At 72.7% G+C, this 56,963-nt stretch carries 53 protein-coding genes (2 of these 53 running past the window's edge); 34 read left to right on the forward strand and 19 right to left on the reverse strand.

The features are described 5' to 3' along the window. Both BJ993_RS18960 and BJ993_RS18965 read left to right on the forward strand, forming a co-directional pair. Positions 1-433 carry the 3' portion of a DUF445 domain-containing protein gene (locus BJ993_RS18960; RefSeq protein WP_308645630.1) on the forward strand. It extends 830 nt beyond the left edge of the window, so 433 of the gene's 1,263 nt are visible here — the last part of the coding sequence; its start codon lies off the left edge, out of view; the stop codon is at positions 431-433. Positions 434-600: 167 nt separating this feature from the next. Further along, positions 601-810 (forward strand): RNA-binding S4 domain-containing protein, encoded by a 210-nt coding sequence (locus tag BJ993_RS18965; protein WP_373366966.1) that lies wholly within the window; start codon positions 601-603, stop codon positions 808-810. Between the two features lie 6 nt (positions 811-816). Here the strand turns inward: BJ993_RS18965 and BJ993_RS18970 are convergent, their stop codons facing one another. Next, positions 817-1,188, reverse strand: coding sequence for an FKBP-type peptidyl-prolyl cis-trans isomerase (locus tag BJ993_RS18970; RefSeq protein ID WP_179650573.1), 372 nt, complete (start codon positions 1,186-1,188; stop codon positions 817-819). A 177-nt stretch (positions 1,189-1,365) separates the two neighbouring features. Here BJ993_RS18970 and BJ993_RS18975 point away from each other — a divergent pair, with 177 nt between their 5' ends. From BJ993_RS18975 to BJ993_RS19040, 14 genes are all read left to right on the forward strand, one after another. Beyond that, the gene (locus BJ993_RS18975) at positions 1,366-2,181 is read left to right on the forward strand and encodes a PP2C family protein-serine/threonine phosphatase (protein ID WP_179650575.1); all 816 of its coding nucleotides are present in this window, start codon (positions 1,366-1,368) and stop codon (positions 2,179-2,181) included. After that, positions 2,178-3,386, forward strand: coding sequence for an FHA domain-containing protein (locus BJ993_RS26660; RefSeq protein WP_179650576.1), 1,209 nt, complete (start codon positions 2,178-2,180; stop codon positions 3,384-3,386). The genes BJ993_RS18975 and BJ993_RS26660 overlap by 4 nt, the downstream gene beginning before the upstream one ends. A gap of 2 nt (positions 3,387-3,388) precedes the next feature. Continuing rightward, on the forward strand, positions 3,389-4,861 hold the full coding sequence (locus BJ993_RS18985) for a serine/threonine-protein kinase (protein WP_179650577.1): 1,473 nt from the start codon (positions 3,389-3,391) through the stop codon (positions 4,859-4,861). Further along, on the forward strand, positions 4,858-11,007 hold the full coding sequence (locus BJ993_RS18990) for an Ig-like domain-containing protein (RefSeq protein WP_179650578.1): 6,150 nt from the start codon (positions 4,858-4,860) through the stop codon (positions 11,005-11,007). The genes BJ993_RS18985 and BJ993_RS18990 overlap by 4 nt, the downstream gene beginning before the upstream one ends. A 17-nt stretch (positions 11,008-11,024) precedes the next feature. Continuing rightward, entirely contained in the window at positions 11,025-11,996 is a 972-nt protein-coding gene (locus BJ993_RS18995) for an AAA family ATPase (protein ID WP_036542008.1), read from the forward strand. A 4-nt stretch (positions 11,997-12,000) separates the two neighbouring features. Then, positions 12,001-13,284: a DUF58 domain-containing protein gene (locus BJ993_RS19000; RefSeq protein WP_179650579.1), complete on the forward strand. Its 1,284-nt coding sequence runs from the start codon at positions 12,001-12,003 to the stop codon at positions 13,282-13,284. Beyond that, positions 13,281-15,779, forward strand: coding sequence for a DUF4129 domain-containing transglutaminase family protein (locus BJ993_RS19005; RefSeq protein ID WP_179650580.1), 2,499 nt, complete (start codon positions 13,281-13,283; stop codon positions 15,777-15,779). Before BJ993_RS19000 ends, BJ993_RS19005 begins: the two co-directional genes overlap by 4 nt. 44 nt (positions 15,780-15,823) lie before the next feature. Beyond that, positions 15,824-16,786 (forward strand): hypothetical protein, encoded by a 963-nt coding sequence (locus BJ993_RS19010; protein ID WP_179650581.1) that lies wholly within the window; start codon positions 15,824-15,826, stop codon positions 16,784-16,786. A 141-nt stretch (positions 16,787-16,927) separates the two neighbouring features. Then, a complete protein-coding gene (locus BJ993_RS19015) occupies positions 16,928-18,244 on the forward strand; it encodes a lipase family protein (protein WP_218864748.1) in 1,317 nt (438 codons plus the stop codon). A gap of 187 nt (positions 18,245-18,431) precedes the next feature. Beyond that, a complete protein-coding gene (locus tag BJ993_RS19020; RefSeq protein WP_179650584.1) occupies positions 18,432-19,175 on the forward strand; it encodes an esterase/lipase family protein in 744 nt (247 codons plus the stop codon). Beyond that, on the forward strand, positions 19,172-19,954 hold the full coding sequence (locus BJ993_RS19025; RefSeq protein WP_218864749.1) for a lysophospholipid acyltransferase family protein: 783 nt from the start codon (positions 19,172-19,174) through the stop codon (positions 19,952-19,954). Before BJ993_RS19020 ends, BJ993_RS19025 begins: the two co-directional genes overlap by 4 nt. A gap of 5 nt (positions 19,955-19,959) precedes the next feature. After that, on the forward strand, positions 19,960-21,591 hold the full coding sequence (locus tag BJ993_RS19030) for an AMP-binding protein (protein WP_218864750.1): 1,632 nt from the start codon (positions 19,960-19,962) through the stop codon (positions 21,589-21,591). Continuing rightward, positions 21,588-23,051 carry a WS/DGAT/MGAT family O-acyltransferase gene (locus BJ993_RS19035; RefSeq protein WP_179650588.1) on the forward strand — a complete coding sequence of 488 codons (1,464 nt, stop codon included), beginning with the start codon at positions 21,588-21,590 and terminating at the stop codon, positions 23,049-23,051. Before BJ993_RS19030 ends, BJ993_RS19035 begins: the two co-directional genes overlap by 4 nt. Next, on the forward strand, positions 23,048-24,022 hold the full coding sequence (locus BJ993_RS19040; protein ID WP_179650590.1) for an alpha/beta fold hydrolase: 975 nt from the start codon (positions 23,048-23,050) through the stop codon (positions 24,020-24,022). Before BJ993_RS19035 ends, BJ993_RS19040 begins: the two co-directional genes overlap by 4 nt. 1 nt (position 24,023) lies before the next feature. Here the strand turns inward: BJ993_RS19040 and BJ993_RS19045 are convergent, their stop codons facing one another. Continuing rightward, the gene (locus tag BJ993_RS19045; RefSeq protein WP_036542017.1) at positions 24,024-24,455 is read right to left on the reverse strand and encodes a CBS domain-containing protein; all 432 of its coding nucleotides are present in this window, start codon (positions 24,453-24,455) and stop codon (positions 24,024-24,026) included. Between the two features lie 10 nt (positions 24,456-24,465). Next, positions 24,466-25,374 carry an inositol monophosphatase family protein gene (locus tag BJ993_RS19050; RefSeq protein ID WP_179650591.1) on the reverse strand — a complete coding sequence of 303 codons (909 nt, stop codon included), beginning with the start codon at positions 25,372-25,374 and terminating at the stop codon, positions 24,466-24,468. Between the two features lie 60 nt (positions 25,375-25,434). Between BJ993_RS19050 and BJ993_RS19055 the strand changes: the two genes are divergently transcribed. Then, positions 25,435-25,884 (forward strand): DUF2231 domain-containing protein, encoded by a 450-nt coding sequence (locus BJ993_RS19055; RefSeq protein WP_179650593.1) that lies wholly within the window; start codon positions 25,435-25,437, stop codon positions 25,882-25,884. A 93-nt stretch (positions 25,885-25,977) separates the two neighbouring features. Here the strand turns inward: BJ993_RS19055 and rsgA are convergent, their stop codons facing one another. The 3 genes from rsgA to BJ993_RS19070 are packed head-to-tail and all read right to left on the reverse strand — an operon-like array spanning position 25,978 to position 28,796. Further along, positions 25,978-26,979, reverse strand: a complete 1,002-nt coding sequence (gene rsgA, locus BJ993_RS19060) for a ribosome small subunit-dependent GTPase A (protein ID WP_179650595.1) — start codon at positions 26,977-26,979, stop codon at positions 25,978-25,980. A 7-nt stretch (positions 26,980-26,986) separates the two neighbouring features. Beyond that, entirely contained in the window at positions 26,987-28,270 is a 1,284-nt protein-coding gene (gene aroA, locus BJ993_RS19065) for a 3-phosphoshikimate 1-carboxyvinyltransferase (RefSeq protein WP_179650597.1), read from the reverse strand. 13 nt (positions 28,271-28,283) lie between these two features. Beyond that, positions 28,284-28,796, reverse strand: a complete 513-nt coding sequence (locus tag BJ993_RS19070; RefSeq protein WP_179650599.1) for a DoxX family membrane protein — start codon at positions 28,794-28,796, stop codon at positions 28,284-28,286. A 50-nt stretch (positions 28,797-28,846) separates the two neighbouring features. Between BJ993_RS19070 and BJ993_RS19075 the strand changes: the two genes are divergently transcribed. The 5 genes from BJ993_RS19075 (at position 28,847) to BJ993_RS19095 (ending at position 32,246) form a co-directional block, all read left to right on the forward strand. Beyond that, on the forward strand, positions 28,847-29,665 hold the full coding sequence (locus BJ993_RS19075; protein ID WP_179650600.1) for an SOS response-associated peptidase: 819 nt from the start codon (positions 28,847-28,849) through the stop codon (positions 29,663-29,665). Further along, a complete protein-coding gene (locus tag BJ993_RS19080) occupies positions 29,662-30,321 on the forward strand; it encodes an alpha/beta hydrolase family protein (protein WP_036542029.1) in 660 nt (219 codons plus the stop codon). Before BJ993_RS19075 ends, BJ993_RS19080 begins: the two co-directional genes overlap by 4 nt. Positions 30,322-30,390: 69 nt before the next feature. Beyond that, the gene (locus BJ993_RS19085) at positions 30,391-31,062 is read left to right on the forward strand and encodes a sigma-70 family RNA polymerase sigma factor (RefSeq protein ID WP_051931874.1); all 672 of its coding nucleotides are present in this window, start codon (positions 30,391-30,393) and stop codon (positions 31,060-31,062) included. Beyond that, positions 31,062-31,376, forward strand: coding sequence for a mycothiol system anti-sigma-R factor (gene rsrA / locus BJ993_RS19090; protein WP_051931691.1), 315 nt, complete (start codon positions 31,062-31,064; stop codon positions 31,374-31,376). Before BJ993_RS19085 ends, rsrA begins: the two co-directional genes overlap by 1 nt. A gap of 39 nt (positions 31,377-31,415) precedes the next feature. Continuing rightward, positions 31,416-32,246 carry an oxidoreductase gene (locus tag BJ993_RS19095; RefSeq protein WP_179650602.1) on the forward strand — a complete coding sequence of 277 codons (831 nt, stop codon included), beginning with the start codon at positions 31,416-31,418 and terminating at the stop codon, positions 32,244-32,246. A gap of 93 nt (positions 32,247-32,339) precedes the next feature. Here the strand turns inward: BJ993_RS19095 and BJ993_RS26760 are convergent, their stop codons facing one another. Then, the gene (locus BJ993_RS26760) at positions 32,340-32,414 is read right to left on the reverse strand and encodes a 50S ribosomal protein bL37 (protein ID WP_370249596.1); all 75 of its coding nucleotides are present in this window, start codon (positions 32,412-32,414) and stop codon (positions 32,340-32,342) included. 174 nt (positions 32,415-32,588) lie between these two features. Here BJ993_RS26760 and BJ993_RS19100 point away from each other — a divergent pair, with 174 nt between their 5' ends. Continuing rightward, positions 32,589-36,488 (forward strand): beta strand repeat-containing protein, encoded by a 3,900-nt coding sequence (locus BJ993_RS19100; protein ID WP_179650604.1) that lies wholly within the window; start codon positions 32,589-32,591, stop codon positions 36,486-36,488. Positions 36,489-36,505: 17 nt separating this feature from the next. Here BJ993_RS19100 and BJ993_RS19105 read toward each other — a convergent pair whose 3' ends face one another. The 3 genes from BJ993_RS19105 to BJ993_RS19115 are packed head-to-tail and all read right to left on the reverse strand — an operon-like array spanning position 36,506 to position 39,478. Next, entirely contained in the window at positions 36,506-36,892 is a 387-nt protein-coding gene (locus BJ993_RS19105; RefSeq protein ID WP_179650606.1) for a thioesterase family protein, read from the reverse strand. Positions 36,893-36,900: 8 nt separating this feature from the next. Beyond that, positions 36,901-38,598 carry an acetolactate synthase gene (locus BJ993_RS19110; RefSeq protein ID WP_036542036.1) on the reverse strand — a complete coding sequence of 566 codons (1,698 nt, stop codon included), beginning with the start codon at positions 38,596-38,598 and terminating at the stop codon, positions 36,901-36,903. Between the two features lie 40 nt (positions 38,599-38,638). Continuing rightward, a complete protein-coding gene (locus BJ993_RS19115) occupies positions 38,639-39,478 on the reverse strand; it encodes a DUF2785 domain-containing protein (RefSeq protein ID WP_308645631.1) in 840 nt (279 codons plus the stop codon). A 134-nt stretch (positions 39,479-39,612) separates the two neighbouring features. Here BJ993_RS19115 and BJ993_RS19120 point away from each other — a divergent pair, with 134 nt between their 5' ends. After that, complete coding sequence (locus tag BJ993_RS19120) at positions 39,613-41,091, forward strand: sensor histidine kinase (RefSeq protein WP_036542040.1); 1,479 nt, start codon at positions 39,613-39,615, stop codon at positions 41,089-41,091. 9 nt (positions 41,092-41,100) lie between these two features. Here the strand turns inward: BJ993_RS19120 and BJ993_RS19125 are convergent, their stop codons facing one another. Beyond that, the gene (locus tag BJ993_RS19125) at positions 41,101-41,355 is read right to left on the reverse strand and encodes a WhiB family transcriptional regulator (RefSeq protein WP_028655649.1); all 255 of its coding nucleotides are present in this window, start codon (positions 41,353-41,355) and stop codon (positions 41,101-41,103) included. A gap of 187 nt (positions 41,356-41,542) precedes the next feature. On the opposite strand from BJ993_RS19125, the gene BJ993_RS19130 reads away from it, so the two are divergent. Beyond that, a complete protein-coding gene (locus tag BJ993_RS19130) occupies positions 41,543-41,956 on the forward strand; it encodes a hypothetical protein (RefSeq protein WP_051931694.1) in 414 nt (137 codons plus the stop codon). 13 nt (positions 41,957-41,969) lie between these two features. On the opposite strand, the gene BJ993_RS19135 is transcribed toward BJ993_RS19130, so the two are convergent. The 4 genes from BJ993_RS19135 to sodN all read right to left on the reverse strand — a co-directional run bounded on the left by BJ993_RS19135 (position 41,970) and on the right by sodN (position 44,658). Next, on the reverse strand, positions 41,970-42,779 hold the full coding sequence (locus BJ993_RS19135) for an RNA polymerase sigma factor SigF (RefSeq protein WP_179650608.1): 810 nt from the start codon (positions 42,777-42,779) through the stop codon (positions 41,970-41,972). Continuing rightward, entirely contained in the window at positions 42,776-43,198 is a 423-nt protein-coding gene (locus BJ993_RS19140; protein WP_218864751.1) for an ATP-binding protein, read from the reverse strand. The genes BJ993_RS19135 and BJ993_RS19140 overlap by 4 nt, the downstream gene beginning before the upstream one ends. A gap of 114 nt (positions 43,199-43,312) precedes the next feature. After that, positions 43,313-44,092: a hypothetical protein gene (locus BJ993_RS19145; RefSeq protein ID WP_179650610.1), complete on the reverse strand. Its 780-nt coding sequence runs from the start codon at positions 44,090-44,092 to the stop codon at positions 43,313-43,315. Between the two features lie 152 nt (positions 44,093-44,244). Then, on the reverse strand, positions 44,245-44,658 hold the full coding sequence (gene sodN, locus BJ993_RS19150; RefSeq protein ID WP_036542046.1) for a superoxide dismutase, Ni: 414 nt from the start codon (positions 44,656-44,658) through the stop codon (positions 44,245-44,247). 87 nt (positions 44,659-44,745) lie between these two features. Here sodN and sodX point away from each other — a divergent pair, with 87 nt between their 5' ends. The 5 genes from sodX to BJ993_RS19170 all read left to right on the forward strand — a co-directional run bounded on the left by sodX (position 44,746) and on the right by BJ993_RS19170 (position 49,249). Beyond that, positions 44,746-45,093, forward strand: coding sequence for a nickel-type superoxide dismutase maturation protease (gene sodX, locus BJ993_RS19155; protein ID WP_179650612.1), 348 nt, complete (start codon positions 44,746-44,748; stop codon positions 45,091-45,093). 130 nt (positions 45,094-45,223) lie between these two features. Further along, positions 45,224-46,339 carry an NAD(P)-dependent malic enzyme gene (locus BJ993_RS19160; protein ID WP_179652463.1) on the forward strand — a complete coding sequence of 372 codons (1,116 nt, stop codon included), beginning with the start codon at positions 45,224-45,226 and terminating at the stop codon, positions 46,337-46,339. A gap of 66 nt (positions 46,340-46,405) precedes the next feature. Beyond that, positions 46,406-47,380: a zinc-binding dehydrogenase gene (locus tag BJ993_RS19165; protein WP_179650614.1), complete on the forward strand. Its 975-nt coding sequence runs from the start codon at positions 46,406-46,408 to the stop codon at positions 47,378-47,380. A 68-nt stretch (positions 47,381-47,448) separates the two neighbouring features. Beyond that, the gene (locus BJ993_RS26095; RefSeq protein WP_257026925.1) at positions 47,449-47,574 is read left to right on the forward strand and encodes a hypothetical protein; all 126 of its coding nucleotides are present in this window, start codon (positions 47,449-47,451) and stop codon (positions 47,572-47,574) included. 163 nt (positions 47,575-47,737) lie between these two features. After that, positions 47,738-49,249, forward strand: a complete 1,512-nt coding sequence (locus BJ993_RS19170) for an MDR family MFS transporter (protein WP_179650616.1) — start codon at positions 47,738-47,740, stop codon at positions 49,247-49,249. A 123-nt stretch (positions 49,250-49,372) separates the two neighbouring features. On the opposite strand, the gene BJ993_RS19175 is transcribed toward BJ993_RS19170, so the two are convergent. From BJ993_RS19175 to BJ993_RS19185, 3 genes are all read right to left on the reverse strand, one after another. After that, a complete protein-coding gene (locus tag BJ993_RS19175) occupies positions 49,373-50,431 on the reverse strand; it encodes a polyhydroxyalkanoate synthase family protein (RefSeq protein WP_179650618.1) in 1,059 nt (352 codons plus the stop codon). Positions 50,432-50,531: 100 nt separating this feature from the next. After that, on the reverse strand, positions 50,532-51,128 hold the full coding sequence (locus BJ993_RS19180; protein WP_179650620.1) for a hypothetical protein: 597 nt from the start codon (positions 51,126-51,128) through the stop codon (positions 50,532-50,534). A 91-nt stretch (positions 51,129-51,219) separates the two neighbouring features. Further along, positions 51,220-51,843 carry a TetR family transcriptional regulator gene (locus BJ993_RS19185; RefSeq protein WP_036542057.1) on the reverse strand — a complete coding sequence of 208 codons (624 nt, stop codon included), beginning with the start codon at positions 51,841-51,843 and terminating at the stop codon, positions 51,220-51,222. 130 nt (positions 51,844-51,973) lie between these two features. Between BJ993_RS19185 and BJ993_RS19190 the strand changes: the two genes are divergently transcribed. From BJ993_RS19190 to BJ993_RS19200, 3 genes are read left to right on the forward strand one after another with little or no spacing between them, the layout of a single operon-like run. Then, entirely contained in the window at positions 51,974-53,125 is a 1,152-nt protein-coding gene (locus tag BJ993_RS19190; protein ID WP_218864753.1) for a ferredoxin reductase, read from the forward strand. Positions 53,126-53,153: 28 nt separating this feature from the next. After that, entirely contained in the window at positions 53,154-54,290 is a 1,137-nt protein-coding gene (locus tag BJ993_RS19195; protein ID WP_051931881.1) for a fatty acid desaturase family protein, read from the forward strand. Positions 54,291-54,314: 24 nt separating this feature from the next. Continuing rightward, on the forward strand, positions 54,315-54,596 hold the full coding sequence (locus BJ993_RS19200) for a hypothetical protein (protein ID WP_036542059.1): 282 nt from the start codon (positions 54,315-54,317) through the stop codon (positions 54,594-54,596). A 4-nt stretch (positions 54,597-54,600) separates the two neighbouring features. On the opposite strand, the gene ptsP is transcribed toward BJ993_RS19200, so the two are convergent. After that, positions 54,601-56,271 (reverse strand): phosphoenolpyruvate--protein phosphotransferase, encoded by a 1,671-nt coding sequence (gene ptsP, locus BJ993_RS19205; protein ID WP_179650622.1) that lies wholly within the window; start codon positions 56,269-56,271, stop codon positions 54,601-54,603. 88 nt (positions 56,272-56,359) lie between these two features. Between ptsP and BJ993_RS19210 the strand changes: the two genes are divergently transcribed. Beyond that, positions 56,360-56,963, forward strand: the 5' portion of a protein-coding gene (locus BJ993_RS19210; protein WP_036542063.1) for a DeoR/GlpR family DNA-binding transcription regulator. The gene runs 164 nt beyond the window's last position; only the first 604 of its 768 coding nucleotides appear in the window; its start codon is at positions 56,360-56,362; the stop codon falls past the right edge of the window.

A 56,963-nucleotide genomic window follows, 5' to 3' on the forward strand; every position in this document is an offset into this window, starting at 1 on the left:
GGACACCCAGGCGCGGGCCGACCGGCTCAAGGAGCGCGTGCTCGAGCACCCCGCGGTGATCGGCACGGCCGTCACGCTGTGGAAGGCGCTCCGCAAGGCGCTGCTGACCTCGCTCGACGACCCGCAGGGCGCCGTACGACGTCGGCTGCTCGTCGAGGTCGAGGCGGCCTCGGCGCGGCTGCGCTCCGACGCCCCGCTGCGCGAGCGGCTGGACCGGATGGCCGCCGACGCCGCGGTCTTCGCCGTCGAGCGCTACGGCACGGAGCTGACCGCGGTCATCACGCACACGATCGAGCGCTGGGACGGCAAGGAGGCGGCGCAGCGCATCGAGCTGCACGTCGGCCGCGACCTGCAGTTCATCCGGATCAACGGCACGATCGTCGGCGGCCTGGTGGGCCTGCTGATCCACGCGATCTCCGTCTGGATCCACTGAATTCCGCGAGCGGAGCGCCCCAATGTGGGCACGCTCCGCTCGCCGCGAATCAGTCGATCCAGACGGGTGCTGGTTCACTGATGGCCATGTTCGGCCGCAAGCGCAAGGACCCCGACCCCATCGAGCCCGCGGGCCCGGTGCCCGTCGACGTCGCGATCCGCGACGAGGTGATCCGGCTGGGTCAGTTCCTCAAGCTCGCCAACCTGGTCGAGTCGGGTGCCGACGCGAAGCCGGTCATCGCCGACGGGCTGGTCCAGGTCAACGGCGAGGTCGAGACCCGTCGCGGGCGCCAGCTGCGCGTGGGCGACGTGGTGGTGCTGCAGGGGCAGGCTGCCCGGGTCGCCGACGGCGACGCCCCGGACAACCTGCCCTGGTGAGACGGGTCAGCGAACAGCCAGCAGGTCCACGACGAAGATCAGCGTCTCGCCCGGCTTGATCACGCCGCCGGCGCCACGGTCGCCGTAGCCCAGGTGCGGCGGGATCACGAGCTGGCGGCGGCCGCCGACCTTCATGCCCTGCACGCCGGTGTCCCAGCCCTGGATGACCTGGCCGATGCCGAGGCGGAAGTCCAACGGGGTGCCGCGGTTGTACGACGCGTCGAACTCCTCGCCGGTGGACAGGGCGACGCCGACGTAGTGCACCGACACGGTGCTGCCGGAGGGCGCCTCGGCGCCGTCGCCGACGGTGAGGTCGGTGATGACGAGGTCGGTGGGCGGGGTGGGGTCGACGAAGTCGATCTCGGGCTTCTGGCTCATCCCGCAAGCCTACGGCGTGCCCGACGCCGCCCCGCGGCGTGGCCCGCGCCACCCGGTGGCGTGCCCGGATCTGGCGCCATTGCCGCCCGGAGGCGGCCGGGTCCGCGATACGCTGCGGGCCAGCGTCCCCACTTCTGGATGGGAGGGGTGGGGCAGGGGTCGTTCTCGGGGGTAGTGGTGCGGGTCAACACGACGGGCGTCGAGTCGTGGCCTGTCCCCGGTGGCTCGACCCGGCTCGTCTACTCCGCCGGCAGCCACCCGGGCCGGATCCGGACCGTCAACGAGGACTCCTCGCTGGTCGCCCCGCCCGTCTTCCTGGTCGCCGACGGCATGGGCGGCTACGCCCGCGGCGACGTCGCCAGCCGGCTGGTCGTCGAGGCGTTCGAGCCGCTGTCCGCCCGCGCGCGCGTCGAGCCCGGTGACGTCGAGGCGGCGATCGCCGCGGCGCAGGTGCGCGTCTCCGCGCTGGCCGCCGAGTTCACCACCGCGCCCGGGTCCACGCTCGTGGCGGCGGCGTACGTCCTCCAGGACGGGCACGGCTACTGGCTGGTCGCCAACCTCGGTGACTCCCGCGCCTACTCCTACGCCCACGGCGTGCTCGAGCAGATCTCCAAGGACCACTCGGTCGTGCAGGAGCTCATCGACGCCGGCCGGATCACCCGCGAGGAGGCGATCGGCCACCCCGAGCGGCACGTGATCACCCGTGCGATCGGCGCGCTCACCGACGCCGAGCCGGACTTCTCCCTGGTCCCCGCCGGGCCCGGGTCGCGGCTGCTGCTGTGCTCCGACGGACTGACCTCGGAGCTGTCCGACACCGCACTCGTGCACATCCTCACCGGCCAGCTGCCGCCCGACGAGGTGGTGGCCACGCTGGTCGACGCCGCGGTCGCCGCGGGCGGGCACGACAACGTCACCGTGGTGGTCGTCGACGTCGAGGGCGGCGACGAGCACGCGACCGAGCGCACCCAGCCCTTCCCGGCGGTGCAGCCGTGAGCGCGTCCTACGCCGTCGGCGAGCTCGCCACCCTCGTCACCCCGCAGGGCATCGTCCTCGCGGCGGCCGACCGTCTCGCCGACCTCGTCCCGCTCGCCGGCGCCGACCTCGACCCGCTGAAGGTCGTCGAGGCGCTCTCGCGGGGCGCGCTCGGCGACCTGCCCGACTTCGCGGTCGTGCGTGTCGACGGCAGCGAGGCGCGGGTCCTGGTCCGCGGCGGGTTCGCCGTGCGGATCGCCGGCTTCGCCGTCGAGGGGCGCGACGCCGCCACCTGGACCGAGGCCACCGCCGCCCTCACGCCCGGCGACACGGTGGAGGTCGCCCCGGTCGGTACGCCGCTCGCCGGTGCCACCCTCCCGATCACCGCCGGCGTCGTGCGCAGCGCCGGGCTGGCCTGGGTCCCCGTGCCCGCTGCGGAGGCCGAGGACCCGGCGCCTGCCGCGGTCCGGATCCCGGCGCCCGCCGCCGCTCCCGAGCCCGTCGAGGCCGCGCCTGTCGAGCCCGCGCCCGTCGAGCCCGCCCCGCAGGAGCACTCCCCGGCCGCCGAGCACACCGTGCTGCGCACCCCCGCCTCCGCCGCCGCCCCGGTCGTGCCGCCCCCGGCGCCGCCCGCGCCGCCGGCCCCGCCCGTCGCCGCACCGGCGGGCGGCTGGCCCGCCGCGCCGGTCGCGGACCCCGACCACGACGGCCGGACCATCACGCCCGCCCAGCTGCAGGCGCTGCGCGCGGGCCAGGCCGGCGTGCCCGTCGTACCCACCTCGCCGCCGGGGCCGCCGGCGCCGCCGGTGCCGCCTGCCCCACCCGGCCCGCCAGCCCCGCCCGCTCCGCCCACGAGCCACCAGCCGCCCCCGCCGCCCGTGCGCGCCCTTGTCGCGCTCCAGCTCTCCAGCGGCCGGGTCGTCACGATCCGGCGCCGGGTGCTCATCGGGCGCAGCCCGCGGGTCCAGCAGGTCGGCGGCAGCGCCAACCTCCCGGCGCTGGTCACGGTCGACGACCCCTATGTCTCCAGCACCCACCTCGAGGTGGCCTGCGACGGCATCCGCGTCACGGTCACCGACACCTCCACCAACGGCACGCTGCTGGCGCGGCAGGGCCGGACGCCCGTCGCGCTCGACCACGGCGTGGCCACCGAGGTCGCGGTCGGCGACGTCCTGACCCTGTCCAAGGGGCTGACCGCGACGGTCATCCCCTCGCCGGAGCGCTGAGCATGCAGCCGCCACGGATCCCCGGGTTCGTCTTCGTCGACCTCGTCGGCGAGGGCGGCTTCGCCGACGTCTACCGCTACCAGCAGGAGCTGCCGACGCGGCAGGTCGCGATCAAGGTCCTGCGCAGTGGCGGCGACGCCGCCGCCCTGGAGCTGTTCCGCGCCGAGGCCAACGTGATGGCGCAGCTGTCCAACCACCCCTCGATCGTGCCGATCTACCAGGCCGGTGTGAGCTCGGACGGCCGGCCCTTCCTCGTCATGGAGTACTGCCCGCCGCCGCACGTCGCGCAGCGCTACCGCGCCCAGCCGCTGGCGGTCGCCGAGGTGCTCGACATCGGGGTGAAGATCGCCAGCGCCGTCGAGACCGCCCACCGGGCCGGGATCCTGCACCGCGACATCAAGCCCCACAACATCCTGACCAGCACCTTCGGCGTCCCGCTGCTCACCGACTTCGGCATCGCGTCGGTCGTGGGGGAGGGCGGCGCGTCCGGCCAGGGGCTCTCGATCCCGTGGTCGCCGCCGGAGGCGCTCCTCGCCGACAGCTCCGACGTGCGCAGCGACGTCTACTCCCTCGCCGCCACGCTCTACTCCCTGCTCATCGGCCACCCGCCGGTCGAGCGCCGCGACGCCCCCAACGACAACGCCAGCCTGATGCAGCGCATCGAGCGCGGCCAGCTCAGCCCGCTGCGCCGGCCGGAGGTGCCCGCCTCCCTGGTGTCGGTCCTGCGCCGGGCGATGTCGGTCGAGATCGACAAGCGGCCCGTCTCCGCGATGGTCCTGGGCCGGCAGCTCCAGGACGTGCAGATCGAGATGCGGCAGTCGCCGACCCGGCTCGAGGTCATGGACGCCTCGCCGTCGGCCCTCGTGCAGGAGCACCCCAACGACGCGCGCACCCTGATCCGCCCGGTCTCGGTGATCATCCCGGCCGCCGTCAGCGTGCGCCCCGCGCCCGACCAGGCGGCCGTCGACGAGCAGACCCGGGTCCCGGGAGCACCCTCCGCGACCGGCGGCTCCTCCCACAGCGGTACGCCGCCGCGTCGCGACGACACCCCCCGACGCGGACCGGCGGGGCGGATCCTCGCGGGCGTGCTGGCGCTGGCGGTGGCCGGCGGCATCGGCTGGGCCCTGCTCGCCGGTGGCGAGGAGGAGGACCCGGACCGGCCCACGATCCGCGGCGAGGACCCCGCCGACGCCGTACCCGGTGACGAGGCTCCGCCGGCGCCGAAGGTGTGGACGACGGGCAAGGGCACCCGGTGGACCTTCCGCTGGTCCCTGGAGGAGCCGCGGCCGGACGACCAGTTCAAGGTGCTGTTCACCGGTGACGGGGCCAGCCAGGACGGCGCGGACTACACCGAGGAGACGAGCAGGGTGGTCACGGTCCCGGTCGGCTCGACGGTCTGCGTCGAGGTCGGCGTCACCCGCGAGGGCGCTGCGCCGTCCCCGCTCTCCAAGCCGGTCTGCGCGGTGGGCCAGTGACCCGCCGCTGGCGCCGGACCGCTTCCGGCACGGCCCTCGCCCTCCTGCTGGGCGTGCTCGTCGTCCTCGCCTACCGCTACGACGGCAAGCCGTTCACCGAGGTGGAGCTCAACGACGGCGGGGTGTGGGTGACCAACGAGTCCCTCGGCCTGACCGCCCGGCTCAACCCGCAGATCGAGGAGCTCGACCTCGGCGTCGACGCCGTGACCCGGGACTTCGACGTCTTCCAGCAGGCGACCGAGGTCTACCTCGAGGACCTGACCACGGACCGCTCCGTGAAGGCGGTCGACGTCTCGCGCGCGACCGCGGGCGACGCCACCGACCTGCCGCCCGGGTCCGTGGTGACCTATGGCGGCGACACCTTCGCGATGGTCGACTTCGCCCACGGCAAGGCCTGGGTGCAGCCCGCCGCCCGGATGGCCGGCTTCTCCCACAAGACGGCGACGCCGGTCCTGGCCGACGCGGTCACCGCGACGGTGGCCCCCGACGGCGAGGCCTGGGTGCTGCGCCGCGACGGCAGGGCCACCTCGTTCGCGGTCGAGGGCGGGGAGGTCGTGGAGGGCGACACGGTCGACCTCGGCGACGACGTGGGCACGAATCCCGACATGCTGGCGTTCACGGTCGTCGGCGGCACCCCCGTCCTCTACAACCGCACCCGGCTGGAGCTCGCTCGTCCCGATGCCGACCCGGTGGTCGTGGAGACGTCGGACCCGACGCAGGTCGAGCTCCAGGCGGCGGCGACCGACGGCGACGAGGTCTACGTCGCGACCCGCGAGGGCCTCTACGTCACCCCGCTCGGCGGTGGCGACCTGGACAAGGTGAGCGAGGACGAGACCGCCGGTGCGCCCGCGCCGCCCGTCGTGCTCCCGAGCACGGGCTGCGTCTACGCGGCCTGGGGGTCCCACGACGCGCCCAACTACCTGCGCGACTGCCCCGACGACGAGGACGACGACACCGACCCGGTCCCGGACATGCAGGACGGCGCCGAGCTGAGGTTCCGCGTCAACCGCGACGTGATCGTCCTCAACGACGTCCGCACGGGCGACGCCTGGCTGGTCCAGCAGCCCGGCAAGGCGAAGATCGACAACTGGCCGCAGGTCGACCCGCAGAACGAGAACCGGTCGAAGATCAAGAAGACGACCGACGAGGTCCCCGACCAGGAGAACCGGCCGCCGGAGCCCGGCGACGACGACCTCGGCGCCCGTCCGGGCCGCTCCACCGTGCTGCCCGTCGTCGCGCTCAACGACCACGACCCCGACGGCGACATCATCCGGATCGTCAAGACCGTCCACGTGCGCGGTCCCGAGGTCGAGGTCAAGATCGTCGGCGGCGGCACCCAGCTCCAGGTGATGGTCCAGGGCGATCAGACCGGGACGTCGGTCTTCAAGTACTACGTGACCGACGGCCGGGTGGTCCAGCAGATCCCGGCCGAGGTCCGCCTGCAGATCCGCTCCAACGACCAGCACGAGGCTCCCCAGCCGATGCCGGACCGGAAGCAGCCGAAGCTGACGGTGACCCGCGGCGCGACCTCGAGCTACTACCTCCTCGCCGACTTCTACGACCTGGACGGCGACGACCTCACCCTGACCGAGGCCACCGGTCGCGGGGTCGGGGTCGAGTTCCGTCCCGACGGCACGCTCACCTTCACCGACCCGGGCACCGGCGGCACCAAGGGCGAGATCAGCTACGTCATCGAGGACGGGATCGACAAGTACGAGGCCACGATCCCGGTCGAGGTCGTCGGCGAGTCCGCCCCTCCGGAGCTGGTCGCCGACCTCGCCTCCGGCGTGGCAGGCACGCGGGTCGTCGTACAGCCGCTCACCAACGACCGCAACCCCGAGGGCGGCGAGCTCACCCTCAAGGACGTGAAGGTCGTCGGCGACGACGCCGGGACGACGATCACCGAGGACCTCGAGACAGGGACCTTCACCTTCGAGGCCGCGAAGGCGAAGCCGTACTACCTGCAGTACTCCGCCTACAACTCCTCCGCCACGCGGTCGGCCTTCATCCGGCTCGACGTGGAGTCGCCGCCGAAGGACAACCGCCCCCCGGTCGCGGTGCGCGACAAGGTCACGATCACCCCGGGCGGCACCGCCCAGGTCGACCTCCTGCTCAACGACCTCGACCCCGACGGTGACGTCCTGGTCGTCAAGCGGATCAACCGGCCGTCGGTGCCGGGGGTGAAGGTCTCCGTCGTCGACAAGCGCCTGGCCGTCGTCAGCTCCGTGGCCGACCTCGTCGGCAAGCCGGTGACGGTCGAGTACGTCGTCTCCGACGGCCGCAGCTCCGCGAGCGGCTCGCTCGTGATCGCCCAGCGATCGTCGAGCCAGGCCAACCGGCAGCCGATCGCCAACCACGACCAGGTGACCGTCCGCGCTGGCTCGGTCACCTCGGTCCCCGTGCTGGCCAACGACTCCGACCCCGACGGGCCGAAGCCGCGGCTCTTCCAGTCCGACCTCCAGAACGAGCAGGACCTCGACGTGTGGGTCGCCGGCGACACGCTGCGACTGCGCGCTCCCGAGGAGCCGGGCACCTACTCCGTGATCTACGGGGTCCGCGACACCGACGGGCGCAGTGCGTCGGCCGAGGTGAGCATCTTCGTCATCGCCGACTCGGCGAAGAACAACCACGCGCCCGTCCCGCAGCCCATCATCGACCGGGTCATCAGCGGCCGCCCGAAGGTGATCTCGGTCGACCTCGTCGGCGCCGACCCCGACGGTGACGCCGCCTCCTTCCGCAGCATCGCCACCGCGCCCTCGCTCGGTCGGATCGTCGACACCGGTGTCGACTGGATCCGCTACGAGGCGTTCGAGGGCAAGCGGGGCACCGACTTCTTCCAGATCGTGCTCCAGGACAAGTACGGCGAGACGGGCGTCGCCGAGGTCCGGGTCGGCGTCGTACCGGAGGAGTCGGAGAACCAGCCACCCGTGGCGCTCGACGACAGCGTGCTCGTCCAGCCGAACCGGACGATCTCCTACAACGTGCTGACCAACGACACGGACCCCGACGACGACGCCCTGCGCGTCGAGTCCCTCAACAAGAGCACGCCGGCGAAGCACGACAACGGGTTCATCGAGGTCGAGGTCGGCGACGCCCCCGACTCCGGGTCCGCGCAGACCAACGTCGGCTACACCATCGAGGACGCCGCCGCGGCGACGGACAGCGCCGTGCTGAAGGTCTCGGCCAGCAAGCAGGCGCCGTTCTACGCGCCGATCGCCCGCGACGACGTGGCCGAGCTCGGCGACATCATCGGCAAGGACCCGGGCGACACCGTCGAGGTCCCGGTGCTCGACAACGACCTCGACTTCGACGGTGCGAAGGCGGACCTGCACGTCACCGACTGCGACGCCGGCAGCGGCGGCGACTGCGAGGTCGTCGACGGCGACACGACCGTCCGGGTCGAGCTCAAGGCCGACGACCAGGTCGTGCTCTACCGCCTCGACGACGCCGACGACGAGTCGACCTTCACCTACGGCGTGGTGTTCGTGACCGGCACGGCCAACGTGCCGCCGCAGCTGACGACCGACGAGGACCGGGTGCCGGTCAAGGCGGTCGCCAACGAGACGACCGTGTTCGACCTGAAGGACCTCGTCGTCACCCGTGCCGGTCGCGAGCCGCACATCGTCCCCAGCTCGTCGCCGACGGCCGTCAACGGCAGCATCACGCCCGTCGAGGGCCGGTCGACGTCGCTGTCGTTCGTCCCCAACCGCGACTACGTCGGTGGCGCGTCGGTCACCGTCGAGGTGAGCGACGGTACGACGGCGGGGGAGGACACCGCCCTCAGCTCCCTGCTGACGATCCCGATCGACGTCGCGCCGGCGGGCAACGTCGCGCCGGAGATGCGCGACGCGACGGTCGACGTCACCGAGGACGGCGACGCGGCCACCGTCGACCTGAAGGGGTTGACCCGCGACGCCAACGAGGGCGACCTGGACACGATGGCCTGGTCGGTGAAGTCCGCGTCGAAGGGGATCTCCGCCGAGATCGAGGGCGACGACGGCATCCTCTCCGTCGAGGCCGCCGGTGCGGGCACGAGCGACGACCTCGCCGTCGAGGTGGTGGCCGACGACGGGCACGGCGGCCAGGCGACCGCGACCGTGACGGTCCGGGTCGTCGGCAGCAACCTGCCGCTGCTGCAGATCCCGGTCATCACGGTCAACGCCGAGGAGGGCGAGGAGACCTCCGTCGACATCGCCGACTCCGCGGTCAACCCCTACCCGGACGAGCCGATCGAGGCGAGCAACCCGCGGGTCGAGGGCGACGGCAAGCTGCGGGGGCTGCGGGCCGAGGGGTCCTCGGTGTGGTTCACGCCGGCGTCCTCCGGGTCCTCCCAGATCAAGGTGACGGTGTCCGACGCCTCCGGTGACGCCGCCCGCGACGTCGTGGCGCGGATCAACGTCACCGTCATCTCCGAGCCCGATGCTCCCGAGCGGCCCGTCCTGTCGTCGGTCGAGGCGTCGTCGGCCGTGCTGTCGTGGCGCGAGCCCGAGTCCAACGGCGCCGCGATCGAGGAGTACGAGGTCCGCGGCTCGCACGGCTTCAGCCAGAAGTGCCCGGCGACCACCTGCCGCCTCAACGACCTCACCCCGGGCGACACCTACACGTTCACGGTCCGGGCGCGCAACAGCGAGGGCTGGGGCAAGGACAGCCCCGAGTCCGAGGACATCACGCCCAACACGGCGCCCGACCTGATGGCCCCGCCGACGGTCGTCATCGAGCCCTCGCCGACCGGCGACAGGATGGACCGGCAGCTCACCGTGCGGTGGACCCCGCCGCACAACGAGGGCTCCGAGATCACGTCGTACGAGATCAAGGAGGCCGGCGGCCCGAGCACGTGGACCGCGTCGGGCAACGAGACCTCGCGGGTGATCCCCGGCCTGACCAACGGCACGCCCTACGCGTTCGAGATCAGGGCCATCAACGCGGTGGATCCCAAGCGCGAGTTCTCCGCGGCCTCCAAGGCGGTCAAGCCGTTCGGCGTCCCGGCGCCCTCGGGCCAGAAGCCGAGCCTGACGGCCAGCGAGGACTCGCCCTACAGCAGCGACCCGTGGGTCCGTATCGAGTGGTCGGGCTGGTCGGACACGCAGAGCAACGGCAACCCGGTCTCCGAGTACGTCGTGTACTGCTCCGGCTGCAAGGCGTCGAGCTACCGCTTCCCGGCCTCGACCACCTCGCGCACCTTCAACGCCGCCGACGGCATCCGCAAGGGCCAGGACGTCACGTTCTCGGTCGCCGCCAAGAACGACGCGGGCATCAGCGAGAAGAGCCCGGGGGCGACCGGGCGGCCGTACACCAAGGCCGGTCCGGTCCGGGGCCTGCAGGAGGTCGCGCCGTCGCCGGCCGACCAGACGGCGCGGATCGGGTGGGACCCGCCTGCCGACGACGGCGGCCTGCCGATCGACTACTACATCGTCGAGGACGGCACCGGGGCGCGCGACATCGTGTCGTCGGCGCCGGGCCCGGGTGGGACCGACATCAAGTTCGACGGCAACGGCCGCCACTCGATCCGAGTCTGGGCGGTCACCCGCAACGGCGACCGCGCCGTCCAGGGCGAGGACGCCTCGCTCGGGAGCATCGACACCTGGGGCAAGCCGGACCCGCCGCCGGTGACGGCGCCGGTCAGCAGCGACTACTACTACGTCGACATCCGGATCAGTCCCGGCAGCGAGAACGGCAAGTCGATCGACGGCGTGCAGTACAGCCTCGACGGCGGCGCGAACTGGGTGGACGACGACCGGTTGAACGGCTCCGACGGCAACGCCGCCCAGGTCCGGCAGGGCGGGGACGGGAAGACCATCCTCGCGCGCACCGTCTCCTCCGCCGCCGCCGGCGACCCGCGCAAGTACAGCGACGCGGTGCCGATCACCGGGTACTCCCGGATGCGGTGGATCGAGATCACCTGGCAGACGGTGTGCCTCGGCGGCTGCGAGGCGCGGGTCAAGGGGGAGGGCTTCCCCAACGACGGCCCGGTGCCCGTCAACACCGACCACGGCTCGCTCAACCTCAACGGCACCTGCGACTTCAACCAGTCCGTCGACAAGTCGTTCCCCAACAACTACAACGCCGGCGGCCGCGACTGCGCGTTCACCGGCAACGGCACGCTCACCGTCTCCGCGTCCGGCGTCTCGGACACGATCAGCCGCTAGGTCCAGAAAGGACATCCATGTCGCTCAGCACCGAACAGACCGAGTGGTTCTCGCAGACCTTCGCCCAGCTCGTCGCCAACGTCGAGCAGGCCATCGTCGGCAAGACCGAGGTCGTCCGGCTCGCTTTCGTCACCCTGCTCGCCGAGGGCCACCTGCTCCTCGAGGACTACCCCGGCACCGGCAAGACGTCATTGGCGCGGGCGATCGCCCAGACGATCCAGGGCGACCACCACCGGATCCAGTTCACCCCCGACCTGCTGCCCAGCGACGTGACCGGCGTGACCATCTTCGACCAGCGCTCGCAGCAGTTCGAGTTCCACAAGGGCCCGATCTTCTCCAACGTGGTGCTGGCGGACGAGATCAACCGCGCCTCGCCGAAGACGCAGTCGGCGCTGCTGGAGGTCATGGAGGAGAGCCAGGTGACCGTCGACGGCGTCACCCACCCGGTGGGCCAGCCGTTCATGGTCATCGCGACGCAGAACCCCATCGAGCAGGCCGGCACCTACCGGCTGCCGGAGGCGCAGCTCGACCGCTTCCTCATCAAGACCTCGCTCGGCTACCCCGACCACCAGAGCACGGTGCAGATCCTCACCCACGCGCCGAAGGGCAAGGCAGCGACGGTCCTCAACCCGATCATCAGCGGCGACAACGTGCTGCACCTGATCCGGCTGGCGCAGGAGGTCCACGTCGAGCCGGCCGTCCTGGAGTACGTCTCCGCCATCACGGAGGGCACCCGCGAGGCCCCCGAGGTGGTCCTCGGCACCAGCGTCCGCGCCGCGCAGGCCCTGGTCCGTGCGGCCCGCGCGTGGGCGGTGTCCTACGGCCGCAACTATGTCGTCCCCGACGACGTGAAGACGCTCGCCGTCCCCGTGCTCGCGCACCGCATGGTGCTCGACCCCGAGGAGGACTTCCGGGGTACGACGACCGAGGACGTCGTGCGCCGGGTGCTCGAGCGCGTGTCCGTCCCGCTGGAGCCCGCGGGTCGCTGAGCACATGAGCCCCCGCACCTGGGCGAGCGGCATCCGTCGTACGCTCACCGCCGCCAACCGGCGCCGCCAGGCGGTCGTCGGCGGCTGGCGCGACGGCATCGCCGAGCGGACCGGTCGCGTCCGCGCGGTGCTGCGTCCGGTCACGGACACCGTCACCGAGGCGGGCTGGGTGGTCGGCGTGCTGGCCGTCGCGCTGCTCGTCGCGGGCCCGCTCCTGCACTGGCCCGAGCTGCTCGTCGCCGGACTCTTCCTGGCGCTGCTGCTGCTCATCGCTGTGGCCTTCGTGGTGGGCCGGCAGCCGTTGGCCGCGCGGCTCGACCTGGCCCGCGACCGCGTGATCGTGGGGGAGCGCGCCAACGGCTACCTCACCCTGACCAACCCGAGCTCGCGGCGTTCGCGCCCCCTCGTGGTGGAGTTCCCGGTGGGAGCCGGCCGGGCTGCCTTCGAGCTGCCCGCGCTGGCTCCGGGCGCGGTCCACGAGGAGCTGTTCGCGATCCCGACCGAGCACCGCGCGGTCCTCGACGTCGGCCCGGTGACCGCCGTCCGCGCCGACCCGCTGGGCCTGCTGCGCCGTGAGGCCCACCTCAGCCAGATGGACACGCTCTACGTGCACCCCAAGACCCTGCGGGTGGAGGGCTCGGCCGCCGGCCTGGTGCGCGACCTCGAGGGCCGCACCGTGCCGAAGGTGTCCGACAACGACGTGTCCTTCCACGCGCTGCGCGGCTACGTCGCCGGCGACGACCGCCGCCACATCCACTGGAAGTCCAGCGCGAAGACCGGCACCCTCATGGTCCGCCAGTTCGAGGAGACCCGGCGCTCGCACCTGCTGACGATGGTCAGCTCGCGGCTGGAGGACTACGCCAGCGACGACGAGTTCGAGATGGCGATCTCGGTCGCCGGCTCGCTGGGCACGCAGGCGCTCGCCGACGGCCAGCAGCTGAGCGCCGTCGCCTCCCACGCCTCGCTGCCGTCGGCCGGCGCCCAGCGCTTCCTCGACGGTCTCTCCGGGCTGACCTACGACTGGAAGGCGAAGCACCTCGTCGACGTCGCCCGCTACCTCAGCCTCGACGAGCTGGCGGCCAGCGTGATCGTGCTGTGCGTCGGGTCCGGCGTCAGCATCACCGAGCTGCGCCGGGCACGGCAGTACCTGCCCGTGGACACCCGGGTGATCGCGATGCGCTGCCTGGTCGGGCAGGAGCCGTCGGTGCGCTGGTTGGGCGATCTCGCCGTGTCCACCGTCGGCCGGCTCGAGGAGCTCGGTGTCGCCGTACGACGGGTGTCCGCATGACCGCGCTCAGGCCGCCGCCCGGCCCGCCCGGCCCGCCGCCGGGACCCCCGCCCGTCGGCCCGCCGGTGCGCTCGGCCAGCACCAGCACCAGCGGCCCGGTGGTGGTCGTGCCGCAGCGCCGCGGCCGGCCGGGCACCCTGCCCTCGTGGTGGCTGGTGCTCGTCGACGCCGTGCTCGTCGTCGGACTCGGCGTGCTCTGCGCGTGGCCGCTCGGCGAGGCCTACCTGGGTCACCGCTGGCTGGTGGCCCTCGTCGCGGGGCTGGGCCTGGGCGTCCTCGTCGCCTGTGTCAGCGCACGGCTGCGCTGGGGGGCGTGGCTCACGGTGCTCGTCGCCGTGGCCGGCTACCTCGCGGTCGGCTCCGCCGTCGTCGTCCCCGATCGCACGAGGGGCGGGGTGCTGCCGACGGCCGACTCGCTGCGCGACCTCGTCACCGGGGCGACCCGCACCTGGCGGGAGTCGCTGACCCTGCCGGTGCCCCTCGCCGAGACCGGCACCGTGCTGATCGTGCCGTTGCTGACCGGTCTGGCCGGCGGGCTGGCGGCCGCCGTGCTGCTGTGGCGCACCCGCCGGGCCGGGCTCGCGGGACCGGTGCTCGGACTGGTCCTCGTCGTCGGCTGCGCGTTCGGCGACATCACCGCGGAGGCCACCTTGCTGCGTGGCCTCGCGGTGGCGGCCGTCGCCGTCGTGTGGCTGCGGTGGCGCGAGCAGCGGCACGTGCGCGCCCGCTGGGGACGCCGCGTCGTGGCGACCCTCGCGGTCGTCGCGCTCGCCGGCGGTGCCGCGCTGGGCGTCGCCGCGATGGCCGGGACCGGCGACCAGCGCGCGGTGCTGCGCGACCACGTCGACCCGCCCTTCGACCCCCGGGACTACCCGAGCCCGCTCGCGAAGTTCCGCGCCTACAAGAAGAAGGAGGCGCTGCGCGACACCACCCTCTTCACCGTCGACGGTCTCGACAGCGGCACCCGCGTCCGGTTCGCGGTCATGGACTACTACGACGGCATCGTGTGGAACGTGTCCGGCGGCCCCGGCTCGGTGCACGACTCCGGCACCTTCCGGCGCCTGCGCAACGACCCGGAGGCCAACCTCGAGGCGACCACCCGCGGGACCATCACGATCGGCGCCTACACCGGCGTGTGGGTCCCCAGCGTGGGCACCACGCTGTCGATGACCCCGCTGACCAACGGCGAGGTCGACGGCGAGGCCGCGGGTGAGCTGGTCATCAACCGCGAGACGGAGACCGTCGCGCAGATCGGTGGGGTCAAGCAGGGCACCACCTTCGAGATCGAGGCCGAGGTCGCCCCCGAGCTCGCCGACGAGGAGGTCAGGGAGCTGCGCGCCGCGTCCGTCGCGCTGCCGCGGCCGAAGATGGTGCCCGAGGAGCTCGTCGAGCGGGTCCAGCGCTGGCAGGTGGAGGCGGGGTTCGACCGCGGCACCGACGGCGAGGTCGCGCTGTTCCTGCGCGACGCGTTCCGCGAGCACGGCTACTACTCCGACGGGGTCGACGACTTCACGCCCTCCGGCCACGGCTTCAGCCGGCTCGCGGTGCTGATGAAGACGGCCACGCCGGTCGGCAACGCCGAGCAGTACGCCGCCGCGATGGCGCTGGCCGGGCAGCAGATGAACCTGCCGATCCGGGTCGTCATCGGCTTCAAGGTGCCGCCGGGCGGCGGCGAGGTGCGGGGCGAGGACGTCACGGCCTGGACCGAGGTGAAGTTCGACGGCGCGGGCTGGGTCGCCTTCGACCCGACGCCCGAGGAGGACAAGAAGCTCCGCAAGCCGAACGACGAGCCCAACGAGGAGCCGCAGCCGCAGGTGCTGCAGCCGCCGCGGGTGCCCGGCGAGCCCAAGGAGGCGAGCGACAACCTCCAGCAGGGTGACGGCGAGCGAAGCGACATCGACATCCTCGAGGTGCTCGGCACGATCCTCGGCATCCTCCTCGACGTCGCGAAGATCGCCCTGCTGACGCTGCCGCTGTGGGGCGTCCTGCTCTACAAGTTCCTGCGCCGCCGCCGGCGCCGCAGGGCCGGCGACGCGACGGTGCGGCTGACCGGTGCCTGGCGCGAGCTCGCCGACCGGATGCGCGACCTCGGCGTCCGGCCGGCGCCGGGGGCCACCCGCCGCGAGAGCGCCTACGCCGCCGCGGACCGCTACGACGTCGTACCGGTCGTGACGCTGGCGCACACCGCCGACCGGCACGTCTACGGCGCGGACGAGCCGACGCCCGACGAGGCCAGCGCCTACTGGGCGGACGTCGACACGGCGCTGAAGCGGATCCGCAAGGCGACGCCGTGGTGGCGGCGCCTGCTCGCCCGGTTCTCGCTCGCCTCGGTGCCCTGGCGCGCAGCCCTGGCCCGGGCGCGGGCCCGCCTGCGCCGGATCGGTGCAGCCGTCGGGCGCCGGGTGCTGGCGTTCTGGCCGGTGGCGCGGGTCCGGGCCGGCGTGCGGCGGCTCGCACGGCGCGAGGGCACTGGTAGTTTCCGGCGCAAGCGTTGATCGTCGCCGGCCGTCGCGGCCGGCTGTCCCGGGGGAGCACTGCCATGTCCATTCGCCGTTGGGCGGGCGCTGTCACGGTGCTGGTGCTGGGCGTCACCACCGGGCTCGCCGCGCCACCGGCGGCGCACGCCGCGGTCGGTTCCGCCGTGCTCGGCTCGTGGGACTACGTCTCGGTCCCCTCGGGCTGCGCCAACGCCCTGAACGGCACGGAGCCCGGTGACGTCACCGTGAAGGCGGACGGCGCCTGGCGCACGGTTCGGCTGCGGAGGTCCGGCACGCTGAGCAGCAGCGCCGTGTCCGGGGCGACCACGGTGACCGGCCGGATCGCCACCGACAGCCGTGGCTCGACGAAGGTCGGGATCAAGGTGTCAGCCTCGGCCACCGCCAAGCCGCGCAGCCCGTCGATCTGCGCGGTCGACAACTACGCGGTCGACGCGACCGTCTCCGCCCGCCAGGCCGTCACCCCGGCGCGGTCCTGGCTGGTCGTCCGCAGCAGCGGGAGCACGCGCGGGAGCTCGCAGACCGGCTTCGGGTCGCCCGACGTCACCGGCGGGTTCGTGGCCCTCGGCCGCTCGCTCACCAAGCTCGTCCCCGCCGGCACCTACACCCTGGGCGGGGGCGTGGACGCCTCGGTCAACGTGCCGGCGAACTCCACGACCGCGCGCTCGGCCGCGGCGAGCGCGACCGCCACCGTCGCCCTCTTCCCGATCGGGACCCTGCGGGCGCGTTCCGGTGACGGCCTGGGCTACGTCAAGGCCGGTCACCGCGACTGCACCCACAACCGAGTGAAGGCCTACTTCAGCGATGCGGCCCGCACCACCGTCCGCTCGGCCACCTTCTCGGTCGAGGGCGACCGGAGGTTCACGCTGACCGGCAGCCAGCTCCAGCGCGACGCCGTCTTCGTCTCCTCCGTCCCACGGGCTTCGAGCGGCGCGATCCGGGTGGACATCGTGCTGAGGTCGGGAGCCCGCCGGACGTCGTACGCGACGTCCTGGCCCTGCGCCTGAGCGTCCGCCCGGTCGCGGCGACCGTTGACAAGTGACAGGACTGTCACTAATCATGGCCAGCGGTTCGTGACGACGGTCACGGGGAGGGTTGGTCGGTTCATGGGGTCCTGCACGTCCCGCCGTGCTCGGTTCGCGGCGTCCTTGCTCGCGATCGCCGTCGCGTTCGGCGCATCGCTCACTTCGGTCGCGCCGGGCGCCCAGGCTGCTCCGGCAGCTGCTCCGGCTGTCCGGGGTGCCGCCGCGACGCCGGACCCGTTCTTCACCTACACGGGCACCAAGCCGCTGGCGGACTACGCGCCCGGCACGGTGCTGAGGACGCGGACGGTGCCCTACAGCGTGGCGGGCCTCGACCTGCCGCTCACCGTCGTGCAGGTCCTCTTCCGCACGACCGACGCCCGCGGCCGGGCGGTCGCCGGGGTGACCTCGGTGATCAAGCCGCCGACCGGTACGGCGACCCGCGTGGTCTCCTACCAGTCGTTCTACGACTCCCTCGACCCCGAGCACGGGCCCTCGCGCGCCTTCACCGGTGCGCGGACGCTGGGCGCGATGCCCGCGCACGTCGAGACGCTGCTGGTGTCGTCCTTCCTGCTGCAGGGCTACGCGATCGTCATGGCGGACACGCAGGGGCCGACGGCCGACTTCGCCGCCGGTCCCGAGTACGGCTATGTCACCCTCGACTCGATCCGCGCGGTCCTCCGGGCGAGCGGCACCGGCATCGCCCCCACCGCCAAGGTCGGCCTGCTCGGCTACTCCGGCGGCGCGATCGCCACCAACTGGGCGTCCACGCTCGCGCCGTCGTACGCGCCCGACGTCAACCGCCGGCTGGTCGGCGCCGCCGAGGGCGGCGTGCTGGTGCGGCCCTCGGCCAATCTCGGGTACGTCGACGGCTCGATGGTCTGGGCCGGCGTGATGCCGATGGCCGTCGTCGGGGTGGCCCGGGCCTACGGGATCGACCTGACGCCGTACCTCAGCGACTACGGCAAGCAGGTCTACGCCAAGCTCCAGAAGGCCTCGATCAGCCAGGTGCTCGGCGCCTACCCGGGCCTGACCTGGAAGCAGCTCACCAAGCCGGCGTACGCCGACCCGGCCGACATCCCGGTCTTCGTGACGACGGTCAACAAGCTCAACCTGGGCAGCCGGCCGAGCCCGACGGTGCCGATGTTCATCGGCCAGGGCACCGGCGGCGAGCTCGAGGGCACGCCGGGCACCAAGGCCGGGCTCGGCCGGGGCGACGGCGTGATGGTGGCCGGCGACGTGCGCACCCTCGCGCGGCAGTACTGCGCCGACGGCACCCGCGTGGTCCACCGCGAGTACCCGCTGAGCCACTTCACGTCGGTGCCGCTGTGGCTGCCCGAGGCGATCGGCTGGCTGGGCGCGCGCTTCGCCGGCACGCCCGCGCCGAGCAACTGCGCGACGATCCGGCCGGGCAACCCGCTCACGCCGCTCGCCGCCTCCTGAGCGGGGCCGGCGCGCGCCGAGGCGCGGGCGCGTGGGTGTGATCTGTGACCCTCGCGCTTGCCGTCGTCGCAGGTCAGCGGCCATACTCCCAGAGAACTAGAACACGTTCTACATGGGGGCAAGGGTGTACGACTTCGAAGGCGAGCACGGAGGTGCTCCGGGAGGCGGGGCACCTGCGCGTGCCCTGATGCTCCTGGAGCTGCCGCGCTGGACGGTCGAGTACGGCGCCTCGCGCCTGCTCGACCTGGCCGCCGTGGCCCTGCCCGATCGCGACCTCGGCGCGGGCCGGCCGGTGCTGGTGCTGCCCGGGTTCTCGGCGCACGACCGGCTGACCGGACGCCTCCGCGGACACCTCGCGCAGCGCGGGTGGCAGGTGCACGGCTGGGAGCTCGGCAGCAACCACGGGCTGACCGAGAGGATCGTCACCGGCCTGCCGCAGCGCCTCGCCGAGGTCGCCGACCGGTACGACGAGCCGGTGGCCGTCGTGGGCTGGAGCTTCGGCGGCCTGCTGGCCCGCTGGCTCGCCCACGAGCACCCCGACCGGGTCCGGCAGGTCGTCTGCCTCGGCTCGCCGTGGCGCGCCGAGGGGGAGCGGACCCGTGCCACCGGGATGTTCGAGAAGTCGCGCGAGAAGCACGGGATCGTCGAGAACGCCCGTGAGATCGTCGACCTGCTGCGCGGGCCGGTTCCGGTGCCGCTCACCGCGGTGTGGTCGAGGACCGACGGGATCGTGCCCTGGCGCGGCTGCACCGTGGACGAGCAGGTCGAGCCTCCCGCCGAGAATGTGGAAGTCGTGAGCAGCCATGTCGGGATGGTCGCCAACCCGCTGGTGCTCTCCGTCGTCGTCGACCGGCTCCGGCAGGACCCGGCCGCGTGGGAGCCCTTCGCCTGGCGCAACGTCCTGCCCGGGCTCCCCGGAGCAGCGTCGTGAGCGCGCTGGAGCGACGCGACCCGACGTACGTCGCCAGCGCGCTGCCGCTGCTCAAGCTGGCCATGAAGGCCTACTTCCGCTCGAGCGTGTCCGGCATGGACAAGGTCCCCGACGGCGGAGCCCTCATCGTCGGCAACCACTCCGGCGGGCTGATGCCGATGGACGTGCCGATCATCGCGGTCTCCTTCGCCGAGACCTTCGGCGCCGACCGGCCGCTCTACTGCCTGGCGCACGACATGCTGTTCACCGGAGCCGCCGGCCCGGTGATGCGCAAGTTCGGGTTCGTCAACGCCACCCGGGAGGCCGCGCACGAGATCCTCACCGCCGGCGGTGTCACGATCGTCTTCCCCGGCGGCGACTACGACACCTTCCGGCCGACCCTCAAGGCCAATGTCGTCGACTTCAACGGGCGCACCGGCTACCTCCGCACGGCGTTGCGGGCGGGCGTGCCGATCGTGCCCGTCGTGTCGATCGGCGGCCAGGAGTCGCAGCTCTTCCTGACCCGCGGGGAGTGGCTGGGCAGGTACTCCCCGCTGCGCAGGCTGATGCGGACCGACCTCTTCCCGATCGGCTTCGGCTTCCCGTTCGGCCTGGTGCCCGCACCGCTGAACTTCCCGCTGCCGACCAAGATCACCACGCAGGTGCTGGACCCGATCAACATCGAGGCGGAGTTCGGGCCGGAGCCGGACCTCGCCGAGGTCGACGAGGTCGTGCGCGGGCGGATGCAGGACGCGCTGACGGAGATGTCTCGACAGCGACGCTTCCCGGTGCTGGGGTGATGGTCGTGCTCCACCGGATCCGCACGCAGCTGTGGGTGTTCAAGGTCCTCGTCGCGACGCGGATGCTGGTGCTGATGAGCCCGGCGAAGTACGTCCGCCTGGTGCGGATCCTGCGCGAGCAGGGGACCAACGCCACGACGAGCTTCGCCCTCGCCGCCGTACGACGCCCGCACGGCACCGGCCTCGTGGACGAGCGCGGCGCGCTGACCTGGCAGGAGCTGCAGGACCGCTCCGCGGCGCTGGCCGCCGGGCTCCTCGCGACAACCGGTGCTGACGACGCGCGCATCGAAACCGTGGCGATCCTGTGCCGCAACCACCGTGGCTTCGTCGACGCGCTGCTCGCCAACTCGCGGCTCGGCGGCAGCGCGCTGCTGCTGAACACCGGCTTCTCCGGACCGCAGCTGGCCGACGTGATGGAGCGCGAGGGCGCCCGCGTCATCCTGTACGACGAGGAGTTCGCCGGCGTCGTCGCGGACGCCCGGTCCCGCATCGACGGACTGGTCGAGGTCCTCGGCTGGACCGACTCACCCGTCCCCACCGGGGTCCTGAGCATCGAGGGCCTGATCGAGGCACACGCCGGACAGGCGCCGCCGAAGCCGGCCACCCGCGGCCGGGTCGTGCTGCTCACCTCCGGCACGACCGGCACGCCGAAGGGCGCCCGCCGCAGCGGGGGCGGCGCGGACGAGCTCGCCGGCATGCTGGAGATGATCCCGTGGCGCGGGGAGGAGACCGCCGTCGTCGCCGCGCCGATGTTCCACGCCTGGGGCTTCGGCCAGCTCGTGATCGCCGCGACCATGACCACCACGGTCGTCCTCCGCCGCAAGTTCGACCCGGAGGCCACGCTGGCGCTCGTCGACGAGCACCGCGCGACCGGCCTCAGCGTCGTACCCGTCATGCTGGAGCGGATCATGGAGCTGCCGCCCGCGGTCCTGGACCGCTACTCCCTGCGCAGCCTGCGCTTCGTGTCGGCCAGCGGCTCGCGGATGAAGCCGCAGTCGGTCATCGCCTTCATGGACCGCTTCGGCGACGTCGTGCACAACAGCTACAACGCCACCGAGGCGGGGCAGATCAGCGTCGCCCAGCCGGCCGACCTCCGGCACGCGCCGGACACCGCGGGCCGGCCGGTGCGCGGCACCCTGCTGCGGGTGGTCGACGACAACGGCCGCGATGTCGGGCCCGAGGTGGTGGGACGGATCCTGGTCCGCGGTGCCTCGCCCTTCGACGGCTACACCGCCGGCGCCGAGAAGGACTTCATCGACGGCTACATGGTCAGCGGCGACGTCGGCCGGCTCGACGCCGACGGGCGGCTCTACGTGGTCGGGCGCGACGACGACATGATCGTGTCGGGCGGCGAGAACGTCTACCCGATCGAGGTCGAGAAGGTCCTCGGAGCCCACCCAGCCGTCCGCGAGGTGGTGGTCGTCGGGGTCGACGACGAGGCGTTCGGCCAGCGACTGGCGGCGTACGTCGCCGTGCAGCACGGCAGCGAGGCGCCCACCGTCGACGACCTGAAGGCCCATGTGCGCGACCGGCTCGCCGGCTACAAGGTGCCACGCGATGTCGTCTTCCTCGACGCGCTGCCCCGCAACGCCTCGGGCAAGATCATGGTCCGCGAGCTGCCCGGGTTGGCGTCGTGAACGGCGGGAGGGTCCGCCCGGCGATCGAGCGGATGACGGGCTTCGACGCGGGCTTCCTCTACATGGAGACCCCGTCGGTCCACATGCACACCCTCAAGATCGCCATCCTCGAGGCCGACGACGCCCTGTCGTACGACGCCTTCGTGGCCGGCATCCTGGCCCGGCTCAAGCGGCTGCCACCGCTGCGGCGCCGGGTCGTGGAGGTGCCCTTCGGGCTCAACCACCCGGTGTGGGTGACCCAGCGCCGGATCGACGTGCCCCACCACATCCGCCGGCACCGGATCGGCGGCCCCGACAACGAGGGGAGCATGCACGACCTCGAGCAGCTCATCGGGATCATCGCCAGCACGCCGCTGCACCGCGACCGGCCGCTGTGGGAGCTGCACTACTGCGAGGGCCTGGAGGGCGGCAGGGTCGCCGTCGTCGGCAAGATGCACCACGCGCTCGCCGACGGCGCGGCCGCCAACGCGCTGCTCGCCAATGTCACCGACGTGCGCTCCGCCGCCACGCCCGAGGCGGTGCAGGAGGAGTACGCCACCACCGACAGGCTGCCCAGCAAGGTCAACCTGCTGCGCCACGCCTGGGCCGACGCGGCCCGCCAGCTCCTCGACCTCCCCGACCTGCTGCGGCGTACCTTCCGCGGTGTGCGCGGTGTGGTCCGCGCCCGACGTGCCGGGGCGAACGCACCGGTGCCGGTCCTGCACGCGCCCCGGGTCTCCTTCAACGGCGCGCTCACGCCGCTGCGCTCCTTCGCCACGGTGACGCTCCCGCTCGCCGAGCTCAAGCGGATCCGCCTGCAGCACGACGGCGTCACCCTCAACGACATCGTCCTCGCCACGACGTCGGGTGCGCTGCGCCGCTGGCTGGCCGCCCACGACGAGCACCCGGCGTCCTCCCTGCTCGCCGGTGTCCCGGTGAGCACGGACGAGCGCGGCGCCGTCCCGCGGCTCGGCGGCAACCAGGTCTCCAACCTGTTCACCACGCTGGCCACCGACGTCGACGATCCGGTCCAGCGGCTGCGCAGGATCTCCGAGACCACGGCCCACGCCAAGGAGATCCACGCCCAGCTCGGCGCCTCGATCCTCGTCGACTGGTCGCAGTTCACGCCGCCGCGCCCGTTCGCCGCGGCGGTGCGTGCCTACTCGAGGCTCCGCGCGGCATCCTGGCACCCGGCGGCCTTCTCGGCGATCGTGTCCAACGTCCCGGGACCGCGCGAGCCCGCCGCCGTCGGGGGAGCGCGCCTGGCCGACCTGTTCAGCGTCGGCCCGCTCGTCGACGGCATCGGCCTCAACGTGACCGTCTGGTCCTATGTCGACCGGATGAACTTCTCGCTCCTCGCCTGCCCCGACCTGCTGCCGGACGTGCAGGTGCTGGCGTCGTACTTCCCCGCGGCGCTGGCCGAGCTCGACCTCGAGCCGCCGGCGTCCTCCGAGACCCCCGACCAGAGGATCAGTTCTTGACGACGCAGGTGATGAAGTCCGCCGGCCGCCACGCGCTGAAGGGCTCGTTCGTCGCTGCCCGCGCGGGCGGCAAGGCTGCCGTGTACGGCGTCCGTGCGGGCATCCGCCGCACCCAGCGCTTCCCGGCGCTGCCCGACCTGCCCGACGGCCGGTACGTCGACCTGCCGGGCCGCGGCGAGGCGTTCGTCGTCGACACCGGGGCGCCCGAGGGTCGGCCCGACGCGCCGGTGCTGCTGCTCTTCCACGGGCTCGCCACGACGTCGTACCTCACGTGGTTCAGCACGATCGACGAGCTGCGCGCCGACCACCGCATCGTGATGCTCGACCAGCGCTGGCACGGGCGCGGGATCGTGTCCGAGCGGTTCTCACTCGAGGACTGCGTCGACGACGCCGCGCTGGTGCTCGACGAGCTCGGCATCGACCGCGTGATCGCGGTCGGCTACTCGATGGGCGGCGCCCTGGCCCAGCTGTTCTGGCGTCGGCACGGCGAGCGGACGGCGGGCCTCGTGCTCGCCTCGACCGCGGCGTGCTGGAGGGCGAACCTCGGCGACGCGATGTTCTACCCGGTCCTCGGGGCGGCCAACGCCCGCTTCCGCGAGCACTACCGTGCGCGGGTCCAGGAGGTGCGTTCCTCCCTGGCCGAGGCCGCCGTCGTCGGCGGGGAGATGTCGACCTGGGCGTGGGCGGAGTTCCGCAGCACCAGCGCCTGGGCGATGCCGGAGGTGCTCGGCACGCTCGGCGGCTTCGACGCCCGGCCGTGGCTGGGGGAGATCGACGTCCCGACGGCCGTCGTGGTCACCGCGCGCGACCACGCGATCGCGACGGCCCGCCAGCGGGCGATGGCCGCCGCCATCCCGGGCGCGAGCGTGCACGAGTCACCCGGCGGGCACGCCTCGGTGGTCTTCGACGTGCACCGCTGGCGGCCGGTGTTCCTCGCGGCCGTGGCGGAGGTCGTGGAGCGGGTCGGCTGACTCAGCTCTGGTGCACGTAGGAGTCGAGCTGGTCGCGCTCGAACTGCAGCTGGTCGATCTTGTGCTTGACCAGGTCGCCGATGCTGACGATCCCGACGACCCGGCCGTCCTGCGCGGCGGGGATGTGGCGGAACCGGAGCTCGGTCATCACCTGCATCACCTCGTCGAGGTCGTCGTCGGGGGAGCAGGTGCGCACCTCGGTCGTCATGATCGCCGACACGACGTTGTTGATCACGGTGCCGTCGTGGTGGAGGGTCCGGACGACGTCGCGCTCGGAGACGATGCCGTCGAGCGTCGTACCGTCGGAGCTGACCACCACCGCACCGATGTTGTGCTCCGCGAGCGTCGCGAGCAGCTCGCGCACACCCGCGTCGGGACGGATGGTCACGACGTCCTTGAGGGACTTCGACTGGAGCACGTCACTGATGCGCATGTGACGCAGGTTACTCGGAGGTGGGTGTTCCGTCACTGGTCTCGTCGGACGGGCGGTGGCGGCGCGAGCGCAGGTCGGACACGCTGCCCGGCCCGGTCCGCGGCCAGTCCGGGTCGTCGTCGCCGCCGGTCGTGCTGCCGATGAAGGACAGGGCCGCCTCGTGCAGGTGGCCGTTGGTGGCCAGCGCGTTGCCGCCCCACGGGCCCTCGCGGCCGTCGAGAGAGGTGAACCGGCCCCCGGCCTCGCGCACGATGATGTCGAGCGCGGCCATGTCGTAGACCTCGAGCTCCGGCTCGGCCGCCAGGTCGACGGCGCCCTCGGCGAGGAGCATGTAGGACCAGAAGTCGCCGTAGGCGCGGGTCCGCCACACGCGGCGCAGCAGGGCGAGCAGGTCCTCGCCGATGCCGCGGTCCTCCCAGCCGCTGATGGAGGAGTAGGAGAACGACGCGTCCTCGAGGCGGCGTACGTCGGAGACGTGGCACTGCGTGGCCTTCATCAGCGACTTGCCGGTCCACGCGCCCTGGTCCTTCGAGGCCCACCAGCGCCGCTGCAGGGCCGGCGCGGAGACGACGCCGAGCACGACCTCGTCGTCGACGACGAGGGAGATCAGCGTCGCCCAGACGGGCACGCCGCGCACGTAGTTCTTGGTGCCGTCGATCGGGTCGATGATCCAGCGTCGCTGCGAGTGCCCGGACGTGCCCTGCTCCTCGCCGGTGACGGCGTCGCGGCTGCGCGCTCGGGAGAGGGTACGACGGATCGACTCCTCGACGGCCTGGTCGGCGTCGGTCACGGGGGTGAGGTCCGGCTTGCTCATGACGTGGAGGTCGAGCGCCCGGAAGCGAGCCTGGGTGAGCGAGTCCGCGTCGTCGGCGAGCAGGTGCGCCAGGCGCAGGTCGTCGGTGTAGTCGGGTGCGGCCACAGGGGCACCCTAGCCGTGTCGCCGCTGGTGGCGGTTGGCGCGGTAGTGCACTCTTCAACCATGGAGATCAACGGGGTCCCCCTCCACCCGCTCGTCGTCCACTCGGCGGTGGTCTTCACGCCGCTCGCCTGCCTCGCGGCCCTGGCCTACGGCGTCCCGTCGTGGCGCGACCGGCTGCGCTGGCCCCTGGTCGTCCTCGCGGTGATCTCGGTCGTCAGCATCTGGGTCGCCTACCTGTCGGGCGAGGACCTGCGCGACGAGCGCTTCGCCCAGGCGAGCGGGCCGTTCCTCGAGCGGCTGCAGGACCACGAGGACTGGGCTGCGAAGCTGCGCATCGGCGCCACGGTGTTCGGCGTCCTCGCCTTCGCCGCCGCGTGGTTCCACACCCGCACCGGCGCCGTCCGCACCACCCTGACCGGCCTCACCGCCCTCGGTGCCGTGGTCACCCTCGTCCTCGTCTTCCTCACCGGCGACGCCGGCGCCCAGGCCACCTGGGAGATCGACTCCTGACCCTTTCAGGCCGACTTGCCACTTTCGCTGGTCGACTTGCCACCCATCGGGGGCGAGTTGCCGGCGAATCGGGTCGAGTCGCCGGGCGGCGGGTCAGTAGTCGGTGACGGAGCGGGCGGCGAGGAGCCGCCGGAAGGACGCGACCCGCTCGGGATCGGCCTCGCCGTTCGCGACCGCCTCGTCGAGCCCGCACTCGGGCTCGTCCTCGCCGTGGGTGCAGCCGCGCGGGCAGTCCTCGGTCATCTCGTCGAGGTCGGGGAAGGCCTCGATCAGGTGCTCGGGCTGGACGTGGGCGAGCCCGAAGGAGCGGATGCCGGGGGTGTCGATGATCCAGCCGTCGCCGTCGGTGAGCGGCAGCATCAGCGCGGACGTCGAGGTGTGCCGGCCCTGACCGGTCACGGCGTTCACGTGGCCGGTCTCGCGTCGCGCGTCGGGCACGAGGGCGTTGACGAGGGTGGACTTCCCGACGCCGCTGTGGCCGATCAGCACGCTGGTCTCGCCGCGCAGCCGGTCGTGCAGCGCGTCGAGCCCGATGATGGTCCGGTCGGCGTCGCGGCGGGTGACCTCCCACGGCACCCCCAGCGAGCGGTACGTCGACAGCAGGGTCTCGGGGTCCTCGAGGTCGGCCTTGGTGAGGCAGAGCAGCGGGGCCATCCCGCCGTCGTACGCCGCCACCAGTGCGCGGTCGATCCACCGTGGCCGGGGCTCGGGGTCGGCGAGGGCGGTGACGATGACGAGCTGGGTGACGTTGGCGACGATCACCCGCTCGACCGGGTCGTCGTCGTCGGCGGTACGACGAAGGGTGCTGGTCCGCTCGAGGACCTCCACGATCCGGGCGAGTGACCCGTCGGCGCCGGACACGTCGCCGACGACGCGCACGCGGTCACCCACGACGACGCCCTTGCGGCCGAGCGGGCGGGCCTTCATGGCCATCACGGTGCGGTCGTCGATCAGCAGCGTGAACCGGCCGCGGTCGACGGTGACGACGAGCCCCTCGACGGCGTCGTCGTGGGAGGGCCGGTCCTTCGTCCGGGGGCGGGTACGACGGCGCGGACGGTCGTAGTGCTCGACGTCGTGCTCGTCGTACCTGCCCATCAGATCCTCAGAACAGCCCGGACCAGAAGCCGGCGAAGTCGGGGAAGGTCTTGCTGGTGGTGGCGACGTTCTCCACCAGCACGCCGGGGACGGCAGCGCCGATGATCACGCCGGCGTGGGCCATCCGGTGGTCGGCATAGGTGTGGAACACCCCGCCGGTCAGCGGGGCGGGCCGGATCGTCAGGCCGTCCGGGTGCTCGTCGACGTCGGCGCCGAGGGAGCCGAGCTCGGTCGCCAGCGCGGCGAGCCGGTCGGTCTCGTGGCCGCGGATGTGCGCGATCCCGGTGAGCTGCGACGGCGTCTGCGCGAGGGCGCACAGCGCGGCGATCGCGGGCGCCAGCTCGCCGACGTCGTGGAGGTCGGCCTGCAGGCCCTGCAGTCCCCGCCAGCCGTCCGTCGGCCCGGTGACCCGCAGCCCGTCGTCGACGCGCGCGACGGTGCAGCCCATCTGTGCCAGCAGGTCGCGCAGTGTGTCGCCGGCCTGGGTGGTCGAGGACGGCCAGTCGCGCACGGTGACGGATCCGCCCGAGACCGCCGCCAGAGCAAGGAAGGGCGCGGCGTTGGAGAGGTCCGGCTCGATCGCCTCGTCGTACGCCGCGACCGGGCCGGGGGCGACCGCCCAGCGGTTGGCCTCGCTGTCGTCGACCGCGACGCCGCGGTCGCGCAGCATCGCGATCGTCATCTCGATGTGGGGCAGTGAGGGGATCGGCTTGCCATCGTGGCGTACGTCGACGCCGGCGCCGAAGCGCGCCCCGGCGAGCAGCAGCGCGGACACGAACTGCGACGACGCCGACGCGTCGATGACCACCGTGCCGCCCGCGACCGAGCCGGTGCCGGCGATGGTGAAGGGGAGCGCGTCGGCGTCGGAGACGGGCACGCCGAGTCCGCGCAGGGCGGTGAGGATCTCGCCGACCGGGCGCTTGCGCATGTGCTCGTCGCCGTCGAAGGCCACCTCGCCGGCGACGAGCCCGGTGATCGGCGGCACGAAGCGCATCACCGTGCCGGCGAGCCCGCAGTCGACCTCGGCGCGACCGCCGGGCACGGAGCCGCCGAGCGGCGTGACCGCCCAGTCGTCGCCGCTGGTGTCGACCGTGGCGCCCAGGGCGGTGAGCGCCTGCGCCATCAGGAGGGTGTCGCGCGAGCGCAGCGCCCGTCGTACGACGGACGGGCCGTCGGCGATCGCGGCGAGGACCAGCGCGCGGTTGGTGAGCGACTTGCTGCCCGGGAGGCTCACGGTCGCGTCGACGGGGGAGGTGACGGTGGGCGCGGGCCAGGGGTCAGGAGTGCTCATCTCCCGCGAGAGTCTAGTGAACGCGCGCCTTGACCTTGGTGCCGAGGAGCGCGGCCTCGCGACGGGCGTCGTGCGCCGCGTGCGAGGCGCGCCACGCGATGCCCGGCTTGCCCGCCGTGTCGAGGGACGCGATGAGCAGTCCACCGGCCAGCGAGACGTTCTTCGCGAAGTGCACCAGCTGTGCCTTCCGGTCCTCGGGGGAGGACGCCTCCCAGAACCGGTGGTGCGCCGCGGTCGAGGGCAGCAGGGACGCGCCGAGGACCGCCGCGGAGAGTCGCGGTGCCTTGCCGGTGGCGAGCGCCGCGCCCGCCAGGAGCTGCAGCGCGCCGCTGACCCGGACCCACGTCGTGGGGTCCTGCGGCACGTGGACGGAGTCGGGCGTCGCGTTCTCGATCACGGGTCCGACCGCCTCGGCCACCGGGGCGACCTCCTTGGCGCGCGCGGGGGCGTCCTTGAGGTCCTGCACCCCGTTGGCGAGGAAGTACGACGCCAGGAGGGGACGGGCGAGGAGTCTGCTCAAAGCCATGGCTTCGCGGTACCCGGGGCGCGTCGGCCCACACAGATACATTGGCAGCCATGTGCGGTCGCTACGCCTCGAGCCGGAGCCCCGAGGACATCGTCGAGGAGTTCGAGGTCCTCGACCCCCGTCTGGAGCGGGCGATCCCGCCGTCGTGGAATGTCGCGCCCACCGACGAGGTGTACGCCGTCATGGAGCGCCAGCCGCGCAACGAGGCCGGTGAGCGGGAGGGCGACCCGGTGCGCCAGCTGCGTGCGCTGCGCTGGGGGCTGGTGCCGTCGTGGGCGAAGGACGAGAAGATCGGCAGCCGGATGATCAACGCCCGGGTGGAGACGGTCGCCGAGAAGCCGGCGTTCCGCAGGGCGTTCGCCTCCCGGCGATGCATCGTGCCGGCGGACGGCTACTACGAGTGGTACGAGACCGAGCACAAGGACGCCAAGGGCAAGCTGCGGAAGCAGCCCTTCTTCATCACCCCCGGGGACGGCTCGATCCTCGCCATGGCGGGGCTCTACGAGATCTGGCGCGACAAGTCGGTCCCGGAGGACGCCGAGGGCGCATTCCGCTGGACCTGCACCGTGCTCACCACCGAGGCCACCGACGCGCTCGGCCGCATCCACGACCGGATGCCGCTGCTCGTCGACCGGGCCAGCCGCGAGCAGTGGCTCGACCCGCGGCACACGATCGACGACCTCTCCGCGCTGCTCACGCCGGCGCAGCAGGCCGGCCTCCGCGCCTACCCGGTCTCGACGGCCGTCGGCAATGTCGCCAACAACGGCCCCCAGTTGGTCGAGCCGCTGCCGCTCACGGGCGACACGGGCGACACGGGCGACACGGGGGAGCCGGACGAGACCGACGACGGCCAGGGGACGCTGCTGTGAGCGACGAGCGCCTCCTCCCCACCGTGTACGGCGAGGGCCGGCTCGTGATGCGCCGGGCGCGCCGGCCCGTGGTGACCCTCCTGCTGAGCCACGGCGCGGGAGGGGGCATCGAGGCGCGGGACCTCGCCGCCCTCGCCGCGGGGCTCCCGGGGCAGGGCGTCAACGTCGCGCTCTTCGAGCAGCCGTGGCGCCGGGCCGGCAAGAAGGTCGCCTCGCCGCCGGCCACGCTGGACGTCGGTCTCCGTGCGGCGGCCGACGCGCTGCGGGTGCGCACCCCGCTGGTGGTGGGGGGCCGCTCGGCCGGCGCCCGGTCGGCGGCCCGGACCGCGCGCGAGCTCGGTGCCCGCGGCTGCCTGGCGCTGTCGTTCCCGCTGCACCCGCCCGGGAAGCCGGAGAAGTCGCGGCTGGAGGAGCTCGAGCTCGCCGGGGTGCCGACGCTGGTGGTGCAGGGGGAGCGGGACCCGTTCGGGCGGCCCGAGGAGTTCCCCGACCCGCTGCCGGGTCGCACGGACCTGGCCGTCGTCCCGGGGGCCGACCACGGCCTCGCCGTACCCAAGCGGGGGCCGGTCAGCGAGGACGAGGCGATGGCGATCGTGGTGGAGTCGACGCTCGAGTGGATCATCCGCGAGGTCGTGGGGAATGCCGTCGCCAGGTGACGCGTTCCCTATTTCATGATCGCGACGCTCGAGAGGCCGCAGGCGACCAGCCGCGTAGGCTGGGACGCGATGACCGAGACCTCTGACCTCTCCTCCCTCGAACCCGACACGTTCGACTCCCTCGGTGACCCCGAGGTCGTCGACGTCGCCACCGAGACCCCCGAGGAGCGCGCCGCCCGCTTCGAGCGTGACGCGCTGCCCTTCCTCGACCAGCTCTACGGAGCGGCGATGCGGATGACCCGCAACCCCGCCGACGCGGAGGACCTGGTCCAGGAGACCTTCGCGAAGGCGTTCTCGGCCTTCCACCAGTTCAAGCCCGGCACCAACCTGAAGGCCTGGCTGTACCGGATCCTGACCAACACCTTCATCAACAACTACCGGAAGAAGCAGCGCCAGCCGCAGCAGTCCCTGGCCGGCGACACCGGTGACGTGGAGGACTGGCAGCTCGCGCGTGCCGAGTCGCACACCTCGACGGGCCTGAAGTCCGCCGAGATGGAGGCGCTCGAGCACCTTCCCGACAGCCAGGTGAAGGACGCCCTGCAGCGGCTGCCCGAGGAGTTCCGGCTCGCGGTCTACCTCGCCGATGTCGAGGGATTCGCCTACAAGGAGATCGCCGAGATCATGGACACCCCGATCGGGACCGTGATGTCCCGCCTGCACCGCGGTCGCCGCCAGCTGCGCGACATGCTCTCCGACTACGTCCGCACCGGCGGCGACGCGCCCCTCGAGGGAGGCAAGTGATGTCCCTTTCCACCGACGGGCACGCCGAGGGCCACGAGGGCCACGTCCACCTGCACGACGACCCGACGGGCGCCGACTGTGCCGACTTCCTCGAGCGCATCGTCCGGCTGATCGACAATGAGCTCGAGGCCGGTGACTGCGCGGTCGTCCGCGCCCACATCGACTCCTGCAGCCCCTGTCTGGAGCGCTACGACCTGCAGCGCACCGTGAAGGCCGTGGTCGCCCGCTCGTGCGGCGAGACCGCCCCCGAGGAGCTGCGCGCCAAGGTGCGGATCCAGATCCAGCAGATCCAGGTGCAGATCAGCGAGGGCTGACCCCTCGGCCGGACCGCCGGCTTCTGCCATGATCGCGGGATGACGAAGACCGTCCTGATCACCGGCTGCTCCTCCGGTATCGGCGCCGCCACGGCGTCCCGCCTCCTCGACAGCGGCTGGGAGGTCTGGGCCAGCGCCCGCCGTCCCGAGACGCTCGCCGACCTCGCGGCAGCGGGCTGTCGCACCGTCGCCCTCGACGTCACCGACGAGGGCTCGATGAGCGCCGCCGTCGACACCGTCCTCGACGGGTCCGGTCGCCTCGACGCGCTCGTCAACAACGCCGGCTACTCCCAGTCCGGCGCGCTCGAGTCGCTCGACGTCGATGACGTACGCCGCCAGTTCGAGACCAACGTCTTCGGCCTGCTGCGCCTGACCCAGCTGGTCCTGCCGGTGATGCGCGAGCAGCGCTCGGGCCGGATCGTGAACATCGGCTCCATGGGCGGCAAGCTCACCTTCCCGGGCGGCGGCGCCTACCACGCCAGCAAGTACGCCGTGGAGGCGCTCTCCGACGCGCTGCGCTACGAGGTCTCGGGCTTCGGCATCAAGGTCGTGCTCATCGAGCCCGGCCTGATCACCACGAACTTCGAGGCCGCCGTCGCTGCGGGCATGCCGGCCGGAGAGGGCCCCTACGCCGCCTTCAACGAGCAGGTCCAGGCGGCCACCACCGAGGCGTACGACGGCCCGATGGCCCGCTTCGGTGGCCCGCCCGAGGCGGTGGCGAAGGTGATCGAGAAGGCGCTCACGAAGGCCAACCCGAAGCCCCGCTACACGGTCACCATCTCGGCGCCGGCCGCGATGGCGGCCCGCAAGGTGCTCGGCGACCGGGGCTGGGACCTCGCGATGCGCACCCAGTTCCCGCGCCCGGAGTGATTCGCCGTTGATCCGAAGGCCCGAGCCGGGCCCGTGAAAAGCAGCGAACCCCCGGACGCAGGTCCGGGGGATTCGAGCGAACGCTGAGCGGGCTCAGCTGTTCGGGCGCTTGCCGTGGTTCGCGCCCTTCTTGCGGCGCGCGCGGCGCTTGCGGCCGGTCTTGCCCATGGTTCCTCCTAGAGTCGATCGGTCCAGTGTCTCAGGTGCCTGCGCCGACGTGGAAATCGGCCCGCTGCGACGATCCGGGCAAGGGTTCTCCGATTCTGCTGTGACGGCCCTCACCCCGGTGTTAGTGTCCGCGCGTCTGCTCCCCCTCTCGGGACGAAACCCACGAGGCCCACCATGCCGGTCCGTCCTGCGCGCGCTGCGCGCTCCGCTGCTCCCCGCCACCGCCTCCACCGTGAGGCGTCCCCGCGCCGGCGGCGTACGACGCTGCTCGCGGCGGCGGTCCTGGCCGCCAGCACTTCGCTCGGCGGCGTCCTGGCCGCCTCGCCCGCCCAGGCGGCCGGGCCGTGGTTCGTCGCGGAGAACGGCGCCAACGGCAACACCTGCCTCAGCGCCGCCGCCCCCTGCGCGACGCTGACCGCCGTGCTCGCGAAGCCGGGCTTCCAGGCCGGCGACACCGTCAACGTGGCGGCGGGCAGCTACGCCGACCGGCCCCTGGTCACCAAGGGCGTGAAGGTCGTCGGTGGCGGCGCCGGCGCGACCTTCACCGGCAGTGCCAGCACCAGTGCGGGCTGGGCCCTCGCGGTCAACGCCGGCACCGCTACGGTCGAGCTGCAGAACGTCAGGCTGACCGGTGGCAACTACCAGGCCGGCGGTGCGCTGCCGATCGTCTCCGGCAACGTGCGGACGACGAACACCTCGATCACCGGTAGCAAGTCGACCGCCGGCGGCGGGGTCTACCTCTGGGCCGGCTCCGCGACGCTGACCATGACCGGGGGAGAGGTCAGCGGGAACCGCGCGACCGCGACCGGCGCCAACCTCGGCTGGGGCGGCGCCTTCTACGTCGGTGCGGGGACGTCCCTGACCCTCGACGGCGTCACCGTGCGCGACAACGTCGCCGACGGCGCCGGGAAGGCCTACGGCCTCGGCGGCGCGATCCTCAACGTCGGCAGCACGACCGTCCGCAACTCCACGTTGCGCGCCAACGAGTCCACCGGTCCGAGCGGCACCAGCTTCGGCGGGGCGATCTACCACAACGGCCCCAGCCTGGTCCTCGCCGACGACGACTTCATCGCGAACAAGTCCGCGATCGGTGGCGCGCTGGCCACGGCGCAGCCGGTGAGCGTCACGAATGTCGACTTCGACGCGAACACCGCGCTCGCCGCCGGCGCGGTCTACCCGACCGCGGGCTATACCCAGACCGGCGGCTCGATGACCGGCAACAGCGCGACCACCAACTACGGCGGAGCCATCTACGCGCCGGCGTCGGCCTCGGCCCCGACGAGCCTCTCGCTCACCGGCGTCACGCTCACCGGCAACAGCGCGCCCACCGCCGGTGGCGCCCTCTACGCCACCGCCAACGTGACCACCACGATCCGCGACAGCGTGGTCGACGGCAACAGCTCGCAGAGCGGTGGAGGCATCTACAACGCCGGCACCATCACGGTGCGCGACTCGAAGGTCCGCAACAACGCCGCGTCCTTCCAGGGTGGCGGCCTCACCAACGGCTCGACGGTCGTCGCGGACACGCCGTCGGCGACGGTCATCGACACCGTGGTCACCGGCAACTCGGCCGCCGTGGCGGGCGGCGGCCTGCAGAACCTCACCCGCGCGACGCTCGCCGTCACTGGCGGCCGCGTCGAGGGCAACTCCGCCGCCGGCGGTGGCGGCATCGTGGTCGGCGACGCGTCGACCGCGACGCTCACCAGGGCGACCGTCTCGGGCAACACCGCGACCTCGCTCGGCGGTGGCGGCGTTTTCAACGCCGGCAGCCTGTCCGTGGTCCGCAGCCAGCTCGCCACCAACAAGGCGCTCGGCTCCAGCGGCATCGGCGGCGCGATCTACAGCGGCTCCAGCACGGCCAACGCCACGACGAGCCTGCAGGTCGACGCCAGCACCCTGTCGGCCAACCAGGCGTACGGCGGCTCGGCGGTCGTCGTCTACTCGACCGGCTCCGGCGCGACGAACACCGCGACGATCGCGCGCAGCACGATCGACGGCAACACCAGCACCTCCCAGTACGGCGCCATCGAGCAGGTCGGTCGCCCGGTGACGATCACCGACAGCACGATCACCGGCAACACGGCCGCGGCGGGCGGTGCGGGCGGCCTGGCCACCGGCGCACCCGCGGGCGGCGGCGTCAGCGGCACGGTCTTCTCGGGCAACACCCCGAGGGCCTGCTCGGGCCCGGTCGTCAACAACGGAGGCAACCACGCCGGCCCGGGTGACACCGGCTGCGGCGTGGCCACCTCGGCCGACCCGGAGCTCGGCCCGCTGGCCGACAACGGCGGTCCGACGCCGACCCGCCTGCCGTCCTCCTCGAGCCCCCTGCTCGACCGGCTGACCTGCGGCTCGGGCGCCGACCAGCGCGGCACGGCCCGACCTCAGGGCGCGAAGTGCGACATCGGCGCCGTCGAGCGTGAGCAGGTCGTCCCGACCGTCGACGGCCCCGACCACGTCGACCTCGCCGTCGGCAGCCCGGCGAACCCCGCCGCCACGGTCACCGCGACCGGCTCCCCGGAGCCCACGCTCTCGGCGCGCGGCCTCCCGGCCGGGCTCTCCTTCACCGACAACGGCGACGGCACCGGCACGCTGTCCGGTACGCCGGCGACCGGCACCGGCGGTGTCCACACCGTCACGGTGACCGCCACCAACGAGGCCGGCTCGGGCCACGCCGACATCGAGGTGGAGATCGCCGAGGCGCCGAGGCTCAGCGGACCGAGCGCGTCGACGTACACGGTCGGGGAGCCGGGCGGACCGGACGTCTTCGAGCAGACGGGCGGCCACCCGGTCGCGACCATCACGACCGGCAGCGACCTGCCCGACGGTGTCGCCCTCACCGACAACGGTGACGGCACCGGCACCCTCGCCGGGACGCCCCAGCCGGGCACCGGCGGCGAGTACGCCATCACGGTGAAGGGCAGCAACGGGGTGGGCGCCGACGCCACCTGGCCGTTCGCGCTGACCGTCGAGGAGGCTCCGTCGCTCGACGTCGCGGCGGTGACCACCGCCCGCGTCGGTACGACGACCGGCATCGACCTCACCGTCGGGGGCTTCCCGCACCCGGAGGTCACGGCCGAGGGCCTGCCCGCCGGGCTCGCGGTCGACGGCGACACGATCACCGGCACCCCCGCGCCCGGGACCGGGGGCGTCCACGAGGTCAGCCTGACCGCGACCAACGGGGTCGGCGACGACGCGACCGCGACCACCTCGCTCACCGTCGAGGAGGCCGCCTCGGTCGAGGGCCCCGCGGCCGTGCGCTTCGTGTCCGGCCGCGCCGGCTCGTTCACCTACGCCGCCGGCGGCTTCCCCGTCGCGGCGCTGACGGTGACCGGCAGCCTGCCGGCGGGCCTCTCCTTCGTCGACAACGGCGACGGCACGGCGACGCTGTCCGGGACGACCACCGCCGTCGGGGAGCGCACCGTCACGGTCCGCGCGTCCAACGGCATCGGCGCCGTCGCGACCCTGGAGGTGACCCTGGTGGTCGCCCCGCCGGTCGCGATCTCCACGACCTCCCTGCCGGACGCCGCGGTGGGCACGGCCTACGACGTGACCGTCGGGGTCACGGGCGGGGACGCGCCGTACACCTTCTCGCTGGCGTCGGGCTCGCTCCCGGCCGGCCTGCAGCTCACCGCCGACGGCCGGATCTCCGGCACCCCGACGGGGGACCCGGGCACGTCGACCTTCACGGTCAAGGTGACCGACGGCGGCACGCCGGCGGCGAGCGCCACGCGGCAGCTCTCGATCACGGTCGGCAAGGGGGCGACCTCGCTGGTCGGCGGACCGGTCGTGATCCTCGGCAAGGTCCTGCTGGGCGGCGAGCTGACCGCGGTGCTGACCGGCGGCACGGCCACCCCGATCGCCGGCGCCACGGTGACCTTCCGCGGCACCAACGCGATGCTCGGCGACCCGCTGCTGTGCACCGCGACCACCGACGCCAACGGCGTGGCCCGCTGCAAGCCCTCACTGGTCGCGATCACGCAGATCCTGCTGCTGGTGCCGTCGGTGAAGATCGCGTACGCCGGCAGCGCCCGCTGGCAGCCGTCGTCGACCGTCGTCGTCAAGAAGCTCGGCTGAGAATCAGAGGAGAGGGGTCACCCGGGCAGGCGGCCGAGGAAGCGCTCGGCGTCCACGACCACCCGGGTGACCTCCCCGGAGCCGGCGAGCCTGCCGGGCCGACCGTCGGCGCCGACGTTGCGGGCCGAGACCGCGAACCGGCGCAGCCGGCCGTCGGCGTACACCTGACGGGCGGTGACCTCGACCGTCCCGCCGACGGGGGTCGCCGCGAGGTGCTCGAGCTCGATCCGGGTGCCGACGCTCGTCTCGCCGTCGGCGAGGTCGGCCTCGACGGCAGCACAGGTCGCGGCCTCGCACCAGGCGAGCAGCCGCGGCGTGCCGAGGACGGGCAGGCTGCCCGAGCCGACGGCGAGCGCCGTGTCCGCCTCGGTGACCGTGAACGTCAGCGTCGCGCTCGGTGTCATCGCCGCCCTCAGATGCCGAAGGTGTTGCGCGGGTAGGGCGCGTTGACGTCGGTGATCACGTTGACCAGGTACGGCGCGTCCGCGGCGAAGGCCCGGTCCAGCGCCGCGCCGATCTGGCGGGGGTCGGTGACCGTCTCGCCGGCACCACCGAGCGCGGAGACCACCTGGTCGTAGGCCGTGCGCGGCGCGAGGTCGGCCGCGACGTCGTACCCGTAGAGCAGCTGCATCGGGCCCTTCTCCAACCCCCAGGCGGAGTTGTTGCCCATCACCATCACGACCGGCAGGCCGTGCCGGACCAGGGTGTCGACGTCCATCAGCGAGAAGCCGGCCGCGCCGTCGCCCAGGAGCAGCACGACCTGCGACGACGGCCGCGCGATCCGCGCCCCGATCGCCGCGCCCAGGCCGGCGCCGAGGCAGCCGTAGGGACCGGGGTCGAGCCAGCAGCCGGGGCGCTTCGGCTCCACGAACTTGCCGGCGAAGGACACGAAGTCACCGCCGTCGCCGATCACGACCGCGTCGTCGGCGAGCCGGGGGACCAGCTCGCCGTAGATCCGCGCCGGGTGCACCGGGTCCGCCTCGGCGCCCAGCAGCTCCGCGTCGCGGGCCGACGCGGCAGCGACGGTGTCCTGCAGCGAGGTGATCCAGTCGGAGCGGTCGGGCTGGGCAGCGCCGGCGAGCGCCTCGAGCAGGCCGTCGAGCACGGCCGTCAGGTCGCCCGCCACCGACCCCGCCAGCGCCGCGTGCTGCGAGAGCTGGCCCGCCGAGTCCGCGATGTGTACGACGCCCGCGGGCTCGGCCCCGTCCTTCCCGCCGAACACGCCGTAGCCGAGCCGGAAGTCGAGCGGCGTCCCGACGACCACCACCAGGTCGGCCCCACCGAGCGCGGCCCCGCGGGCCTTCGTCACGAGCAGCGGGTGCCCGCCGGGGACCACCCCGCGGCCCATCCCGTTGGTGATCGCGGGCAGCCGCATCTCCTCGACCAGGCGCAGCGCGGCGTCCTCGGCGTGGTCGGCCCACACGTCGGTGCCGAGGACCAGCACCGGTCGCGCGGCGCGGGCGAGCAGCCCGGCGATCCGGTCGATCGCGTCGGTGTCCGGCGCGGCCCCGCGCAGCTCGCCGACGACGGGGACCCGACCGGTGCCGACGTTGAAGAACTCGTCCATCGGGACGTCGACATAGGTCGGACCGCGGTGCGACGAGCGGGCCTGGGTGAAGGCGGTGTCGAAGCCGGCGGCCACGTCGTCGGCGGTCATCAGCGTGGCGGCGTGCTTGGTGACCGGCGTGACGATCGGCAGGTGGTCGATCTCCTGCAGCGCCCCGGTGCCCCAGCGGTTGTTGGGGGCGCGGCCGCCGACGACGACCATGGGGGAGCCGGCGAAGGTCGCCTGCGCCATCGCGCTCACCCCGTTGGTGACCCCGGGCCCGGCCGTCAGCACCGCGAGACCCGGCACCCGGGTCAGCTTGCCGGTCGCCTCGGCCGCGAAGGCCGCTGTCTGCTCGTGGCGGACGTCGACGAGGCGCACCGGCGGCCCACCGCCGTCCGCCTGGCTCTTGACGGCGCCGTCGTACATCGGGAAGACGTGGGCGCCCGACAGGGTGAACATCGTCTCGACGCCGTGGGCCTGCGCGACGGCGACGGCGAGCTCGCCGGCGTGGCCGTGGCGCTCGGTGCCCGCAGCGGAGGTGTCGTCCGTGGTGGTGGTCACGTCCGCACCCTAGCCAGCAGGGGCGACGAGGAGGAGGGGGTCAGGCGAGGAAGACCGGGTGCACCCGGCGCAGCGACGCGACGAGGGCCAGCAGCAGGTCCGGCCGGATCGAGGGGTGGCGCGGCGAGATCGTCAGCTGCAGGTAGAGGGCGCGCAGCACCGCCTGGGCGTTGCCGTTGACGAGATAGGGGTCGGCGCCGGTCAGCACCCGCTCGCGGGCCCCGGCCTCGAGCCGGCGCACCCACGGCTCGACGATGTTGAGCGGCACCCGGTCGCGGCGCAGCACCTCCATGACGGCGTGCGCGATCCGGTCCGGCTCGCCGTGCACGAGGATCGGGGTGTCCCGGTCGAGCACGCGGTCGGCGATGACGTCGAGCACCACGGTCAGCTCGGTCGACCCGAAGTACGGCGACCGGGCGAGCGCGCCCAGGGCGTCGGCCCCGTTGGCGGCGGCGTGCGCCCAGCCCTTGCCCGGCACGAAGCCGCGCAGGTCGCGCTCGCGGACGTACCAGGCCATCAGCCGGTCGCCCCACTGCATGATCCGGCTCGGCGGCTGACGGCGCACCCGCGTGTCGCGGTCGATGCACTCGGCGAGGACCAGCGCGGAGAAGCTGCGGCGGAAGACGCTGTCGGTGTCGCGCTCGCCGATGCCGACCTCCAGCCCGGCGCACATCCCGTCGCCGAGGCCGGCCAGCAGGTCGTCGTACACGCCGTGCTCGGTCCAGGTGGCCAGGAACGGGTAGGCGAGCCCGTCGCGGACGTGCGGGTCGGGGTCGCCCAGCATCCGGGTCAGGTCGGCCGTCAGGTCCGAGAGACGGTGCTCGGCAGGGGGAGTCCGCTCACCGTTGCGGAGTCCCTGCTGCAGGCGTGACCAATCCACCGACGCCATCAAGAAAAACCCCTCACGGACCAGCCCGACCTGAATCCCCCCACGGATACCTGGAGACAGGCTCCGGGATCATTCTGCCAAACGCCGTGAAGCGAGCGTGAGTCCGGTCGGTAACGTTCGGTGACGTGCCCTCCCTGTCTGCCATCGCGCGGCGCCACACCGACCTCGCGCCGGGCGACATCGCATGGCTCCAGCTGCTCCAGGCCGACTGGCAGGTCATCGCCGACCTGTCCTTCGCCGACCTCGTCCTGTGGCTCCCCGACCGCGACGGCAGCGGCTTCTGGGCGGGTGACCAGATGCGGCCGACGACCGGTCCGACGGCGTACGTCGACGACATCGTCGGCAGCTTCCTGCCGATCGGGCGCCGGACCCTCGTCGACGCGGCCTACGAGCTCGGCCGGATCGCGCGCGAGGGCGACCCGGAGTGGCGCGACGACGTCCCGGTCCGGGTCGAGGCGATCCCGGTGCGCCACGAGGGTCGCGTGATCGCGGTCGTCAGCCGCAACACCAACCTGCTCGGCGTACGGACCCCGAGCCTGCTCGAGATCAACTACCTCCAGGCCGCGTCGGACCTCGCGCACATGATCTCGACCGGCCTCTTCCCGAGCGCCGGCCAGCGCAGCGACCACGCGGACTCGCCGCGCGTGGGCGACGGCTTCCTTCGCGTCGACGCCGAGGGCCGGGTGGTCTACGCCAGCCCCAACGGCCTGTCGGTCTACCGCAAGCTGGGGCTCACCGGCGACCTCACCGGCCACCGGCTCACCGACCTGACCCGCGAGCTGGTCCCGTCGAAGAAGCGGCCCGACGAGGAGACGCTGAGCGCCGTCCTGGGCGGGCGGGCCCACCGCGACACCGAGCTCGGCTCGGCGGGCGGGCCGGGCGACGGCGTGTCGGTCATCGCGCGAGCGATCCCGCTGCGGCCCAAGGGCGAGCACATCGGCGCGATGATCCTGCTCCGCGACGTCACCGACCTGCGGCGGCGCGACCGCGAGCTGGTCACCAAGGACGCCACCATCCGCGAGATCCACCACCGGGTGAAGAACAACCTGCAGACGGTCGCGGCCCTCCTCCGCCTCCAGGCCCGCCGGATCGGGTCCGAGGAGGCGGTCTCGGCCCTCGAGGAGGCGGTACGACGGGTCGGGTCGATCGCGATCGTGCACGAGATCCTCAGCCAGGCCGTCGAGGAGACGGTCGCCTTCGACGACATCGCCGACCGGCTGGCCCGCCTGGTCACCGACGTCGGCTCGACCACCGCCCAGGTCGGCGTGCGCCGCGAGGGCAGCTTCGGCGTGCTCACCTCCGAGATCGCCACGCCGCTGGCCATGGTCGTGATGGAGCTGATGCAGAACGCCGCCGAGCACGGCTACGAGAACGGCGCCAAGGGCGAGATCGTGCTCCGGGCCGAGCGGCACGGTGCCGTGCTCGAGGTCGCGGTCGAGGACGACGGCAAGGGCCTGCCCGCCGACTTCGACCTCGACGCCGCGACCAGCCTGGGCCTGTCGATCGTGCGCACGCTCGTGGAGTCCGAGCTGGGCGGTCACCTCACCCTGGGCCACGCCCCGGACGGGGGCACCCGGGCCGGCTTCACGCTCCCCGTGGAGTGAGGCTCAGCCTCAAACCGGCTGGCGGACCCTCGCGCGGGCGTTGCGGCGCTTCAGCGCGCGGCGCTCGTCCTCGCTGAGCCCACCCCAGACACCGTGGTCCTGTCCCGCCTCGAGCGCCCACGCGAGGCACTGCTCGCGCACGTCGCAGCGCCGGCAGACCGCCTTGGCCTCCTCGATCTGGAGGATGGCCGGGCCGGTGTTGCCGATCGGGAAGAACAGCTCCGGATCCTCGTCGAGGCATGCGGAACGGTGTCGCCAATCCATGGGGGAGATGCTCGCTTTCCATACGTTCGGAAGGCCCGGTCAGAGGGCACACGTGAAACCGCAAAAGTGAACGGCTTCACGATCGCTCCGGCAAGAGTTCCAAGGATTCGTTCGCGAATCAAGCAATTCCGGTGGTCTGATGGGTCACAAATAGCTGGTGGCCGGTGATGGCCTAGGGTTCGGGACCGTGACCGAGGGGCCCCAGGAACCGTCCGGCGCGGCTGCCGGCAACCCGCCGCCGCTGACCGCAGCGGCCTCGCTGGTGGGCGTCCAGGCCCTGGTGCTGCTCATCCTGGCGGTGCTGGAGACGGTCAACCTGGTCGATGAGCGGCGCTCGATGGGACTGTCGGTGACGGTCTTCTTCGCGGCGTACGGCGTCGTCCTGGTCGCCGCCGCGTGGGGGCTCCACCGGCGGGCGACCTGGGCGCGCGGCCCGGTGCTGATCACCCAGCTGATCATGCTCGGCCTGGCGTGGAACGTGCGCGAGCACGTGGTCGTGGCGATCGCGCTGGCGGTGTGCGCCGGCATCGTGCTCGCCGGGATGCTGCACCCGGACACGCTCGCCGCCCTCGACCGGGACCCGACCGCCGACGAGGACTGACCGGGCGAGCGGCTCAGCCCTCGGACTCCAGCGACTGCCGCAGCTGCTCGAGGGTGCGGCTGAGCAGCCGGGAGACGTGCATCTGCGAGACGCCGATCTCCTCGGCGATCTGCGACTGGGTCATGTTCTTGAAGAACCGCAGCAGCAGGATCTTCTTCTCCCGGGCGGGGAGGTTCTCCAGCAGCGGCTTGACCGACTCGCGGATCTCGACGTGCTCGAGCGCCTCGTCGTCGACGCCCATCGCGTCGAGCATGCTCTGCCCGGCGCCGCCGTCGGAGTCGTCGTCGGTGGCGTCGAGGGAGAGCGTGGAGTAGGCGTTGCTCGACTCCATGCCCTCGACGATCTCCTCGACCGAGCAGCCGATTGCCTCCGCGAGCTCGCGGGGCGTGGGGGAGCGGCCCAGGCGCTGGGTGAGCTCGGCGGTGGAGGCGCTGATCTGCATCCGCAGCTCCTGCAGCCGCCGCGGCACCCGGATCGCCCAGCCCTTGTCACGGAAGTAGCGCTTGATCTCGCCGATGATCGTGGGCGTGGCGTAGGTCGAGAACTCGACGCCCCGCTCGGTGTCGAAGCGGTCGACGGACTTGATCAGGCCGATCGTGCCGACCTGGACCAGGTCCTCGTAGGGCTCGCCGCGGTTGCGGAAGCGGCGCGCGCAGTGCTCGACGAGCGGCAGGTGGAGGTGGACGAGGGCATCGCGCGCGGTGTCGCGCTCGGCGGCCGAGCGCTCCTCGTCGCGGAAGACGACGAAGAGCTCGGCGCTGCGGCGTCGGGTCTCCTCGATCGACATCGACCGCCGATCGCCCCGAGACAGGTCGGCGGTCATGACTCGAGCGAGGACCGGAGGGTCAGCCGCACCGTGTAGGTGTCCGCGGTGGCGTCGATGGCGGCCTCGGCGGCCAGCGTGGCGAGCACCTGCCAGCCGAAGCTCTCGTAGTCGGGTGCCTCGGGCGCGCTCGCCACGGCGCTGATCGCGATCGCCAGCTCGCCGGGCTGCAGGCGGAACACGCAGTCGAGCACCGAGCCCTCGGCCGCCTCGTCCAGCACCATCGCGGCCGCCTCGGACACCGCGATCCGCAGGTCCTCGATGTCGTCCATCGTGAAGTCGACCCGGGCAGCCAGGCCGGCGGCGAGGGTGCGCAGGACGGACGCGTAGGCGCCGTCGGCGGGCAGCCGCAGCTCGACCTCCGCGGGGTCGCCGGTCATGGGCGTGGCGCCGGCCGCGGGGACGCTCGTCTCGGACATGCCGCTCCTCCGAGTGAAGTGGGGACCTGAACGCGGCCGAGCCTACGGCACCGGTACGACGAACGGCCGCGCCCCGGGTGGGGTGCGGCCGCTCGTCGTACCGAGGGGTCGGGATCAGCCGCCGAGCAGGCCGCCCAGGCCGAGCAGGTCGAGCAGGTCGCCCAGGCCGGTCGGGTCGAGCACGGTGTCGAGGCCGAGGCCACCGAGCAGCTGGTCGAGCAGGTCGTCCAGGCCGAGGGCGGTGAGCACCGTGTCGAGGACGCCGAGCAGGACCTCGGGGTCGGGAGCGGTGCCGGTCTCGAGCAGGTCGCACAGCGGCTGGGCCTGCGGGGCGCTGCTGCACAGCAGGGCCAGCGGGCTGGCGGTGCTGCCGCTCGGGATCAGGGTGGCCAGGGTGTCGCAGATCGGCTGCGGGACGCCGGCGTCGCACAGGCTCTGGACCGGGCTGGCCGTCGGGCCGGCCGGGACCGCCTTGCAGTCGTTGTAGCGGGTGCGGGCGGTGTCGTTGGCCTTCTTCGCCTTGGCGAGCTCGGCCTTCGACTTGTTGTAGGTCCGCTTCTTGGCGTTCAGCGAGCGCTTCGCCTTGGCGACCGACGCCTTCTTCGCCTTCTTCGCCTTCTTGCCCTTGGCCTTCTTGGCCTGGGCCTTCTTCAGCGCCTGCGACGCCTTCGCGACGGCGTGCTTGGCCTTGGAGTAGGCGCGCTGGCGCTTGGCGAGCGTCGAGCGGCTCTGGCCGTACGCCGCCTCCTGGCTCGAGCAGTCGGGGGTCGCCGCTGCGGCGGCGGGTGCCGCGGCGGCCGGGGCAGCGGCCTGGGCCGGCGTGCCGACCCAGGTCAGGGTGAGGCCCAGGCTGACGGCCAGGGCGAGGACGATCTTGATCAGGGCGCGATGCATCGCGGGGTGTCTCCCTCCGGTTGGCCCGCGCTCAGGGGAGAGCCCGGGTGTGCGAGGAGGGATCGGCCCCGGAGGCCGAAATGACAGGAACCGCGCACCCCGAGGGGTGCGCGGCTCCCGAAATCAGGACCTAGGTCCCGGAGGCGAGGGGCTCAGGCCTTCTTCGTCTCCCAGAAGATCTCCGCGATCTCGTCGATCTTGGCGAGCAGCTGGTCGGCGACCGCGGCGTCGAGGGTGCCCTTGGTGCCGGCGGCACCGGCGAGCTTCGTGGCCTCGTTGACGAGGGTGTGCAGCTGCGGGTACTTCTCGAAGTGCGGGGGCTTGAAGTAGTCGGTCCACAGCACCCACAGGTGGTGCTTGACCAGCTCGGAGCGCTGCTCCTTGATCAGGACCGCGCGGGTGCGGAAGTCCGGGTCGTCGCTGTCCGCGACCTTGGCGATGACGGCCTTGATCGACTCGGCCTCGATGCGGGCCTGGGCCGGGTCGTAGACGCCGCACGGCAGGTCGCAGTGGGCGGAGACCTCGATCGTGGGGGCGACGAGCTTGCGGGTGAGACGCGAGAACATGTGGGTCCTCTCCTGGAGAGCGACGTGGCCGACGCGGTCGACACGTCTTCGACGGGGAACGAACTGCTGACTGCGACACTACTCGGCATGGCAGCCGGGGCAACGGGAGGTCGGGAGTCCGGACAGGCGCCGGTACGGCGCAGGGTGGGCCTGGCCGTCGTCCACGGCGACTCGATGCGGCCGACGCTCGCACCTGGGGACCGACTGCTGGTGCTGTGGGGCGCGCGGGTCCGGCCCGGGCGGGTGGTCGTGGCCCGTTTCGCCGACGGGACCGTGGTGGTCAAGCGGGCCGCCGAGCGCCGCGACGACGGATGGTGGCTGCGCGGGGACAACCCGGACGCCGGCGTGGACTCGCGGCACCGGGGCGCGGTGCCCGAGGGCGAGGTCTGGGCGGTCGCCCGGGCCCGGCTCTGGCCCCGTCCGCGCCTGCTGTGACCGTTGTCATCCGGACGCGGTCCGGGCCGGGGTCGGCGGTGTGGAAGGATTGTCGTCCGTGGCCGCTGACGTTTCCTCCCCGCACCCGCGCGCGGGTGACCCGGTGTTCGACCTGCACCTGGGCGGCAAGATGGCGACGGTACCCACGGCCGACGTCAGCACCAAGGACCAGCTGTCCCTCGCCTACACCCCCGGCGTCGCCGAGGTGTGCGAGGCGATCGCGGCCGACCCGGAGCTGACCCGTCACTACACCTGGGTGCCGAACACCGTCGCGATCGTCACCGACGGCACCGCCGTGCTCGGCCTGGGCGACATCGGCCCCGCCGCCGCGATGCCGGTCATGGAGGGCAAGGCGGTCCTGTTCAAGCAGTTCGGCGGTGTCGACGGCATCCCGATCTGCCTGGCGACCACCGACGTCGAGGAGATCATCGAGACCGTCGTCCGGCTCGCGCCGAGCTTCGGCGGCATCAACCTCGAGGACATCTCGGCACCGCGCTGCTTCGAGATCGAGGACCGCCTCAAGGAGGCCCTCGACATCCCGGTCTTCCACGACGACCAGCACGGCACGGCCGTGGTGACGCTCGCGGCCCTGGTCAACGCACTCAAGCTGACCGGCCGCAGCGCCGAGTCGACCCGCGTGGTCATCTCCGGCGCCGGCGCCGCCGGTGTCGCGATCGCGAAGATCCTGCTCGCCGCCGGCATCAAGGACATCGCGGTCACCGACCGCAAGGGCGTGGTCAGCTCCGACCGCACCGACCTCACGGCGTCGAAGAAGGCCCTGGCCGAGCTCACCGCCGACCTGTGCGGTCGCCGCGGCACGCTCGCCGACGCCTTCGACGGGGCCGACGTCTACATCGGCGTCTCCGGCGGCACCGTGCCCGAGGAGGTCGTCGCGACGATGGCCGACGACGCGATCATCTTCGCGATGGCCAACCCGAACCCGGAGGTCCACCCGGAGGTCGCCCACCGGCACGCCCGGGTCGTGGCCACCGGCCGCTCGGACTTCCCGAACCAGATCAACAACGTGCTCGCGTTCCCGGGCATCTTCCGCGGCGCCTTCGACGTCCACGCCAGCTCGATCACCGAGAACATGAAGGTCGCGGCCGCCGACGCGCTGGCCGCGCTCGTCGGTGACGACCTCTCCGAGGACTTCGTGATCCCCTCGCCGTTCGACCCGCGGGTCGGTCCGGCGGTGGCGGCCGCGGTCGCCGAGGCGGCGCGCCGCGACGGCGTCGCCCGCGCCTGAGCCGGAGCCGTCCGGCCCCCGAACGGGGGTGCCCGACGTCCGTGGCGCCTCGATAGGTTGGGACCCGTGTTCGCCGTCTACGCAGACTCCTTCGCCAGCTCCGCCGACGACCCGCTGACCGGCCTCGTGCTCGGGGAGCGCCCCGACCCGGTCGCTCCCGAGGGCTGGACGACGGTCACCGTGAAGGCGGCCTCGCTCAACCACCACGACCTGTGGTCGCTGCGCGGCGTCGGCCTCAAGGCCGAGGCGCTGCCGATGATCCTGGGCTGCGACGCGGCCGGGTACGACGAGGACGGCAACGAGGTCGTCGTCCACGCCGTCGTCTCCGACCCGGCGTGGATCGGTGACGAGACCCTCGACCCCCGCCGCTCGCTGCTGTCCGAGCGCCACCAGGGCACCCTCGCCGACAAGGTCATCGTGCCGACGCGCAATGTCGTGCCGAAGCCCGCGTCGATGTCCTTCGAGGAGGCTGCCTGCCTCCCGACGGCGTGGCTGACGGCGTACCGGATGCTCTTCACGCAGGGCGGGCTCAAGGCCGGCGACACGGTGCTCGTGCAGGGCGCCGGAGGTGGGGTCGCGACCGCGCTCGTCGCGCTGGCCCGCGCCGGTGGCCTGCGGGTGCTGGCCACCAGCCGCGACGAGGCCAAGCGCGCCAAGGCGCTCGAGCTCGGCGCCCACGAGGTGTTCGAGTCCGGCGCACGCCTGCCCGTGAAGGTCGACGCCGTCATGGAGACCGTCGGCCGCGCGACGTGGTCGCACTCGATCCGCGCGCTGCGTCCCGGGGGCAAGATCGTCATCTCCGGCACCACCTCCGGCCCGAACCTCGACGACGCCGAGCTGACCCGGATCTTCTTCCTCCAGCTCTCCGTGATCGGCTCCACGATGGGCACCCGCGACGAGCTGGCCAGCCTGGTCACGATGCTCGACGCCACCGGCGTGCGTCCGGTGATCGACCGGGTGCTGCCGATGACCGAGGCGCGCGAGGGATTCGCGGCGATGGCGGCCGGTGACGTCTTCGGGAAGATCGTCTTCACGCGCTGAGGTGGTGGGAGTTTCACCGGCCGGCCGGTGAAACTCACGGTTGGACGACGAAGCTTCATCGTCCAAGCGTGAGTTTCGTCGTCCAGGCACGGGAGAAACACCGGCCGGCCGGTGAAACTGGCGCGGCCCGCAGCCGCCCGCCCGCCGACGGATTTAACCGTTGGCGGGAATGGCTGTCGGTGCTGGACGATTGACTCCTGACAGCGCCGTGGGAAGTCCGATGACTTTTTCTCGCGGCACCTGTCGAAACAGTGTCGGCCCGTTCGTGGAACTGGTGAAGCGAGGGCCGCACCGATTCGTCCGGCAGCACCAGGTCGGCCACCGCTGGACCATGCCTCCCAACCGATAGGACCCGCCATGACTGCGCCCACCGGGCCCACCGAGACCGGCGACGCCAACGACGTCACCGAGTTCGAGCAGGAGTTCAGCGCCCCGGCGACCCCGGGTGCCGCCACCGCTCCCGTCGGCCGCACCCCGCTCGTGATCAAGCTGCTCGTCGCGGCGACCTTCGTCGTGATCCTGAACGAGACCACGCTGGTCAACGCCGTCCCCAGGCTGATGACCGACTTCAACATCACCGAGACCACCGCCCAGTGGTCGCTGACGGTGTTCATGCTGACGATGGCCGCGGTCATCCCGGTGACGGGCTGGTTCCTGCAGCGGGTGACCACGCGCACGGCGTACGCCACCGCGATGATCACCTTCAGCCTCGGCACCCTCGTCGCGGGGGTCGCCCCCACCTTCGGGGCGCTGCTCGTCGGCCGGGTCGTCCAGGCCGGTGGTACGGCGGTCATGATGCCGCTGCTGATGACCACCCTGATGACGGTCGTCGCCGCGGAGGACCGCGGCCGGGTCATGGGCCAGGTCACCCTGGCCATGTCCTGCGCCCCGGCGCTCGGCCCCGCCGTGTCCGGCGTCCTGCTCCACTTCGGCTCGTGGCGGCTCATCTTCGCCGTCGTGCTCCCGATCGCCGTGCTGGTCGGCTTCTTCGGCTTCAAGCAGCTCGAGAACGTCGGTGAGACCACCTCGAGCCCGATCAGCTGGGCGAGCGTCGTGCTGGCCGCGGGCGGCTTCAGCACCTTCGTGTTCGGCCTCAGCAAGGTCGGCCACTCCGCGTGGGAGACCGTGGCGGCCTTCATCGGCGGCGGCGTCGCCCTCATCGCGCTGTTCGTCCTGCTGCAGCTGCGCCTGCAGCGCTCCGACCGACCGCTGATGGACCTGCGCACGCTGAAGACCCGCAACTTCACGGTGTCGCTGATCCTGATGTCGGCCGGCTTCATGGCCTTCCTCGGCTCGATGCTGCTGCTGCCGCTCTACCTGCAGAACCTGCGTGGCCTCAGCGAGCTGCAGACCGGCCTCCTGGTGATGCCGGGTGGCCTGGCGATGGGTCTGCTCGGTCCGCAGGTCGGCAAGGTGTTCGACCGGATCGGCGCCCGCCCGCTGGTCATCCCCGGCTCGATCGCGATGGTGGCGCTGCTGTTCGGCCTGAGCAGGATCGGCGCCGACACGCCGTACCCGGTGCTCGTGGCGCTCCACGTCGCGCTGATGGCGAGCCTCGCGACCATCTTCACGCCGGTCTTCACGATCGGCCTGGGTGACCTCGCGCCGCAGCTGTACTCGCACGGCAGCTCGCTGCTCGGCACGCTGCAGCAGGTCGCCGGCGCCATCGGCACCGCGCTGCTGGTCGTCATCATGACCAACCGCACGGAGAGCCTCGCCGAGGACGGCGCCAGCAAGGCGGACGCGTTCATGGGCGGTCTGCAGTGGGCGTTCTTCGCCGGCGGCGTGATCGGCCTCGTCGTGATCGCCATGTCGCTGCTGCTGCCGTCGAAGGCGGAGACGCCGGCTGGTGCGCACGGCGGGCACTGAGTCCAGGCGCATGTGCATGAATCCCCGGTCGACCGGGGATTCATGCACATGTCGGGCGTTGCAACCCCTGACAAGCGCAGGAACCGCCTGTCCGCTGTGACCTGAGGTGCGGAAGTGACGCCCTCAGCCCAGGAACTCGTCCATCACCGGCCAGCTCACCTGCGCGGCCCGCGGTCCGGCGACGAGGCCGAGGTGGCTGAGGCCGTCGGCGGCGGCGTACCGCGCCCCCGGTACGACGTCGGCGCCGGCCCGCACGGCCGGACCGTCGGCGATGTTGTCGGTCTCGCTGCCGACGAAGAGCACGCGGGTGCGGATGTCGCCGAGGCTGACCTTCCGGTCCCGGCCCAGCTGGACGGTGCCGGTGGCCAGCTCGTTGCGGACCATGAGCCGGGTGTGGATCTGGTGGTAGGCGCGGCCCGGGTAGCCGGGCATCTCGGCGATGAAGCCGTCGATGGCGGTGGTCCGGGCGAGCGTCTCCGCGTCGAGGATGTTCTTGGCCAGGTGGTAGGCCTTGGTGAGCTCGCGCCTGGGCGCCATGGCGCGATAGCTGGCCCGCACCACGTGCCGCGGGACGCCGCCCAGCGCGGCGGTCGGCGCGGTGACGGCCCGCGAGCCGAGCAGGCGGTCGGCGACGATCAGCGGCTGGACCGCCGGGATCAGGGAGTAGTCGATCGGCGTGCCGAAGGCGGTCAGCGACGCGATCGGCAGGTCCGGGTGCGCGGCGGCGGTGAGCAGGCTCAGCGTCCCGCCGAGGGACCAGCCGACGAGGTCGACGCCGTCGGCCCGGTCGCCGGCCTCGGCGTGGTCGTCGAGCACGGCGTGGATCGCCGTCGGGAGGATGTCGTCCATCCAGGTCTCGAAGCCCATCGCCCGGTCGGCGAACCCGATGGCGCCGTAGTCGACGAGGTACGTCGCCCGGCCGCTCTCCAGCAGGTGGGCGGCCAGGCTCTGGCCCGGCCGGAGGTCGAAGCACCGGGCCGAGACGGCCAGGGGCGGCACCAGCAGCACCGGCCGCGGCGCGGTCGCCGGCGTGGTGCGGTCGTACCGGGAGAGCCGGCGGTGCGGGGCGTCGCTGAGCACGGTGGCCGGCAGGCCGTCGTACTGCTCGATGCCGGGACCGAGGGGGGAGATCGCCCACGCGTTGCGGGCGGCGGTGGTCAGGCTCTGGACTGCGGTGGGCACCGCGCCATGGTGACTGGTCGGTAACTTCGCGTCCACCGAACGTGACGAGCGTGACGCCGCCGCCCACCGCGGGTGTGAGCGGGACCTCCCCGGACGCGCCTCAGAAGCAGGGGACGACGTCCTGGGCGCCCTGGATGCCGTGGAAGAGGCGCTGCTGCGTGCCGGCCATGGTCCGGGTCTGCGGGCTCGCCCAGGCGAGCGTGCTCAGCGCCGGGCCACCGTTGCCGGGGATGCGCACCTTGCGCGCCTCGACGCGGAGGACCAGGTGATCGGCCGTCGTACCGGGGAAGCAGGCGGAGCCGTGGGCCTTGCCCTGCGCGACGGCGCGGCTGACCCGCTCGCCGGCCGCGATGCCGCGGTGGCGCAGGGTCACGATCGACTGGAAGCCGGACGGGTGGGGGCTGCTCGCCTCCCACGTGCCGGTGATGCCGACCGACATGCCGCGGGTGTGGCCGGACCGGATGTCGAAGACGGCGCGCCCGTCGCGGACCCGGTGGGCGCGGCTGCTCCACCAGCGGTCGCGCAGGCCCTGCTGCAGGAACACCTGACAGCCCTCGCAGTTGGCCACGCGGACCACGACCCGGGTGCGGTGGGGCCCGGCGGAGGTGGCGGTGGTCGAGGACGTCGCCGCTGCGGCCGGTGCCAGGAGGCAGCCGACGAGGGCGAGGAGGGCGAGCAGTCGGGCGGGGACGGACATGGGGGCTCCCTGGGGTCGGAACGGATGACACCAGGGGAGACGCCGCGAGCGGCCGGTTGGTTGTGGCCGGTCCGCGACGGCGATGGCCGGGTCAGGGGCGGGAGCGCCAGTGCATCGCGCCGATGAGCATCATCCGCAGCTGCGTACGGGCGGTCGCGGCGATCCTCTGCTCCTCCGCGGAGCCGGGGCCGGCGGTCAGCAGTCGCTCGGCGGTCGCGACCATCGCGCCCACGATCAGGGTGGACAGCACCCGCAGGTCCTCCTCGGACCACTGGTCGGTGCCGGGCAGGTGGGCGAGGTCGATGGCGAGCTCGCGCTCGGCCAGCTCGATGCCGCGCGCGATCGCCTCCCGGACGGTGGCCGGCCCGGCGAACCGCTCACGGGCGATGAACCCGAAGTGGGCCTGGTCCTGGTGGACCTGGGTCACCAGCACGGCCACGGAGCCGTCGATGATCGAGCGGAAGTCGTCGCCGGCCGTACGCCGCAGCTCGCGCAGCAACGCGCGCAGCGTGTCGAGCGACTCCTCGACGAGCGCCAGGCCGAGGTCCTCGATGGAGGGGAAGTGCCGGTAGAACGCGGTCGGCACGATGCCGACCTCCTTGGCGACCTGGCGCAGCGACAGGGCGACCAGGGTGGTGTCCTCGGACAGCGCGAGCGCCGCGTCGAGGATCGCGCGGCGGGTGCGCTCCTTCTGCTCGACGCGTGACCCGGTCATGTACCCACTCTAACTTGAGTGAACATGTGTGCACTGTCACGGCCCGAGGTCGTTGACCTGGGTGCGGGCGGCTTGCGAGAGTTTCGGTGTACAGACGTACACCCAAACTTTCCGCAACGAAGGAGGCGCGATGTCAGCGCTCATCTCCCCGCCCGCGCCCAGCGGCGCCGTCGGGCGGCTCCTGCGCTCGCGGCTCGCCGCGGCCCTCGCCACGCCCCACACCGTCGACCGGTACCTCGAGCGGTTCAACCCGATGTGGGCGGCCCACGAGGTCCGTGCCCGCATCGTGTCCGTCCACCGCGAGACCGCCGGACAGGACACCGCGCCGGTCGCCACGCTGACCCTGCAGCCGACGAGCACCTGGCGCGGCCACCGCGCCGGCCAGCACGTCCTCGTCGGCGTCGAGCTGCCGGGCTCGGCCAAGCGGCTCACCCGCGCGTTCTCGATCTCGTCCGCCGCCTCGGCGCCGGGCGAGCAGATCACGCTCACGATCCGCGCGCACGACGAGGGCCAGGTGTCGTCGTACCTGGTCCGGGAGGCGCAGCCCGGCACGATCCTGCACCTGTCGCAGGCGCAGGGCGAGTTCACCCTCGTCGAGAGCCCGGCGACGCCGACCAACAACCACCTGCTCTTCATCACCGGCGGCTCGGGCATCACGCCCGCGATGTCGATGGTGCGGACCCTCCTGCGCGACGGGTACGACGGCCGCGCCGGCCGCAAGGTGACCTTCCTCCACTTCGCGCGCAGTCCCGAGGACCAGATCTTCGCCGAGGAGCTCGCCGGGATCGCCGCGGCCGACAACGACGTGACCGTCCACCTGCGCCACGGCGACCAGGTCTTCAGCGAGTTCGAGCTGCGCCGTCTGGTGCCGGACCACCGCAACACCGACACCTGGCTGTGCGGCCCCGCCGGGCTCGTCGACCTGGTCCGCGACGCCTACACCGACGGCGAGGGCGAGCTCTCGCCGCGCCTGCGGATGGAGTTCTTCAAGCCCGCCGTCGCGCGTACCGCCCAGCCGGGCGAGACCGTCGAGGGGGAGGTGTCCTTCACTCGCTCCGGCAAGTCCGCCGCGGCCACGGGGGCCAGCCTGCTGGAGCAGGCCGAGGAGCTCGGCCTGAAGCCGGAGTTTGGCTGCCGGATGGGCATCTGCTTCTCCTGCACCCGCACCAAGACCGCCGGCACCGTCCGCAACGTCCTCACCGGCGAGGAGTCCTCCCTGCCGGACGAGGAGATCCGGATCTGCGTCACCAGCGCCGCTGGTGACTGCCACATCGACCTCTGACCCCCCACTGATGACGAAGGAGCACGACATGACCGCCACCGTCACCGAGCACGACGAGAAGTACCACGGCCTCACCGCCGAGCAGATCGAGAAGCTGGGCGAGGAGCTCGACGCCATCCGCCAGCGCGTCATCGCCGACCTCGGCGAGACCGACGCGGCGTACCTCCGCAAGGTCGTGACGACCCAGCGCAAGCTGGAGATCGCCGGCCGCGCGCTGTTCTACCTGCCCGTCGTCGGCTGGGTGCCGGCCGTGGCCTGCCTGAGCGTGTCGAAGATCCTCGACAACATGGAGATCGGGCACAACGTGATGCACGGGCAGTACGACTTCCTGGGCGACCCGGCCTTCAACTCCCGCATGTTCGACTGGGACACCGTGTGCCCGGGCGAGCAGTGGAAGTACTCGCACAACTACATCCACCACACCTTCACCAACATCGTCGGCAAGGACCGCGACGTGGGCTACGGGATCCTGCGGATGGACCCCGAGCAGAAGTGGCACCCGTACTACCTCGGCAACCCGCTCTACGCGTTCCTGCTGATGACCTTCTTCGAGTGGGGCGTCGCGCTGCACGACCTCGAGGTGGAGAACATCGTCTCCGGCAAGCGGAAGCTCGCCGACAACAAGCCGCTCTACCCGGGCCTGATGCGCAAGATCCGCAAGCAGGCGCTGAAGGACTACGTCCTCTTCCCTGCCCTGACCGGCCCGCTCTTCCCGCTCACCTTCGCCGGCAATGCGGTCGCCAACCTGGTCCGCAACGTGTGGGCCTTCAACATCATCTTCTGCGGCCACTTCCCGGCCGGCGTGGCGTCCTTCTCCGAGGAGGAGACCGAGAACGAGACGCGCGGCCACTGGTACCTGCGCCAGATGCTCGGCTCGGCCAACATCAAGGGCAGCAAGCTGATGCACGTGATGAGCGGCAACCTGTCGCACCAGATCGAGCACCACCTGTTCCCGGACCTGCCGGCACGGCGCTACCCCGAGATCGCGGGAGAGGTGCAGGAGATCTGCGAGCGCTACGGCCTGCCCTACAACACCGGTCGGCTCAGCCAGCAGCTGTTCAGCGTGTTCCGCAAGATCGTGCGCTACTCGTTCCCCGGCGGTACGGCGAAGGTGTCGCCCGTGCGCGGCCCCGGGTCCGTGACCGAGGACTCGTTGGCAGCCTGAGGTCCGCCAAGGGAGACTGGCGCCATGAGCGGACGTGACCACCTGAGCAAGGGCGAGATCGCCAAGGACGCCATCCAGGCGGGCGCCGAGGCGGCCGCCAGCACGGTCGGCGAGGTCGCCACGATCCTGACCAGGGCGGTCGGCGACGTCGCGGCGGCGGTCGGCGGGTTCGCGACCGAGGTCTTCGAGATCCGCGACTCGTCGCGCCGGGCCCTGGCCGAGCACGCGCTCGAGAAGTCCGACGAGCAGACCCCCGCCACCGAGGCCCCCCAGGCCCCGGCGGCGGAGGAGATCGACCCGGCCTGACCGGTCAGGCCAGCACGGCGCGCGCGGCGTCGCGTGCCGCGGAGGGATCCGCGGCCGCGAGCGCCGCGTTCGCCATTTCCCGGCACTGCTCGAGCGTGGCCGTCGCGAGGCGCGCCCCGACCGGACGTACGGCGGCCGCCGCCATCGACAGCGACGTGACGCCGAGCCCGACCAGGACGCAGGCGAGCAGGGGGTCGGCGGCGGCCTCGCCGCACACGCCGACGGGCTTGTCGGCCCGTTCGCCGGCGGCTGCCGTCATCGCGATCAGCTGCAGCACGGCGGGCTGCCACGGGTCGGTGAGGTGCGCCAGGTCGGTGCACAGCCGGTCGGCCGCCATCGTGTACTGCGTCAGGTCGTTGGTGCCGATCGAGAGGAAGTCGACCTCGGCGAGGATCCGGTCGGCCAGCAGGGCCGCGCTCGGCACCTCGACCATCACCCCGGGCACCAGCCCGCGCGCCCGCGCGGACTGCGCGAAGTCCCGTGCCTCGTCGACGGTCGCCACCATCGGCGCCATCACCCACGTCGTCGCCCCGCTCTGCCGGGCCGCCGCCGCGACCGCGTCGAGCTGGCGGTCCAGCAGGCCGTGGTCGGTGAACGAGAGCCGGAGCCCGCGGACGCCGAGGGCGGGGTTCTCCTCGTCGGGGTGGGTTGCGAAGGCGATCGGCTTGTCCGAGCCGGCGTCGAGGGTGCGGACCACCACGTAGCGGTCGTCCCCGACGAAGGGGGCCAGCACGTCGGCGTACACGGCGGTCTGCTCCTCGACGGTGGGCTCGGTCTCGCGGTCGAGGAAGCTGAGCTCGGTGCGGAACAGGCCGACCCCGCCGACCGGGCCCTCGGCCGCGGCGACGGCGGACGACGCGTCGGCGACATTGGCCAGCAGCTTCACCGCGTGGCCGTCGGCCGTGCGGCCCGGGCCCTCCCAGTGCGCCAGTGCGGCGCGCTCCTCGACGTCACGCGCGACCCGGTCGGCGGCCTCGGCAGGGTCGGGGTCGAGCTCGATCGTGCCGGCGGCACCGTCGAGGAGCAGCGTGTGACCGGCGGCAGCGGCCACGACGCCGGTCGCGCCGACGACGCAGGGGATGCCCAGCTGCCGGGCGATGATCGCGGTGTGGCTGGTCGGTCCGCCGCGCTCGGTGACCAGGCCGAGCACCAGCCTCGGGTCCAGGCCGGCGGTGTCGGCCGGGGCGAGGTCGGTCGCCACGAGGACGACCGGCTCGTCGGGCAGGGTGACTCCCGGCTCGGGCTCGCCGACGAGACGTGCGACGACGCGGGTGCGGATGTCGCGCAGGTCGGTGACCCGCTCCGCCATCAGGCCCCCCATGCCGGTGAACACCGTCACGAACTTCTCGACCGCGTGGTCGACGGCCGTCAGCAGGGGCTCGCCGGCGCGCAGGTTCTTGCCGACGGCGGAGCGCAGTCCGCGGTCGGTCGCGAGCCCGGCGCTCGCGGTGAGGACGCCGGCTGCCGCGCCGTCTGCCGAGGCCGCCTTGCGGCGGAAGCCCTCGGCGACCGACTCCACCGCCGCGTCATAGGCGGCCAGGGCGGCGTCGGCGTCGGGGTGCCCGCCGTCGCCGTACCGCGCGAGGGCGTCGGGGGAGATGTCCGAGACGGTGACCTGTGCCGGCCCGTGGGCCAGGCCGGGGACGACCGGTGTGCCGTGGATCGTGGTGACCATGCTCACACGCTAGACCGCCAACCCCTTGACAAGCAACAGAAACGGGCATAAAACAACATAAACACAGATCCGTGAGGGAGGTCACACGATGTACGCCGAGGAGCGCCAGCAGGCCATCGCCCGTCAGGTCGGGGACCGGGGCCGGATGTCCGTCGCCGAGATCGCCGAGCTCTTCGACGTCACCACGGAGACCGTACGGCGCGACCTGACCGCGCTCGAGGCACTGGGTGTCCTCCGGCGGGTCCACGGGGGAGCCGTCCCGACGTCCGCGCTCTCCACCCTGGAGCCCGGACTCGTGGAGCGCGACGCGGCCAACACCGAGGCCAAGGCGCAGATCGCCCGGGCGGCGCTCGACCAGCTGCCGCCGCCGGGCGCATCCGTCCTGATCGACGCGGGCAGCACCACCGCCCGCTTCGCCGACGCGCTGCCGGCGAGCCACCGGCTCGTGGTCTTCACGCACAGCGTGTCGATCGCGGCCCGGCTCGCCGGCAACGCGGGCATCGAGCTCCACCTGCTGCCCGGCCGGGTCCGCACCAACACGCACGCCGCTGTCGGCGCCACGACCGTCGCCGCGGTCGGTGCCCTGCGGGTCGACGTCGCCTTCCTCGGTGCCAACGGCGTCACGGCCGGCCACGGCCTCTCGACGCCGGACAGCGAGGAGGCCGCGACGAAGCGGTCCTTCGTGCTGGCCG

It is taken from the genome of Nocardioides aromaticivorans, assembly GCF_013408525.1.
Lineage (GTDB): Bacteria > Actinomycetota > Actinomycetes > Propionibacteriales > Nocardioidaceae > Nocardioides > Nocardioides aromaticivorans.

Bases quoted from the DNA above. Each gene is read 5' to 3' on its own strand.
- BJ993_RS18970 (WP_179650573.1), bottom strand. From the start codon at position 1,188: ATGAGCCAGAAGCCCGAGATCGACTTCGTCGACCCCACCCCGCCCACC.
- BJ993_RS18985 (WP_179650577.1), top strand. From the start codon at position 3,389: ATGCAGCCGCCACGGATCCCCGGGTTCGTCTTCGTCGACCTCGTCGGC.
- BJ993_RS18995 (WP_036542008.1), top strand. From the start codon at position 11,025: ATGTCGCTCAGCACCGAACAGACCGAGTGGTTCTCGCAGACCTTCGCC.
- BJ993_RS19000 (WP_179650579.1), top strand. From the start codon at position 12,001: ATGAGCCCCCGCACCTGGGCGAGCGGCATCCGTCGTACGCTCACCGCC.
- BJ993_RS19005 (WP_179650580.1), top strand. From the start codon at position 13,281: ATGACCGCGCTCAGGCCGCCGCCCGGCCCGCCCGGCCCGCCGCCGGGA.
- BJ993_RS19010 (WP_179650581.1), top strand. From the start codon at position 15,824: ATGTCCATTCGCCGTTGGGCGGGCGCTGTCACGGTGCTGGTGCTGGGC.
- BJ993_RS19020 (WP_179650584.1), top strand. From the start codon at position 18,432: ATGCTCCTGGAGCTGCCGCGCTGGACGGTCGAGTACGGCGCCTCGCGC.
- BJ993_RS19045 (WP_036542017.1), bottom strand. From the start codon at position 24,455: ATGCGCATCAGTGACGTGCTCCAGTCGAAGTCCCTCAAGGACGTCGTG.
- BJ993_RS19055 (WP_179650593.1), top strand. From the start codon at position 25,435: ATGGAGATCAACGGGGTCCCCCTCCACCCGCTCGTCGTCCACTCGGCG.
- rsgA (WP_179650595.1), bottom strand. From the start codon at position 26,979: ATGGGCAGGTACGACGAGCACGACGTCGAGCACTACGACCGTCCGCGC.
- aroA (WP_179650597.1), bottom strand. From the start codon at position 28,270: ATGAGCACTCCTGACCCCTGGCCCGCGCCCACCGTCACCTCCCCCGTC.
- BJ993_RS19070 (WP_179650599.1), bottom strand. From the start codon at position 28,796: ATGGCTTTGAGCAGACTCCTCGCCCGTCCCCTCCTGGCGTCGTACTTC.
- BJ993_RS19075 (WP_179650600.1), top strand. From the start codon at position 28,847: ATGTGCGGTCGCTACGCCTCGAGCCGGAGCCCCGAGGACATCGTCGAG.
- BJ993_RS19085 (WP_051931874.1), top strand. From the start codon at position 30,391: ATGACCGAGACCTCTGACCTCTCCTCCCTCGAACCCGACACGTTCGAC.
- rsrA (WP_051931691.1), top strand. From the start codon at position 31,062: ATGTCCCTTTCCACCGACGGGCACGCCGAGGGCCACGAGGGCCACGTC.
- BJ993_RS19095 (WP_179650602.1), top strand. From the start codon at position 31,416: ATGACGAAGACCGTCCTGATCACCGGCTGCTCCTCCGGTATCGGCGCC.
- BJ993_RS19100 (WP_179650604.1), top strand. From the start codon at position 32,589: ATGCCGGTCCGTCCTGCGCGCGCTGCGCGCTCCGCTGCTCCCCGCCAC.
- BJ993_RS19105 (WP_179650606.1), bottom strand. From the start codon at position 36,892: ATGACACCGAGCGCGACGCTGACGTTCACGGTCACCGAGGCGGACACG.
- BJ993_RS19125 (WP_028655649.1), bottom strand. From the start codon at position 41,355: ATGGATTGGCGACACCGTTCCGCATGCCTCGACGAGGATCCGGAGCTG.
- BJ993_RS19135 (WP_179650608.1), bottom strand. From the start codon at position 42,779: ATGACCGCCGACCTGTCTCGGGGCGATCGGCGGTCGATGTCGATCGAG.
- BJ993_RS19140 (WP_218864751.1), bottom strand. From the start codon at position 43,198: ATGTCCGAGACGAGCGTCCCCGCGGCCGGCGCCACGCCCATGACCGGC.
- BJ993_RS19145 (WP_179650610.1), bottom strand. From the start codon at position 44,092: ATGCATCGCGCCCTGATCAAGATCGTCCTCGCCCTGGCCGTCAGCCTG.
- sodN (WP_036542046.1), bottom strand. From the start codon at position 44,658: ATGTTCTCGCGTCTCACCCGCAAGCTCGTCGCCCCCACGATCGAGGTC.
- sodX (WP_179650612.1), top strand. From the start codon at position 44,746: ATGGCAGCCGGGGCAACGGGAGGTCGGGAGTCCGGACAGGCGCCGGTA.
- BJ993_RS19160 (WP_179652463.1), top strand. From the start codon at position 45,224: ATGGCGACGGTACCCACGGCCGACGTCAGCACCAAGGACCAGCTGTCC.
- BJ993_RS19170 (WP_179650616.1), top strand. From the start codon at position 47,738: ATGACTGCGCCCACCGGGCCCACCGAGACCGGCGACGCCAACGACGTC.
- BJ993_RS19180 (WP_179650620.1), bottom strand. From the start codon at position 51,128: ATGTCCGTCCCCGCCCGACTGCTCGCCCTCCTCGCCCTCGTCGGCTGC.
- BJ993_RS19185 (WP_036542057.1), bottom strand. From the start codon at position 51,843: ATGACCGGGTCACGCGTCGAGCAGAAGGAGCGCACCCGCCGCGCGATC.
- BJ993_RS19190 (WP_218864753.1), top strand. From the start codon at position 51,974: ATGTCAGCGCTCATCTCCCCGCCCGCGCCCAGCGGCGCCGTCGGGCGG.
- BJ993_RS19195 (WP_051931881.1), top strand. From the start codon at position 53,154: ATGACCGCCACCGTCACCGAGCACGACGAGAAGTACCACGGCCTCACC.
- BJ993_RS19200 (WP_036542059.1), top strand. From the start codon at position 54,315: ATGAGCGGACGTGACCACCTGAGCAAGGGCGAGATCGCCAAGGACGCC.
- ptsP (WP_179650622.1), bottom strand. From the start codon at position 56,271: ATGGTCACCACGATCCACGGCACACCGGTCGTCCCCGGCCTGGCCCAC.